The 45,304-nt window shown below is 65.3% G+C and carries 32 protein-coding genes and 1 pseudogene (1 of these 33 cut by a window edge); 13 read left to right on the top strand and 20 right to left on the bottom strand.

The window, feature by feature from the left end:
* Window positions 1-831, bottom strand: the 5' portion of a protein-coding gene (locus THITHI_RS0115970) for a hydrolase (protein WP_018234106.1). 126 nt of this gene lie to the left of the window's left edge; the window shows 831 of its 957 coding nt (coding positions 1-831); the start codon lies at window positions 829-831; the stop codon falls past the left edge of the window.
* Window positions 832-921: 90 nt separating this feature from the next.
* Between THITHI_RS0115970 and THITHI_RS0115975 the strand changes: the two genes are divergently transcribed.
* The 6 genes from THITHI_RS0115975 (at window position 922) to THITHI_RS0116000 (ending at window position 11,297) form a co-directional block, all read left to right on the top strand.
* Complete coding sequence (locus tag THITHI_RS0115975) at window positions 922-1,578, top strand: class I SAM-dependent methyltransferase (protein WP_018234107.1); 657 nt, start codon at window positions 922-924, stop codon at window positions 1,576-1,578.
* Window positions 1,579-1,745: 167 nt separating this feature from the next.
* Window positions 1,746-3,194 (top strand): circularly permuted type 2 ATP-grasp protein, encoded by a 1,449-nt coding sequence (locus tag THITHI_RS0115980; RefSeq protein WP_018234108.1) that lies wholly within the window; start codon window positions 1,746-1,748, stop codon window positions 3,192-3,194.
* A gap of 4 nt (window positions 3,195-3,198) precedes the next feature.
* Window positions 3,199-4,137, top strand: a complete 939-nt coding sequence (locus THITHI_RS0115985; protein ID WP_018234109.1) for an alpha-E domain-containing protein — start codon at window positions 3,199-3,201, stop codon at window positions 4,135-4,137.
* A gap of 187 nt (window positions 4,138-4,324) precedes the next feature.
* On the top strand, window positions 4,325-7,711 hold the full coding sequence (locus tag THITHI_RS0115990) for a transglutaminase family protein (protein WP_018234110.1): 3,387 nt from the start codon (window positions 4,325-4,327) through the stop codon (window positions 7,709-7,711).
* A 146-nt stretch (window positions 7,712-7,857) separates the two neighbouring features.
* Window positions 7,858-10,392 (top strand): circularly permuted type 2 ATP-grasp protein, encoded by a 2,535-nt coding sequence (locus THITHI_RS0115995; RefSeq protein ID WP_232199440.1) that lies wholly within the window; start codon window positions 7,858-7,860, stop codon window positions 10,390-10,392.
* On the top strand, window positions 10,389-11,297 hold the full coding sequence (locus tag THITHI_RS0116000; protein WP_018234112.1) for a transglutaminase family protein: 909 nt from the start codon (window positions 10,389-10,391) through the stop codon (window positions 11,295-11,297). The genes THITHI_RS0115995 and THITHI_RS0116000 overlap by 4 nt, the downstream gene beginning before the upstream one ends.
* A 19-nt stretch (window positions 11,298-11,316) precedes the next feature.
* Here THITHI_RS0116000 and THITHI_RS0116005 read toward each other — a convergent pair whose 3' ends face one another.
* Window positions 11,317-12,120 (bottom strand): proteasome-type protease, encoded by an 804-nt coding sequence (locus tag THITHI_RS0116005; protein ID WP_018234113.1) that lies wholly within the window; start codon window positions 12,118-12,120, stop codon window positions 11,317-11,319.
* A gap of 255 nt (window positions 12,121-12,375) precedes the next feature.
* Window positions 12,376-14,319 carry an acetate--CoA ligase gene (gene acs / locus THITHI_RS0116010; protein WP_018234114.1) on the bottom strand — a complete coding sequence of 648 codons (1,944 nt, stop codon included), beginning with the start codon at window positions 14,317-14,319 and terminating at the stop codon, window positions 12,376-12,378.
* Between the two features lie 317 nt (window positions 14,320-14,636).
* Between acs and THITHI_RS0116015 the strand changes: the two genes are divergently transcribed.
* A complete protein-coding gene (locus THITHI_RS0116015) occupies window positions 14,637-15,323 on the top strand; it encodes a hypothetical protein (RefSeq protein WP_018234115.1) in 687 nt (228 codons plus the stop codon).
* 42 nt (window positions 15,324-15,365) lie between these two features.
* Here THITHI_RS0116015 and THITHI_RS0116020 read toward each other — a convergent pair whose 3' ends face one another.
* The 5 genes from THITHI_RS0116020 to THITHI_RS0116040 form a co-directional block, all read right to left on the bottom strand.
* Window positions 15,366-15,734 (bottom strand): hypothetical protein, encoded by a 369-nt coding sequence (locus THITHI_RS0116020; protein WP_018234116.1) that lies wholly within the window; start codon window positions 15,732-15,734, stop codon window positions 15,366-15,368.
* 91 nt (window positions 15,735-15,825) lie between these two features.
* Window positions 15,826-17,658 carry a sodium:solute symporter family protein gene (locus tag THITHI_RS0116025; protein ID WP_018234117.1) on the bottom strand — a complete coding sequence of 611 codons (1,833 nt, stop codon included), beginning with the start codon at window positions 17,656-17,658 and terminating at the stop codon, window positions 15,826-15,828.
* A 13-nt stretch (window positions 17,659-17,671) separates the two neighbouring features.
* Window positions 17,672-17,938, bottom strand: coding sequence for a DUF4212 domain-containing protein (locus THITHI_RS0116030; protein ID WP_026186430.1), 267 nt, complete (start codon window positions 17,936-17,938; stop codon window positions 17,672-17,674).
* A 187-nt stretch (window positions 17,939-18,125) separates the two neighbouring features.
* Entirely contained in the window at window positions 18,126-18,839 is a 714-nt protein-coding gene (locus THITHI_RS0116035; protein WP_018234119.1) for a 3'-5' exonuclease, read from the bottom strand.
* Window positions 18,836-20,767 carry a putative nucleotidyltransferase substrate binding domain-containing protein gene (locus THITHI_RS0116040; protein ID WP_018234120.1) on the bottom strand — a complete coding sequence of 644 codons (1,932 nt, stop codon included), beginning with the start codon at window positions 20,765-20,767 and terminating at the stop codon, window positions 18,836-18,838. Before THITHI_RS0116040 ends, THITHI_RS0116035 begins: the two co-directional genes overlap by 4 nt.
* A gap of 372 nt (window positions 20,768-21,139) precedes the next feature.
* On the opposite strand from THITHI_RS0116040, the gene THITHI_RS0116045 reads away from it, so the two are divergent.
* A complete protein-coding gene (locus THITHI_RS0116045) occupies window positions 21,140-22,357 on the top strand; it encodes an IS256 family transposase (RefSeq protein WP_018231840.1) in 1,218 nt (405 codons plus the stop codon).
* A gap of 86 nt (window positions 22,358-22,443) precedes the next feature.
* Here THITHI_RS0116045 and THITHI_RS0116050 read toward each other — a convergent pair whose 3' ends face one another.
* The 5 genes from THITHI_RS0116050 to dksA all read right to left on the bottom strand — a co-directional run bounded on the left by THITHI_RS0116050 (window position 22,444) and on the right by dksA (window position 28,483).
* Window positions 22,444-23,781, bottom strand: coding sequence for a sigma-54-dependent transcriptional regulator (locus THITHI_RS0116050; protein ID WP_018234121.1), 1,338 nt, complete (start codon window positions 23,779-23,781; stop codon window positions 22,444-22,446).
* Entirely contained in the window at window positions 23,778-26,753 is a 2,976-nt protein-coding gene (locus THITHI_RS0116055) for a sensor histidine kinase (protein ID WP_018234122.1), read from the bottom strand. Before THITHI_RS0116055 ends, THITHI_RS0116050 begins: the two co-directional genes overlap by 4 nt.
* Complete coding sequence (locus tag THITHI_RS20875; RefSeq protein WP_198005622.1) at window positions 26,743-26,904, bottom strand: hypothetical protein; 162 nt, start codon at window positions 26,902-26,904, stop codon at window positions 26,743-26,745. The genes THITHI_RS0116055 and THITHI_RS20875 overlap by 11 nt, the downstream gene beginning before the upstream one ends.
* 129 nt (window positions 26,905-27,033) lie before the next feature.
* Window positions 27,034-27,918 carry a tRNA glutamyl-Q(34) synthetase GluQRS gene (gene gluQRS / locus THITHI_RS0116065; RefSeq protein WP_332252182.1) on the bottom strand — a complete coding sequence of 295 codons (885 nt, stop codon included), beginning with the start codon at window positions 27,916-27,918 and terminating at the stop codon, window positions 27,034-27,036.
* A gap of 109 nt (window positions 27,919-28,027) precedes the next feature.
* Entirely contained in the window at window positions 28,028-28,483 is a 456-nt protein-coding gene (dksA, locus tag THITHI_RS0116070) for an RNA polymerase-binding protein DksA (protein WP_018234125.1), read from the bottom strand.
* A gap of 134 nt (window positions 28,484-28,617) precedes the next feature.
* On the opposite strand from dksA, the gene THITHI_RS0116075 reads away from it, so the two are divergent.
* A complete protein-coding gene (locus THITHI_RS0116075) occupies window positions 28,618-29,373 on the top strand; it encodes an HAD family hydrolase (RefSeq protein WP_018234126.1) in 756 nt (251 codons plus the stop codon).
* A gap of 81 nt (window positions 29,374-29,454) precedes the next feature.
* Here the strand turns inward: THITHI_RS0116075 and THITHI_RS0116080 are convergent, their stop codons facing one another.
* Entirely contained in the window at window positions 29,455-30,672 is a 1,218-nt protein-coding gene (locus THITHI_RS0116080) for an IS256 family transposase (RefSeq protein ID WP_018231858.1), read from the bottom strand.
* Between the two features lie 87 nt (window positions 30,673-30,759).
* Window positions 30,760-32,121: an exodeoxyribonuclease VII large subunit gene (gene xseA / locus THITHI_RS0116085; protein ID WP_018234127.1), complete on the bottom strand. Its 1,362-nt coding sequence runs from the start codon at window positions 32,119-32,121 to the stop codon at window positions 30,760-30,762.
* Between the two features lie 165 nt (window positions 32,122-32,286).
* Between xseA and guaB the strand changes: the two genes are divergently transcribed.
* From guaB to tadA, 3 genes are all read left to right on the top strand, one after another.
* Window positions 32,287-33,747: an IMP dehydrogenase gene (gene guaB, locus THITHI_RS0116090; RefSeq protein ID WP_018234128.1), complete on the top strand. Its 1,461-nt coding sequence runs from the start codon at window positions 32,287-32,289 to the stop codon at window positions 33,745-33,747.
* Window positions 33,748-33,847: 100 nt separating this feature from the next.
* On the top strand, window positions 33,848-35,419 hold the full coding sequence (guaA, locus tag THITHI_RS0116095; protein ID WP_018234129.1) for a glutamine-hydrolyzing GMP synthase: 1,572 nt from the start codon (window positions 33,848-33,850) through the stop codon (window positions 35,417-35,419).
* Between the two features lie 86 nt (window positions 35,420-35,505).
* Window positions 35,506-35,982 (top strand): tRNA adenosine(34) deaminase TadA, encoded by a 477-nt coding sequence (tadA, locus tag THITHI_RS0116100; protein WP_018234130.1) that lies wholly within the window; start codon window positions 35,506-35,508, stop codon window positions 35,980-35,982.
* Window positions 35,983-36,162: 180 nt separating this feature from the next.
* Here the strand turns inward: tadA and THITHI_RS0116105 are convergent, their stop codons facing one another.
* From THITHI_RS0116105 to THITHI_RS0116125, 5 genes are all read right to left on the bottom strand, one after another.
* Window positions 36,163-38,346 (bottom strand): TonB-dependent receptor domain-containing protein, encoded by a 2,184-nt coding sequence (locus THITHI_RS0116105; RefSeq protein WP_198005623.1) that lies wholly within the window; start codon window positions 38,344-38,346, stop codon window positions 36,163-36,165.
* A gap of 272 nt (window positions 38,347-38,618) precedes the next feature.
* Window positions 38,619-39,173, bottom strand: a complete 555-nt coding sequence (locus tag THITHI_RS0116110; protein WP_018234132.1) for a hypothetical protein — start codon at window positions 39,171-39,173, stop codon at window positions 38,619-38,621.
* Window positions 39,174-39,181: 8 nt separating this feature from the next.
* Window positions 39,182-39,517, bottom strand: coding sequence for a cupredoxin domain-containing protein (locus THITHI_RS0116115; RefSeq protein WP_018234133.1), 336 nt, complete (start codon window positions 39,515-39,517; stop codon window positions 39,182-39,184).
* A 23-nt stretch (window positions 39,518-39,540) separates the two neighbouring features.
* Complete coding sequence (locus THITHI_RS0116120) at window positions 39,541-41,205, bottom strand: NapC/NirT family cytochrome c (protein WP_018234134.1); 1,665 nt, start codon at window positions 41,203-41,205, stop codon at window positions 39,541-39,543.
* 131 nt (window positions 41,206-41,336) lie between these two features.
* Window positions 41,337-42,959, bottom strand: a complete 1,623-nt coding sequence (locus THITHI_RS0116125; protein WP_026186432.1) for a nitrite reductase — start codon at window positions 42,957-42,959, stop codon at window positions 41,337-41,339.
* Between the two features lie 1,180 nt (window positions 42,960-44,139).
* Here THITHI_RS0116125 and THITHI_RS20365 point away from each other — a divergent pair.
* Window positions 44,140-45,119: pseudogene (locus THITHI_RS20365) on the top strand (IS3 family transposase).
* Window positions 45,120-45,304 lie beyond the last annotated feature (185 nt).

Consider the following 45,304-nt stretch of genomic DNA (forward strand, 5'->3'; position numbering starts at 1 on the left):
GGAGATTTCCGGTGTTTTCGGAATCACATCCGGCGTCATGAAGGGATCGTTCTCCGCATGCAGGATCAGGGTGGGTACCCGAATGCCGGAGAGCAGCGGCCGGCAGCTGGCGCGGCCGTAGTAGTCGTCCACATCCCGGTAACCGTGAAGCGGGGCCGTGACGGCGTTGTCGAAGGCCCTGAAGTCCTTCAGGCGCCGAAGCTCGGCGCGCTTCACGGGCATGGTCACGCACCGGGACTTGCGGGCTACGGAACGCCTGAGCCGCCTGAGGAGGTACCACTGGTACAGGCGTGAAAAACCCCGGTTCATGCGCTCGGCGGCGCGTGCCAGATCGAAGGGCACGGAGATGGCGATGGCGGTGTCCACGGGCGTGCCCGTGGCCGGGTCCCCGAGCCAGCGGAGCAGGGCGTTGCCGCCCAGCGATACGCCGACCACACCCAGCAACCGGTCGGGCAGACACGCGCGGACGTGACCGACCACATACCGGATGTCCCCGGTCTCGCCGGCCGAGTATGATCGAGGCAGGCGATTGGGCTCTCCGCTGCAGCCCCGGAAGTGCATCACCACCCCCTGATAATCGGCCTGAGCGAGCCGATGCATGAGGCCCGCCGCGTAGGGGCTGCGGCTGGAACCCTCCAATCCGTGGAGCAGCAGCACCAATGGCCCCGGGCGGGCGGGGCCCCAGTCCAGGTCCAGGAAATCCGTGTCGGGCAGTTCCAGGCGCTCGCGCCTGAGCGGGGTGCCGCGGCGTGGCAGAAGGTTGGGAACGAGGGTCTGCAGGTGGGCCCCCGGCAGCCACCACGCAGGCGTGAATGCGGCCGTCCCGCGCATGGGTCAGCCTGCTCTCCAAAACGGGGACGCCCCTTGAAACGCGGGCCCGGAGCCGGTACAACAGAGACACCACTTTCGCCAAGGGTTGCCATGGATCTCCCTTCCATCCGAAGCGCCTACAAGCGCTATGCCCTGACGTATGACGCCTTTTTCGGCCCCATCTTTGCGGGCGGCCGCCGTATGGCGGTGCAGCTCGCCAACACCGCCGCCAACCAGCGGATCCTGGAGGTGGGTGTGGGCACGGGGCTCTCCCTGCCGGACTATCGGGAGGATGCCCGGGTAGTGGGTATCGATGTCAGCCCGGACATGCTCAAAATCGCCCGGGAACGGGCGCGGGGTCTGCCCCAGGTGGAAGCCCTGCTGGAAATGGATGCGGAGCAGTTGGCTTTCCCGGACAACAGCTTCGACAGTGTCGTGGCCATGTACGTGGCCTCGGTGGTGCCTCATCCCGAGCGGCTGCTGGCGGAGATGCAGCGGGTCTGCATACCCGGCGGTGATGTGCTGGTGATCAATCACTTTGCCTCGAATCATCCGGTTGTACGTCGCATGGAGCGCGGACTGCGGCCCCTGTCCAAGATACTTGGATTCCGCACCGACATGGAACTGGACTCGCTGCCCCGTCTGCCCGGCCTGGAACGGATCGATGTGCGTAACGCCAATCTCTTCGGCTACTGGAAGCTGGTGCATTATCGCCATGACGAGGAATTGCCCGACGGGCCGCTGACCGGAGAGGCACTGGCGGGGTGATTCGACGATCGGGATTCAAAGTTCAAAGTTCAAAATTCAACGGTAAATCTTCCTTTCCCACCACGGCCGGTCCAGGCCATCGGGGCCCACCTTGAATATCGAAGCCTGAATCCTGGATTATCCTGTAACGATTATCCATTCACTCTTCCCTCGGGACCCCCATTCGTATGAGCATCGACTGGAAGAGCTACGACCCCAACGGCTTTTACGACGAGCTCATCAGCTCGCCCGGCTACTCGCGTGCGGCGGCACGTACGCTGACCTCCTACCTGCGCTCCCTGAGTGACGAGGAGATCCACGAGCGCAAGGCGGCGGCCGAGCACGCCATCGTCGAGATGGGCATCACCTTCACGGTGTACACGGAAGGCGGCAATATCGATCGCGCCTGGCCCTTCGATATCATCCCCCGGATCATCCCGCGCAAGGAATGGCTGCGGGTGGAGGAAGGCCTGAAGCAACGGCTGGCGGCACTAAATCTGTTCATCAATGACCTCTATAACGACCAGAAGATTCTCAAGGACAAGGTCTTTCCCGGTGAGGTGCTGGCCCAGTCCCGCAACTTCCGCGACCAGTGCGTGGGCGCCGAGCCGGCGCACGGCGTGTGGGCCCACATCTGCGGATCGGACCTGGTGCGCGATGCGGACGGCACGATCTACGTGCTGGAGGACAACCTGCGTGTGCCCTCCGGCGTGTCCTACATGCTGGAGAACCGCCAGGTCACCAAACGGGTGTTCCCGGAACTGTTCGAGAACTACAGCATCCTGCCCGTGGATGAGTACCCGTCCCAGCTCTTCGACATGCTGGCCTCCCTCTCGCCCCGGCCGCTGGATTATCCCGAGGTCGTCGTTCTGACCCCGGGCATCTACAACTCCGCGTACTTCGAGCATTCCTTCCTGGCCCAGCGCATGGGGGCGGAACTGGTGGAAGGCAGCGACCTGATGGTGGCCGATGACGATTGCGTCTACATGCGCACCATCGGCGGCCTGGAGCGTGTGGACGTGATCTACCGTCGCGTCGATGATCTGTTCCTGGATCCGGAGGTGTTCAATCCGGACTCCATGCTTGGGGTGCCGGGCCTGATGCGCGCATGGCGCAAGGGCAACGTGGCCCTGGCCAACGCGCCCGGTGCGGGGGTGGCCGATGACAAGGTGGTCTACGCCTTCGTGCCCGAGATCATCCGGTACTATCTGGACCAGGATCCCGTCATCCCCAATGTGCCCACCTATCGCTGCATGTACCGTGAAGAACGCGAGTACGTGCTTGCGCACCTGGATGAACTGGTGGTCAAGCCCGCCAATGAATCAGGTGGCTACGGCATGCTCATCGGGCCCCATGCGACGAAGCGCCAGCGTGCGGAGTTCGCGGCGCTGATCCGGAAGGATCCCAGGAACTACATTGCTCAGCCGACCCTGTCCCTGTCGACCACGCCCACCCTGTGCGACGGTCACCTGGAGCCTCGGCATGTGGATCTGCGCCCCTTCATCCTGCAGGGCGTGCGCACCGATGTGACCGCGGGCGGATTGACCCGTGTTGCCCTGAGGAAGGGCTCCCTGGTGGTCAACTCCTCCCAGGGAGGGGGCAGCAAGGATACCTGGATCGTGGATACGGAGTCCTGACGACATGCTTTCACGAGTGGCCGAACGTCTCTACTGGGTGGCCCGCTACATAGAGCGGGCCGAGAACACCGCGCGCATGGTGATGGCCTTTTCCCACCTGGCCCTGGACATGCCCCGCTCGGTGCAGTTGTCCTGGCGAAGCATGGTGACGACCACGGGCGCGGACGAGGGTTTCGAGCATCATTACCAGCGCGATGACGAACGCAACTGCATCAAGTTCCTCCTGGCGGATCTGGACAACTCGAGCTCCATCATGAGCTCACTGACCGCGGCGCGGGAGAACGTACGCACCACGCGGGACCTGGTGCCTGCCGAGGCATGGGAATCCGTCAACGAGCTGTATCTGTTCGGCAAGACGAACGCGGAGTCCGGTGTGGGTAAACGCGGACGGTATGCGTTCCTGTCCGAGGTCATCGCCCGGTGCCAGCAGATCACCGGTCTGCTGGCAGGCACCATGAGCCACGATCATGCCTATGATTTCATCCGCGCCGGGCGCAATCTGGAGCGTGCCGACATGAGCTCGCGCCTGCTGGATGTGGCGGGCATCGGACTGCTGGCCAAGGGGGAGGATCAGGAGGCCTTCGAGAGCCTGCTGTGGATCAATATCCTCAAGTCCCTGAGCGGGTTTCAGATGTACCGCCAGCACGTGCGGCGCCGGGTAAGCGGCGCCCTGGTGATGCAGTTTCTGCTCCAGGACCGGCAGTTTCCCCGGGCCGTGGCCCACGCGTTGGGAGAGGTGGAATCGAGCCTCTCCAATCTGCCACGCAATGAACTCCCCCTGCGCTTCATCGCCCAGGTGAAACGCCACGTACAGGATGCCGATATCGACTCGCTCCTCAAGCCCGATGACCTGCACCAGTTTCTCGATCAGATCCAGAAAGAGATGGCCGAGACCCATGACAGCATCGTCGAAAACTGGTTCCGCCTCGACCGGGCGGCCTGAGGCCGGAGTTCGAGGGGTGCTCACCGGGTGAGGGAGCCAAAACCATGAAGGGCTTGAACCGCAAAGGACGCCAAGGCATGCGATAGGTACGCGAAGGAAGATTATTCATTTCAAGCCTTGCGAACTTCGCGCATACCTTGACGTTCTTTGCGGTCATACTCTCATAGTCGTAATCCCGGGGTTCTCCATGGCCATTCGCGTCGCACTCAATCATCGGACGGTGTACCGCTTCGATCGCAGGGTGCGGGTCTCGCCCCATGTGATCCGCCTGCGTCCGGCGGTGCACACTCGCACGCCGGTTCTGGCCTACTCGCTGCAGGTCGAGCCGAGGGAACATTTCATCAACTGGCAGCAGGATCCCTTTGGGAATCTCCTGGCGCGAGTGGTGTTTCCGAAGCCCATGACACAGCTCGCCGTCACCGTGGACCTGGTGGCGGAGTTGACGGTCATCAACCCCTTCGATTTCTTCGTCGAGCGCTACGCGGAGCATTTCCCGTTCACGTACGACGTGATCCTGGCCAAGGATCTGATCCCGTACCTGGAGATCGCGGAACGCGGGCCGCGACTCATGGGCTGGTTGTCGGAAGTGGACTGCGGCGAACGGGGCATCGTGGATTTCCTGGTGGATCTCAACCGCCGGCTTCAACAGGACATCGCCTACGACGTGCGCATGGAGCCGGGAGTGCAGACCTGCGAGGAAACACTGGAGCGGCGCATCGGTTCCTGCCGGGACTCCGCCTGGCTGCTGGTGCAGATTCTGCGCCACCTGGGGCTGGCGGCGCGCTTCGTCTCCGGGTACCTGGTGCAGCTCACCGCCGACCAAAAATCCCTGGACGGACCCTCCGGTCCGGAGCGGGATTTCACCGACCTGCACGCATGGGCCGAGGTGTTCGTGCCCGGCGCGGGCTGGATCGGCCTGGATCCCACCTCGGGCCTGTTCGCGGGTGAGGGACACATTCCGCTCGCCTGCACGCCGAGCCCCCTGAGCGCGGCCCCCGTTTCCGGCTACACGGAGGTCTGCGAGGTGGCCTTCGAGCACCGCAACGAGGTGAGCCGTATCCATGAGGACCCGCGGGTCACGAAGCCCTACAGCGATGACCAGTGGGCGGCCATCGACGCCTTGGGCCGCAGGGTGGACCAGGATCTCGCGGACGGCGATGTGCGTCTGACCATGGGGGGTGAGCCCACCTTCGTCGCCATCGACGATATGGAAGGGGCCGAATGGAACACCCGCGCCGACGGGCCCTACAAGCGTCGGCTGGCCCGGGGTCTGGCGGGACGGCTGCTCAGGCGCTTCGCACCCGGCGGCATGTTCCACCACGGACAGGGCAAGTGGTATCCGGGAGAGCCCCTGCCGCGCTGGTCGCTGGGTTGTTTCTGGCGCAGGGATGGTGAACCGGTGTGGCGGGATCCCGGCCTGCTGGCGGACACAAGCCGGGACTATGGCCACCGCCGTGATCAGGCCCTGGCCTTCGCACGTGAGCTTTCCCGCCATCTGGGTGTACCGGAAAGCTACCTGGTGCCCGGTTACGAGGACCCCCTCTATTACCTGTGGCGGGAGGGCAGCGCGCCCGTCAACCGGGACCCCCTCAAGGCGGACCTCAAGAGTTCCTCGGAGCGCCGGCGCCTGGCACGCGTTCTTTCCCAGGGGCTGGACGAGCCGGTGGGCTATGCCCTGCCGCTCACCTGGGACCACGAGTTGGGTCACTGGCGCAGTGGTGTGTGGGCGTTTCGCCGCGGCAACCTGTTCCTGGTTCCCGGCGACTCGCCCATGGGTCTGCGCCTGCCCTTGGACAGCCTGCCATGGGTGGCGCCCGCCGAGCGCGATGAACCCCGGGCGCCCGATCTGTTCGAGGAACGTCCGGAACTGGGCGACTACTTCGGCGAGGTGGCCCGGCGGTTCAGTGAACGCGTCGCACCGGAGGATCCCCGGATGGACACGGGGCTGCAGCCACAGGTCCCGGGTGATGATCCGGACGATACCCGATGGGCGGAGATCCCCCACACCAGCCTTTGCGTGGAGGCCCGGGAAGGCCGGCTGCATGTGTTCCTGCCGCCACTGAGTTTCCTGGAGCATTACCTTGATCTGGTTGCGGCAGTGGAGGCGGCTGCCGCCCGGCTGCAGTTGCCCGTGGTGCTGGAGGGTTACGAGCCGCCCCGGGACAATCGCCTGGAACGCCTCCTGGTGACGCCGGACCCCGGTGTCATCGAGGTGAACATCCATCCCGCCGCTTCCTGGGAGCAGCTGCGGGACAACACGCTCGCCCTCTACGACGAGGCACGCCAGTCCCGTCTGGGCACCGAAAAGTTCATGCTGGACGGCCGCCACACGGGCACCGGCGGCGGCAACCACGTGACCCTCGGGGCGGCAACGCCGGCGGATAGCCCGCTGTTGCGCCGTCCGGATCTGCTGGGTTCACTGGTGACCTTCTGGCAGCACCATCCGGGGCTTTCGTACCTCTTCTCCGGGATGTTCATCGGACCGACCAGCCAGGCACCGCGCATCGACGAGGCACGCAACGAATCCCTCTACGAACTGGAGATCGCCCTGCAGCAACTGCCGCGGGACGAGGAGCCGCGTCCGTGGCTGGTGGACCGGTTGTTCCGCAACCTGCTGGTGGACATTACCGGCAATACCCACCGGGCCGAGTTCTGCATCGACAAGCTCTACTCGCCGGACACCCCGACGGGGCGCCTCGGGTTGCTGGAACTGCGGGCCTTCGAGATGCCGCCCCACGCGCGCATGAGCCTGGTGCAGATGCTGCTGCTGCGCACGCTCGTGGCCTGCTTCTGGCGCGAGCCGTACCGGCATCGGCTGGTGCGCTGGGGCACGGCCCTGCATGACCGTTTCATGCTGCCTCATTTCGTGGAGCGGGACATTGCCCAGGTGGTGGAACTCCTGAACCGCGCCGGCTACCCCTTCCAGGCGGAGTGGCTGGCGCCGTTCTCCGAGTTCCGCTTTCCCCATTACGGGCGGGTGAACGTCGGTGACATCCGGATCGAGCTGCGCATGGCCCTGGAACCCTGGCACGTGCTGGGCGAAGAGGTCACCCGGGCGGGCACGGCCCGCTACGTGGATTCTTCCGTAGAGCGTCTGCAGGTCCGGGTCACGGGGCTCACCGAGGGCCGCTACATGCTGGCCTGCAACGGCCGGCGTGTGCCCCTGCAATCCACCGGCACCCACGGGGAATACGTGGCCGGGGTGCGTTACCGGGCCTGGCAGCCGCCCTCGGCCCTGCATCCCAACATCGGCGTGCACGCGCCCCTTGTGTTCGACCTGATCGACACGTGGAACGGGCGCGCTGTCGGCGGCTGCACCTACCACGTCTCCCACCCGGGCGGGCGCAACTACGACGTCTTCCCGGTCAACGCCTTCGAGGCCGAGGCCCGGCGCATCACCCGCTTCTGGGACCACGGCCATACCCCGGGCACTCTGCAGCCGCCGCCGGATATCCGTTCCATGGCGCAGTTCTTCCCCGAAGGCAGCCCTCCGGGCCCCATGGCTCCGCCGGTCGAACCTCCCGATCCGGAGTACCCGCATACCCTTGACCTGCGACGGGGACCGGCCGGATAGGTGGTTCAAGATTCAAAGTTCAATGTTCAAAGTATGCGGGCCACGCTCCGGTATGTGGTTTATCCTTTGAACTTTGAACTTTGAACTTTGAACTTTGAACTTTGAACCTTGACCGCCCCGTGTCCGCCACCCCGCAAGATTCCCGTTTGCTGCATGACCGCTACGCACCCCCGGAGGGGGTGTATGACGAGTTGTGCCAGTCGCCGGGGTCGCCCAGGCCGCACTGGGCCGGCGTGATGGAGTCCATGGACGCGGTGGGGCGGGACGGGCTGCTGGCGCGGGCGGCAGAGGCGCGGCGGTTGCTGCGCGAGAACGGGGTCACCTACAACGTCTATTCGGATCCGCAGGGCACGGAGCGGCCCTGGCCCCTGGACCCGGTACCGCTGCTCATGGACAGCAGCGAGTGGGCGGGCATCGAGACCGGGCTCGTCCAGAGGGCGGAACTTCTGAACCTGGTGCTCAAGGACCTTTACGGGCCCCGGAACCTCCTCCGGCAGGGCATCCTGCCTCCGGAACTGGTGTTCGGCCAGCGCAGTTTCCTCCATGCCTGTGACGGCCTCCCGTTGCCGGACCATGCGCTGACCCTGTATGCCTCGGATCTGGCCCGGGGACCGGACGGGCAGATGTGGGTGCTGGGTGACCGCACCCAGGCGCCCTCCGGGGCGGGCTATGCCCTGGAGAACCGGGTGGTGCTTTCGCGGGTCTTCCCGAGCCTGTACCGTCAGGCCGGCGTGCACCGCCTGACGGGTTTCTTCCAGGCCCTGCGCACGCGCCTGGCGGCGCTGTCGCCCCGGCAGGACACGGAACCCCGGGTGGTGCTGCTCTCCCCGGGCCCCCTCAACGAAACCTGGTTCGAGCATGTCTACCTGGCCGGTTACCTGGGCTACACCCTGGTCCAGGGGGAGGACCTGATCTTCTCCGGCGGCCGGGTCTGGCTGCGTTCCCTGAGCGGGCCGGAGCCGGTGGACGTGATCCTGCGCCGGGTGGATGACCTGTTCTGCGATCCGCTGGAACTTCAGCAGGATTCCCGCCTGGGCGTGGCCGGTCTGGTGGAGGCGGTGCGCCGGGGCCGGGCGGCGGTGGCCAATCCCCTGGGCAGCGGCCTGCTGGAATCGCCGGTGCTGTCCGTGTTTTTGCCCGCGATCGGCCGCTATTTCCTGGGCCAGGAGCCGCAGCTCCCCTCGGTGACCACCTGGTGGTGCGGCGAAAGGCAGGGACGGGAGCACGTGCTGGCCCATCTTGACCGGCTGGTGGTGCGCACCGTGGATGGCAGGGGGGAGGGTGGCCGTCCCGTGTTCGGTGCACTGCTGTCCGCGGCCGAACTGGAGGCGCTCAGGGCACGCGTCCGTGCCCGTCCCGAGCGCTACGTCGGCCAGGAGCAGATCGCGCTGTCCACCGCGCCTGTGCTGGCCGGAAACGGCGTGTTCGAGGCGCGTCATGCCGCCGTGCGCGCTTTCCTTTGCGCACGGGAGGACGACTACGTGGTCATGCCCGGCGGGCTGACGCGCGTGGCGGGCCGGGCAGGGGATATGGTGGTCTCCAACCAGGAGGGGGGCCTGAGCAAGGACACCTGGGTGCTGTCCTCGGAGCCCGAACCGGTGAGCGGTCCGTTGACCGCGATTCCCGAGGGTCCGGTGGCGGGCATGCAGGCGTCCCTGCCGAGCCGTGTGGCCGAGAACCTCTTCTGGATGGGCCGCTATGCCGAGCGCGCCGAAGGCACCGTGCGGCTCCTGCGCAGTGTCTTCAAGCGCCGCCGGCTGGCCCGTGAATTGTCGGCACCTTACGAGCAGGCGGCGCTGGAGGCGCTGCTGCGCAGCCTGACCCACCTGACGACCTGTTACCCGGGCTTCGTCGGCCAGGGCGCGCAGGCGCGGCTTGAGGCGCCGGAGGCGGAGCTCCGTGCGCTGATCACGGACCCGGAGCGTCCCGGTACCCTGCGTTATACGCTCAACGCCCTGTTCCAGTCCGCCTATGCGCTGCGGGACCGGGTCTCGGGGGATTCCTGGCGCGTGCTGGCGGCCCTGCGCGACCAGAGCCGAAGCCTGGTGTGCGCACCGGGCAGCGATCCGGAGGAACTGCGCGATCCCCTGGACGAGGTGATCACGAGGCTGCTGGCCCTGGCCGGTCTGGCCCAGGAGAGCACCCTGCGCCAGACCGGCTGGCTGTTCCTGGACACGGGACGGCGCCTGGAACGCGCCCAGCTGTCCGTGAACCTGTTGCGGGCCACCCTCGTGGCGGGGCACGAATTCACCACGGAGGGGCTGCTCATGGAGGCGGTGCTGGCCTGGGGCGAGAGCCTGGCCGCCTACCGGACCGGGCACCGGTCGGCGCCGGAGATGCGCCGCGTGCTGGACCTGATGCTGCTGGAGGTCACCAATCCGCGGGCGCTCGTGTTCCAGCTTGAGCGGCTGGAGGAACATGCCCGGGCCCTGCCGGATACGGCCGGCGACGGGCGGCTTTCGCCCGTGACCCGGCCCCTGACGGAGGCCCTGATGTCTCTGCGTCTGGCCGACACCGGGGCCTTGTGCCGGGTGACGGCCGACAGCGGCATGCGCGGCGAACTGGACCAGCTGCTGGCACGCCAGAGTCACCTGTTGCACCAGGCGGCCGAGGCCCTTGTGGCCCGGTACTTTGCCTTTGCCCACAGTCAGCATCCGCTGGATCCCGGGGGTGATGCGTGAGATATCACATCCGCCATGTCACCGAGTACCGCTATCCGGAGCGGGTGGGCCTGTGCCATAACGTGACCCGCCTGACCCCCCGGGCGACGCCCCGGCAGCGGTGTGTGCTGGCATCGGTCACCTGTGATCCGGTGCCCGCCTACTGGAGCGACCGTGAGGATTTCTTCGGCAACCGGGTCAATTTTCTCACCATCGAGCAGCCGCACACGGTGTTCCGGGTGGTGGCCGACAGCCAGGTGGAGATCCTGACGGCCCCGGATGAACTGGATCTGCAGCGCGACACCCCGTGGGACGAGGTCCGTGATTGCCTGGATTCCGGGGTCTCCGGGGCGGTGCTGGACGCCCGGCTCTACCGGCTCTGGTCCCCCCGCATCCCGGCGCTGCCGGAACTGATCGACTATGCCCGGCCTTCCTTCGAGCCGGGGCGTCCCCTGCGGGAGGCGGTGTCCGATCTCATGGCCCGTATCCACGGGGACTTCGACTACGATCCGGGTTTCACCACGGTCAGCACCCCGCTCGCCACGGTGCTCGAGCATCGCAAGGGGGTCTGTCAGGACTTCGCCCACCTCGCCATCGGCTGCCTGCGTGCCATGGGGCTGGCCACCCGCTATGTGAGCGGCTACCTGGAGACGCGCCCCCCGCCGGGACAGGAAAGGCTGCAGGGCGCGGATGCCTCGCACGCATGGTTCGCGGTGTTCGACCCGGGTCAGGGCTGGCTGGAATTCGATCCCACCAACAACGTGATCCCCATGGAGCGCCACATTACCCTGGCCTGGGGACGCGACTACACGGACGTGTCACCGCTCAAGGGCGTGCTGTTCGGCGGCGGCGAGAGCCACGGGCTGACGGTGGCGGTGGACGTGGTCGCCGAGGTGGGAAGTGAGAATCGGGAAGTGGGAAGATAACTTCGCACTTCCCCGATTCTCACTTCTCCCTTTTCTTTCTGGCCGCCTTCTTGCGCCCGCTTACCTGGGTGCCGCGGCGTTTTCGGTCGCGGGCGGATTCCCAGTCGAAACGGGGCAGGTCCTGGAAGGCCTTCCTGATGTTCTCGTCCCAGGCGCGCTTGAGGGTCTGTAGGTACGCGTCATCGTTCTCCAGGCACAGATAGTGCTCGAAGGCGAGGCTATCCTTTTCGTAGACCAGCACCTCGATGGGCGGGCCCACGGTGACGTTGGACTGCATGGTGGAGTCGATGGACACCAGGGCGCAGCGGGCGGCATCCCCCAGGGGGGTGGACGGCGTGATGATGCGGTCCAGCACGGGCTTGCCGTACTTGCTCTCGCCGATCTGAAGGAACGGCGTGTGGGGTGAGGTGGTGATGTAGTTGCCCTGGGGATAGACCAGAAAGATCTCCAGCGGACCCTTCTCGATCTGTCCGCCCAGGATGAATGTCGCGTCCGGATTGAACTCGGCACGGGACAGGGCGCCCGTGTGCTTTTCCTGCTCTTCCCGGTTCAGCCGGCCCAGGTAGGCGGCCGCCTCGGACAGGTGCTGCACGGTGTTGAGGCTTTCCCCGGCACCGTCGTCCATGTCGCGCTTGAGCTGGTTGAGTACCGCCTGGGTGGTGGCCAGATTGCCGGCCGCCAGCAGCACGAATACCCGCTCCCCCTCCGTGTCGAAGGTGTGCATCTTGCTGTAGGTGCTGATCTGATCGGCACCGGCATTGGTGCGCGAGTCGGACGCAAAGACCAGCCCCTCGTCCAGAGCGATGGCGACGCAGTAGGTCATGGGCGCGGTGCGGGAATCCCGGAAGCGTGGAGCGAAAGATGGTAGGCGGGGTAGTGCCTGCGGTCAATGAATGAAGGGGTCGGATACAAGGGGCAGGAGACAAGACGCATCCCCCCCTCATGGGGGAGGCCAGGGAGGGGCTAGTTCTAACGGGCCCCGGCGGCCCCTTCCCAACCCTCCCCCGCAAGCGGGGGAGGGGGTTCAAGACAATGGGTTTCCTGTCTCTTCCGACTTGCCTCCTGCCTCTGCGATTTCCTACCTGTTCAGACGGTTCTCGATGAGGTTGTCCACCACGCCGGGGTCGGCCAGCGTGGAGGTGTCGCCCAGGTTGTCCAGTTCGTCGGCCGCGATCTTGCGCAGGATGCGGCGCATGATCTTGCCGGAGCGGGTCTTGGGCAGACCGGGGGCAAACTGCAGCAGGTTGACCTTGGCGATGGGCCCGATCTCCTCGCGCACCAGGTTGACCAGCTCCTTCTTGAGGTCGTCGCTGCCTTCCTCGCCGGCCATGAGCGTCACGTAGGCGTAGATGCCCTGACCGGTGATCTCGTGGGGATAGCCCACCACCGCCGCCTCGGCCACCTTGGGATGCAGCACCAGGGCGGATTCGATCTCGGCGGTGCCCAGGCGATGCCCGGAGACGTTGAGCACGTCGTCCACGCGGCCCGTGATCCAGTAGTAGCCCTCCTCGTCACGGCGCGCGCCGTCGCCGCTGAAGTAGTAGCCCGGATAGAGCTTGAAATAGGTCTCGATGAAGCGGTCGTGGTCACCATAGACCGTGCGCATCATGCTGGGCCACGGCGCCTTGATGCAGAGATTTCCGGCGGCCGGGTTGCCGGTGATCTCTTTGCCCTGGTCATCCAGCAGCACGGGCTGCACGCCGAAGAAGGGGAAGGTGGCCGAACCGGCCTTCAGCCGCGTGGCGCCCGGCAGCGGCGTGATCATGTGGGCGCCGGTCTCGGTCTGCCACCACGTGTCGACGATGGGGCAGCGCGCATCGCCCACCACGTTGTAATACCACTCCCAGGCCTCCGGGTTGATGGGTTCGCCCACGGTGCCCAGCAGCCGCAGGGACGAGCGCGAATGCTTCCTGACGAAGTCGTCGCCGGCACCCATGAGCATGCGGATGGCGGTCGGGGCGGTATAGAAGGTGGCCACCTTGTGCTTGTCGCACACCTGCCAGAAGCGGCCGGTGTCCGGATAGGTGGGGATGCCCTCGAACATGAGGGACCTGGCCCCGTTGGCCAGCGGGCCGTAGACGATGTAGGTATGGCCGGTCACCCAGCCCACGTCGGCGGTGCACCAGTACATCTCGCCGTCCTGGTAGTCGAACACCAGCTTGTGGGTCATGGCCGCCTGCAGCAGGTAGCCGCCGGTGGTGTGGAGTACGCCCTTGGGCTTGCCGGTGGAGCCGGAGGTGTAGAGGATGAACAGCGGGTCCTCGGCGTCCATCTCCTCGGGGGGGCAGTCGGCGGAGGCCTCCTTCATGGCCTCGTGGTACCAGATATCCCGGTCGTCCTGCCATTCCACCGCTTCGCCGCCGCGCTTGACCACGATGCACGTGTGCACGTTGGGGCACTGGGCGATGGCCTTGTCGGCGTTCTTCTTGAGCGGGACCTTCTTGCCGCCGCGCAGGCTCTGGTCGGCGGTGATCACCACCTGGCAGTCCGAATCCTGGATGCGGTCGCGCAGCGCGTCGGGCGAGAAGCCGCCGAACACCACCGAGTGGATGGCGCCCACACGGGCGCAGGCGAGCATGGCCACGGCGGCCTCGGGGATCATAGGCATGTAGATGGAGACCCGGTCGCCCTTCTTCACGCCCCGGGACTTGAGCACGTTGCTGAAGCGGCAGACCTCGTCGTGCAGTTCCCGGTAGGTGATCGTGCGGTCTTCGCCGGGGTCGTCCCCTTCCCAGATGATGGCAGGCTGATCGCCGCGCGTGTCCAGATGCCGGTCCAGGCAGTTGTAGGAGACGTTGAGCTTGCCCCCTTCGAACCAGCGGATGTGGACATCGCCGCTGAAGGACCAGTCCGCCACCTTGTCCCATTTCCTGAACCAGGTGACGTACTTCTCCGCCTGTTCGGCCCAGAACCCCTCCGGGTCCTGCACCGAGCGCTGGTACATCTCCTGGTATTGCGGGGCGTTCACGTGTGCGGTTTTGGCGAGATCCCCGGGGACCTCGTGGACTTTGACTTCAGACATGGACCTCTCTCCTCGTGCATTTTGGGGTCGTCGGGACTTCTGCTGACCCGATCGCAACAATGGGACCGGCACGCGGGATGCCGGGCCGAGCAAGAATCTTCGCCAGTCTGAAGAATAACATTGTGTGCCCTGATCTGCAGGCAGGAGAACGGTTGCGTGGCGGCGGCGAACCGCGGGGCCGGCCCTCGCGCAGGGGCTCAGGGCCCGGGGGCCGTTGATGCGCTTTGCTTGACGGGGAGAGGCGTTGCCGCTACGGTCCAGCATTGCGGCCGCCGGTGGGCGGACCCGATTCAATCCATCGCGGAAACCCTGAACCCATGGCCTCCGGCACGCACTCGCAGACGCCCCTGTTTTCGCGAATCTCCGACCTCTGGCGGACCCTCCATGACTACCTGGTCGCCGGGCTCCGGCGTCGTCCGGAGCCGGTGAACGACCCGGACAGCCTGAGGCGCTTCCTGGAGACCCGGGCGAGCTACATCGCGCAAACGTCCCTGTATGGCTACCTGCGCACACGTGCCGGTATGCGTTATCCGGAACTGTTCGACGACGACGTGTTCGTGGCGTCGATCAACGGGGCCAAGTGGCATATGTGGCTGGCATGCCTGTCGGATCTCACCGTGTACGCGGGCGGCATGCTTCGCCGGCACGCCCCCGGCTCACCGGTCGACGTGGGTCCGTTCATGCAGGACATGCTCCAGGCCATTCTCGAGGATAACGGCGTTCCCGAGGATGCGGACGGGGAGTTCCCGGCCCATGCGGAACGGGTCCGGGCACGGGTGAGGCAGTGCGACTGGCATGAGGTGACGGACGGCGAGGGGCCGTTCTCCGAGAGTCCTGCCGCCCTGGTGCGCTATGCGCCCATCGTGGAGGAGCTCAAGCAGCTCGATGACGAGATCGTGAGAAACTCGGTGCGCTTTCACTGGCAGGAGGTGCGCCGGGATCTGCGCAAGCATCTCGATGCCGACGCGGTTCTGTCCGCCGTGCGCGAGGCTGGCGCCGGCTGAACACCGGCCGGCGTTCCCGCGGGCCGATCTCCCCCGCCTCGTTCAGTTCAGGATCAATCCGATCAGATGCGCGACGCCCTGTCCGATCTCGCTCTCCAGGGGGAACGAGAGCATGCCCATGACCGAATAACCCAGCAGCCAGGGCATCAGGTAGAAGCGGATCATGAAGAAGAACCAGGCCACGTAGAGCGGCACGAAGATCGGAATCAGGAATTCCGGGGTGATGGGCCTGAACAGCCTGAGCAGCGGATTCGTGACCCGCACGAAGAACCGCATGAAGAAGAAGTTGCTGGTTTCCGGTAGAAACAGGTTCATGCCGGAGCGCCCGATCAGGGTCCACATGACCACGCCCAGAACGTAGTCCAGCAGGAGGACCCAGACAGGAATGGCGTCCATGGGAAAGCCGGTCATGGAAGGTGTCCTCTTGTAGTTCCCGTTCGGTGATCAGACAAAAAAAAACCGGGGTGGGCGAAGCCCACCCCGGTCAATGGCTTACCAGCGGTTACTGCTTGCTGGGAATGATGGTTTCGCCACTGGGAATGCGGACCTCGTCGACCATGGCCTGCTGCTCTGCATCAGGCTCGGCGGTCATCAAAGATACCACAATCATGGCGATCAGGCTTGCCGGCGCACCCACGATACCGAAGCGCAGGTGGTCAAGGCCGATCCAGGGCTGCATGGCACCGGTGTAGACCATGTACAGGTACCAGGATCCCACACCCAGTCCCACCAGCATGCCCGCGACGGCACCTTGCCGGTTGGCACGTTTCCACCACACGCCGAGCACCAGTGGGAAGAACAGCCCGGACATGGCGAAACAGAAGGCCCATGCCACGGCTCCCAGGATACCCGTGAGCTGCAGAGACGCCACCAGCGCACCGCCCGCACCGATAATCAGCAGCAGGAAGCGGGCGACCAGCAGGCGTTTCCTGGTCTCGGCCTTCGGGTCGATGATCTTGTAGTACAGATCGTGGGAGATGGCGTTGGCCATGGCCAGCAGCAGACCGTCGGCCGTGGACATGGCGGCAGCCAGACCACCCGCAGCAACGAGACCGGAGATCACATACGGGAGGCCGGCCATTTCAGGCGTAGCCAGCACGATGATATCGGCCCGGATGAAGAACTCGTTGATCTGCAGGATACCGTCGCCGTTGGAGTCAACGATCGCCAGCATGCCGATCGCCGACCATCTCTGGATCCACTCCAGCGCCATGACAGACTCGATAGGCTGACCGATGATGGCCGTGGGCAGGTTCGGATCCAGCATCTGCAGCTTGCTGAACGTGGCCAGGGCCGGTGCGGTGAAGTAGAGCAGGAAGATGAAGAACAGCGACCAGGCCACGGAACTGCGGGCGGCCCGGATCGACGGCGTGGTGAAGTAGCGCATGAGGATGTGCGGCAGCGAGGCCGTACCCACCATCATGGCCATGGCCAGGGTGATGAACTTCCAGGCCGCCATGGCCCCTTCCCCCGGTGTGGCATGCAGTGTCGTCAGGGTAGCCAGCCCCGGCACGGAATCCGTCGCCGTGAGAGTACCCACGCCGACCAGCGGCTCCAGCTCCATGATGCGGGAGACGGCCGGTCCGTACTGGAACTGCGGCAGCGGACCGAAGCCCTGCACGATGGACATCCAGAACACCGGGATCAGGTAGGCGATGATCAGCACGATGTACTGTGCCACCTGGGTCCAGGTCACCGCGCGCATGCCGCCGAGCATGGAGCAGACCAGGATGCCGGCCAGACCGAACCACACACCCAACTCGAACGGGATGTTCAGGGCGCGGGCGGCGATGGTGCCCGTGGCGTTGATCTGCGCGGTCACGTAGGTGAACGATGCCACCACCAGTACCAGCACGGCACAGAGCCGCGCGGTCTTGCCGCCGTAGCGGGTGCCGATGAAGTCCGGCACGGTGTAGCAGCCGAACTTGCGCAGGTAGGGCGCCATGAGGGTTGCCACCAGCACGTAGCCGCCGGTCCACCCCACCACGAAGGCGAGATAACCGTGACCGCCCATGAACACGCCGCCGGCCAACGCCACGAACGAGGCGCCGGACATCCAGTCCGCGGCGGTCGCCATGCCGTTGAACACCGGCGGCACCTGGCGGCCCGCCACGTAGTAGGCGTCCACCTGCATGGTTCTCGATAGCACCCCGATGAGTGCGTAGATGGCGATGGTGAAGGCCACGAACAGGATACCGATCATGTCGGGGCCCATGCCCAGGCTCTCAAAGAACGCCATCAGGGCGAAGAACGCGAGGAATCCCCCCGTGTACACCCCGTACAGTTTTGGGAGGTTCTGGATGAAATCCTTCCCCTCGAAGCTGAAGAATGCCATTGGTTTTCCCCCCTTATTCCACGTCTTCGGCTACGCCGAAGTCGCGGTTGATCTTTTCCTGCTGGAAGTTGAACAGGAAGAGCTGGATCACGAAGATGGCCAGTGATCCCTGCGCGGCGAAGTAATAGCCCAACGGCCAGCCGAAAAAGCTGACGTTGTTCAGCGGTACCGCGAACGCGTGAATGATGTACGAGAAGAAGAACCAGATGACCAGGTGCACGATCATCAGGTTTCTCGTCCTCGACCAGTACGCATCTCTTTGTGCGATGTCTAGCGCCATGAGTTGTCTCCTTCCTCTGCGGTGATTGTTGAACTGGACGTTCGTATCGAACGTCCCTGGCGATCCAACAAATCCGTGTTATTCAGTGGATTGCTCCTGTATGTGTTTTCACTGTTGAACTCGACTCCCCCCTTGATGACTTTGTTGATTGAAACGTGCTTTCGTATCCGGCCCGACCGCGCGGCGGTCAATGCCGCATGAAACCGTGTAACTTGGACTGCGCAACGGCGAGCTTTACGAGATCCCTGACATCCCGGATGCCCTGACGGCGCGCCTCGGCAAGCGCCATGAGCAGAAGTTCCGCGGTCACCAGCGCATCCCCGGAGGCCCGGTGCCGGGCGGGCGCCGGGATGCCGAAGTGCCCCAGCCAGTCGTCCAGGCCCTGCAGATCCTTCGTCGATTCCGTGAAAAGGCCGGGCAGCAGCCACGCCATGTCCAGGAACGTGTTGCTGAGCTTTACGCCCAGGTGCCGGCGCACGGCACGCCCGAGCATGGCGCGGTCGAAGTCGGCGTGAAAGGCCACCAGCCAGGACTTCTCCACATGCTCAAGCACCCGGGTCAGGGCCTCCTCGGTGTCCACGCCGGAGGCCGATTCCGTGGGGGTGATGCCGTGCACCACCAGGTTCTCCTTGCTGAAGCCGTTGTTCTCCCGGCGTATCAGGATCTCCGTGAGCCCGCCCAGGACGGCACCGTCCATATACACGGGCACCAGCCCGACGGACAGCAGCTCGCTCTTGTGCACGTCCAGACCGGTGGTCTCCACGTCGATCACCACGAAGCGCGCATCGTCGATGCGGATGTGCGGGGCGGGTTCAGGCAGGGCACGCCACCGGCCGACCCGGGCCTCGAGGTCCGGGTCGATGTCCGGCGCGGACTGAAACAGTGCGTGCAGGAAGCTCATAGCTGGTAGTCCAGGGAGATGCGCGATTGCAGCTTGCGTGCCTGGCGGAACGCCTCCTTGAGGATGCGGCGGTCCAGTTCATTGAGGCTGTCCGGATTGACGCGGTTGCTGGGCTCCTCGCCGTGGGATTCCTGCTCCCGATGGTGGCGCATGCGCAGCAGCTGGATGTAGGCGTAGGCATGGGTCCAGGCCTCCGCCTCGGCGTGCGGCACGTGATGCTCCTTCGCCAGGGCATTGATCCGCGCCAGCGTGGAGGTCTCCTTGATCCGGTGGGCCAGGGCGAGGATCCGGGCGCCGTCCACGAAGGGCGTCAGGCCGTGCAGCTTCAGGTCGATGGTATTGGGGTGCTCGCCGTTGTCCGACACTACGAAGTCGCGCACCAGCCCCAGGGGCGGGCGGTTGCGCAGCGCGTTGGCGGCCATCTGGTGCAGGAACCGGGGGTTGTCCGCCACGCGCTCGGCGAGCCAGTCCCTGAGTGCCTCCACCGGCCGGGCATCGCCGTCAATGGTGCGGAAGTCGAAGAAGATACTGGCCTTGAGCAGGTGCTCGGGGGTGCCGTGGTCGGCCCAGCGGGTGAACCGCTCGCGCCATTCATCCGCGCTCAGGCAGCACTCGGGGTTGCTGGCCATGATGTTGCCCTTGCACAGCGGGTAGCCGCACTGGTCCAGGGCCTCGTTGATGCGCCGGGCGAGCGGCAGCAGTTCCTCGCGGATCGCGTCCGCGGACAGCCCCTCGGACGGCTCGAACAGGATGCCGTTGTCCTGGTCGGTCTTGAGGGTCTGTTCCTGGCGCCCCTCGCTGCCGAAGGCGATCCAGGTGAACGGCACCGAGGGCTTGGGAAAGTCCCGGGCGCAGATCTCGATGACGCGCCGGGTGATGTGGTCGTTGAGCAGGGTGATGATCTGAGTGATCTGGTCCACCTGCACGCCCTGGGCGATCATCTGGGAGATGAGCTGATGGATGTCGCCTTCCAGGGCGGCGAGACTCTCGACGTCTTCCGCACGGCTGATGGTCTTGCTGAGATTGACCAGGCCCACCCGCTGCAGGGTGAACAGGTCCCGCTCCGAGATCACCCCGGTGAGCCGCCCGCGCTCCACCACGCAGATGTGATGGAAACCGTGCTTGGCCATGAGCATCGCTGCCTCAAAGGCGAAGGCCGATGGCGGGAGGGTGATGGGACCGGGCGTCATCACCTTCTCCATGGGCTCGTCGAGGCTCAGGCCGGGCAGGGACACCCGGGCGAGCAGGTCGCGCAGGGTGAATACGCCAAGGGGACGACTGTCCTCGTCGGTGACGATGATGCTGCCGACACGCTCGTCCTGCATGGCACGCAATGCGCCGGCAATCGACGTGCTGACCAGGCAGGTGACAGGTTCCCGGCGCAGGCGCTCGCCCAGGGTGATGTTGAGCGAGGTGTCGCCCCCCAGCCCGGTGGCGGCGCTGGCCTGCACCTGGCGGTGCACCTGGTCCAGCAGGCTGGCCAGGCGCCGGGTGCAGAAGTCGTTGAACGACGCCGAGAGCTTGAGCAACTGGTTGAAGTCGTCGCGCTCCAGTTCGAAGCAGAAGGTATCCTCGGCGGCCCGGTGAACCGTGCGCACCGGGCGCCGGGAGAGCAGGGCGCCGATGGGAAAGCATTCGCCGGGCACCAGTTCCCAGGCATTGCCCGAGATCTGCTCGTCCTCGCTGGGGGTCTCGCCGCGCACCCGCCCCTGCTTGATCACGTAGAAGCGCGAGGCGGGTCCGCCGTCCGGGTCGGTAATCTTCTCGTCCTGGGCGTAGAAGGTGAGCTTGAGCCGCTTCGCCAGGAACTCCAGGTGTTCCGGGGCCATGCTGTCGAACGGTGCATGCCGGCGCAGGAACTCCAGCACCGGCAGCAGCACGCTCGCCTGTCGATTGGACTCCGGTGTCTTGGGGCGCGGCTCGCTCATGGCTCGGGTGCTTTCGCGTGTGATCTCACATTAAAAGCATGATCCGTGCCCGGAAGGTGTTCCCTGAAAAATCAGGCACCTGATTACAAAAGCCCGCCCGGAGTCGTTACCTTGGGTAACGAACTGTTACGGAAGGTAACGAGAGGGCGAGGTTCAAGGTTCAAGATTCAAAGGGGTGAGGGGTGAAGGGTGAAGGGTGAGGGGTGAAGGGTGAAGGGTGAAGGGTGAGGGGTGAAGGGTGAGGGGTGAGGGGTGAGGGGGCGTCGGTCCATCCGGTTGGTCCAAGGGTGATGTGTATCACCCTTGGGACTGTAATTAAATCTGTGTAACTGCTTGTTTCTGTTTATGGTAGCTGAAACGGGAGACAAGCAGATGCAAGAACAAGAGAAGAAGGACTTGGCGGCGCGCCTGGCCAAGGGGATCAAGACGGAGAAGGATCTGAGCGATTTCAGCGCTGAGCTGATGAAGCTGGTGGTGGAAACCGCGCTGGGTGCGGAGATGGAGGCGCACCTGGGCTATGCCAGGCATGACCCGGGCGGGCACCACAGCGGCAACAGTCGCAACGGCTTCAGCCGCAAGACGCTCAAGGGCAGTCACGGGGAGGTCGAGATTGCCACGCCCCGGGATCGCAACGGCAGCTTCGAGCCGCGGCTGGTGGGCAAGGGCCAGACGCGGCTGACACAGTTTGATGATCAGATCCTGGCGCTCTATGCCCGGGGCATGAGCACGCGCGACATTGTCTCGGCCTTTGAGCAGATGTACGGGGCGCAAGTGTCTGCGAACCTGGTCTCGCGGGTCACCGAGGCGGTGATCGAGCAGGTTGAGGCCTGGCAGAACCGGGTGCTCGACGAGGTCTATCCCATTGTTTTTCTGGATTGTGTGGTGCTCAAGGTGCGCCAGGACCGGCGCATGGTGAATAAATCGATGTACCTGGCGCTGGGGATCAACACCGAGGGCGAGAAGGAGTTGCTGGGGCTGTGGCTGGCCGAAACCGAGGGGGCGAAGTTCTGGCTCTCGGTGCTCACCGAGCTTCAAAACCGGGGGGTCAAGGAGATCTTCATCGCCTGCGTGGACGGGCTGAGCGGCTTCCCCGATGCCATCGAGGCGGCCTTCCCCCATGCGCGGGTGCAGCTGTGCATGGTGCACATGGTGAGAAACAGCGTGCGCTACGTCTCCTGGAAGGAGCGCAAGGCGGTGTGCCGAGACCTGCGCCAGATCTACCACAGCGCGAGCGCCGAGCAGGCCGAGGCGCAGCTTGCTGCCTTTGAGGCCGTCTGGGGCGAGCGCTATCCCAGCATTGGGCCGATCTGGCGCCGGCACTGGGCACAGGTGATCCCGCTGTTTGATTATCCGCCCGAGATCCGCAAGGTGACCTACACCACCAACGCCATCGAATCGCTCAACAGCGTCATTCGCAAGGCCACCAAGAACCGGCGTGTCTTCCCCAGCGATGCCTCGGCGATGAAGGTGGTTTTCTTGGCCGTGCAGAGCGCCTCGAAGCGCTGGACCCGGCCCATCCAGAACTGGAAGGCCGCCATGCATCGATTCGAAATCGAACATGGCGAGCGAATCCGGGACACTCAGGGATAGGCAGTTACACAAAAAGAATTACAGACTCTCACCCTTCACGCCTAACGCCTAACGCCTAACGCCTAACGCCTAACGCCTAACGCGCCTCACCCCTCGCTCTTTGCCGCCGACCGCGGGATGCCCATGCGGGTGCGGCGTTCCCACAGTGCCTTGCGGCTGATGCCGAGCCGCCGCGCCAGTTCCGTTTCGGTCATGTGCCCCTGGTTGTCCAGCACGAAGCGCCGGAAGTACTCGTCGAGACTGAGTTCCGGAGAATCGTTGGCGGGGATCTCATGACCCGGCAGGGCGAGGAATTCCGGGGTGATGGGCGCACCGTCGGCCAGGATCACGGCCCGCTCGATGGCGTTCTCCAGTTCACGCACGTTGCCGGGCCAGTCGTGCCGCCCCAGGGCAGCCAGGGTGGCGTCGGTGAGCTCCGGCTCCGTGCGGCGCAGGCGCTGGCAGGCCTTGGCGAGCAGGAAGCGCGCGAGTTCGGGGATGTCTTCGCGGCGCTCGCGCAGGGGCGGCAGTTGGATCTCCATCACCTTGAGCCGGTAGTACAGGTCTTCCCGGAACAGCCCGTCGCGGACCATCTGCTCCAGGTCCCGGTGGGTGGCGGCCACCAGGCGCACATCCACCTTGCGGCTGCCGGTGGCGCCCACGCGGCGGATCTCGCCGTCCTGCAGCACCCGCAGGAGCCGTGACTGGGCTGCGGGCGTAAGTTCTCCGATCTCGTCCAGGAACAGCGTGCCCTCGTCGGCGGCCTCCACCAGGCCCCGGTGGGCCTGGGCGGCCCCGGTGAAGGCGCCCTTCTCATGGCCGAACAGCTCCGATTCCACCAGCCCCTCGGGCATGGTGGCGCAGTTGACGGCGATGATGGGCGCTCCGGCGCGGGGGCTCTTCTCGTGCAGGGCGCGGGCCACGAGTTCCTTGCCGGTGCCCGATTCGCCGCGGATGAGCACCGTGGTGTCGGTGGGGGCCACCTTCTCGATGGTGGCGCACACCGCCCGCATGGCCGGCGAGGTGCCCACCATGCCCTGCACGGGATAGACCGCCTCCAGGTCGAGACGCAGGCGGGCGTTCTCCTGCGCCAGGTTGTGCTGCTTGAGGATGCGATCCACGCACAGCAGCATCTCGTCATGGTCGAAGGGTTTGGCGATGTAGTCCACGGCGCCGCGCTTCATGGCCTCCACGGCGGAGCGCACGCTGGCGTAGCTGGTCATGATCAGCACCGGGGTATCGCCGCAGGCCTCCAGCAACTGGGTGCCCTCTCCGTCCGGCAGACGCAGATCGCTGATGACCAGGTCCTGGGACTCGTCCTGACAGCAGGCGCGCGCCTCGCCCAGCGAGCCGCTCTCGCTCACCCGGTAGCCTTCGCGTTCCAGCAGGCGCCTGAGGGCATGCCGGATGACCGCCTCGTCCTCGACGATGTGGATGCGTCTCATGTACCCGTTTCCTCCCGTGGTTCTTCCTGGGGTTCCGTGTCGTCCATGGGCAGGCGCAGTGTGAAGCGGGCCCCGCCCTGGGGCAGGTTCTCCACGTACACGGCACCGCCATGGTCCTGGATGATGCTGTAGACCACCGACAGGCCGAGGCCGGTGCCTTCGCCCGGAGGCTTGGTGGTGAAAAAGGGCTCGAACAGCCGGTCCAGCAGGGATTCGGGGATCCCGCCCCCCTCGTCCTCCACCTGGACCTCGACGAAGTCGCCACGCAGTTCCCCGCGCACCAGGACGCGGTCTCCGGGCAGGGAGGCCTGGATGGCGTTGTTCAGCAGATTGACGAAGACCTGCAGCAGGCGCTGATAGTTGCCCCAGACGCGCATTCCTTCCGCCAGCCGGTTCTCGCAGGTTCTGTCCCGGGCGCTGTCGCTCAACTGTACCAGCTGGATGGCCTCCTCCACGCAGGCGTGCAGGTCCACCGTGGTGCGGGCGGTATCGGGCAGTTCACCCGTATGGCTGAAGGTGACCAGGCTCTGCACGATATCGTTGATGCGCCGGGTCTGCTCCAGGATCTGCCGTGCGGTGAACTCCCGCTCCGCCTCGTCCTGCTCGTAGTTCAGGTTCTGGGCCAGGGAGGCGATGCCGGTCAGCGGGTTGCCGATCTCGTGGGCGACGCCCGCCGCCAGGCGCCCGATGGAGGCGAGGCGATTGTTGTGGGCCACCTCGCTTTCCAGGCTGTGCAGCTCCGTCAGGTCCTCCACCAGGATCACCGTTCCTCCGGCCAGCGCGCCCGGATTCAGGGTGCCCGGGGCCTCGATGGCGGACTTGTGCAGATTGATCCAGCGGCTGGCGCCGTGGATGTTGATGTGCAGCTTGTAGAGGTGGCGGTCCTCGCCGTGCAGGAAGGCGCGCAGGATGCCGTGCCAGGGTTCGCCCAGCTGCTTGAGCCGACGGCCTGCAGCCTGCTGGCTGGGGATGCCGGAGATCAGCGCCATGGCGGTGTTCCAGATGATGATCTCCCGGTCGGGGGTCAGTGAGCACACCCCCAGGGGCAGCTCATGGAGCACCTGCCGGTGGTAGCGGCGCAGGGTGTCCAACTCCGCGGCCAGACCCTGCAGCCGGATATTGGAATGCTCCAGCTGCTCCTCCACGAACCGCAGACTGTCGGCGATGGCCATCTGGGTGTGGGGGTCCACCCGCAGCCGGTCGTCCACGATCATGCGTGAGAGCAGGGGGCCCATCAGGCCGGAGAGATTGCGTTCCAGGCGTTCGCGCAGGCGGCGCAGTTCGCCCGGGCGGGTCTCGGTGGGCTTGAGGCCCAGATCCGACAGCGCGCGGCTCACCTCCAGTGCCGCCGTCTGGGGCCCCACGGTCTGGGCGAGCTGCTCCTCGAAGTGATGCACGCTGCGCACTTCCAGCTGCCCCCGCGGCGCTTCCACCTGTTCCCTGCGGCAGGCCAGTGCCGCTTCCGTCTCCTCCGGCGATGGCCTGGTCAGCAGCGATCCGACCACGAACAGCACGCTGTTCACCGCCAGCGACCAGAAGGTTGCGAATGCCCAGCGGTCCTGGTCGGCCGCGTTGAACCAGTCCTGCAGGCTGAAGCCTTCGCCCATGAATCCGGACTGCTGAAGCAGGGGCACGATCAGTGCCAGCACCCAGACGGTGATGCCGCCGGCCAGCCCAGCGATGAAGCCCGTGTTGGTGGCCCTGGGCCAGAACAGCAGCCCCGCAAGACCCGGCAGGAACTGGGCCACGGCCACGAAGGAGATCAGCCCGATCTGCACCAGGCCCTGGTGGAATTCCATGAGCCGGTAGAACACGTAGCCCATGGCGATGATCAGCACGATCAGTATGCGCCGGCCCCACAGCAGCCAGGTGTAGAGATTGCGCCTCGGGAGGGCCTGGTTCTGGTAGCGTGCAGGCAGGATCAGGTGATTGAGGCACATGGCGGCCAGTGCCAGCGTGGTCACGATCATCATGGCGCTGGCGGCGGACACGCCGCCGATGAAGGTGAACAGCGCCCAGCCGTAGCCGTGCTCCACCGACAGGCCGAGCACGTAGTAATCGGGTGCCGTGCCCACCTGCGCCGCCTGTCCGGCCCACAGAATCAGGGGAATGGGCAGGTTCAGCAGCAGCAGGAACAGGGGAAATGCCCAAGCCGCCAGCCGGAGCGCCCGGGGGTCCATGTTCTCCACGAAGATCATGTGGAACTGGCGGGGCAGGAGGAATCCGGCCGCGAAGGCCAGCAGCATCAGCGTCATCCACGGTCCTTCGCGCACCGGGGCATACAGGGTCTCGATGGCCTCCGGGTGCTGCACGACCCATTCGCCCAGCGCCTGGGGCCCGCCCATGATCCCGAACAGCGCGAAGATACCCACCATCAGCAGGGCCACGAGCTTGACCGCCGATTCGAAGGCGATGGCCACCACCAGCCCCTCGTGCTTCTCCCGGGGCGTGATGTGGCGTGCGCCGAAGAGGATGGCGAACAGGCTCAGGGTCGCGCAAAAGCCCAGGGCCAGCAGATGCGGCGGCGCCTCGCGGGTGAGCACTGCGACGGACTCCGTGACCGCCTTGATCTGCAGCGCGATGTAGGGAAGGATCCCCACCAGCATGAACACCGTCACCAGCAGCCCGGTGAACTGATGGCGATAGCGGAAGGCGAACAGGTCCGCCAGCGAGGTGAGCTGGTAGTCGCGTACCAGGCGCAATACCGGGGCCAGGATGAGCGGTCCCAGGGCGAAGGCGAGTGTCACCCCCAGGTAGATGGAGAGGAAGTTGAAACCCTGTTCCTGGGCGAAGCCCACGCTGCCGTAGTAGCTCCAGGACGTGGCGTAGACGCCCAGGGACAGGGCGTAGACCAGCGGGTGGCGGACAATGACCTCCGGCACCCAGCCCTTTTCCGTGGCATGGGCGATGAAGAACAACAGCGCCAGATAGGCGACCCCCACCACATAGAGGATCGCCAGTTCAGCGTTCATCGCGATACACCACCAGCGCGATGAGCCCGATCAGGACGGCCCACAGGACATAGGAGGTCAGCCAGTGGGTACCCGGCGTGGTCCACCAGCCCACCAGCGGTGAGGCGAACAGCAGCACGCCAAACAGGAACAGCAGCAGGGTCTTGTCCACCGGTACCCCCACGGACGGGTGTGTTACCGATTGTAACAACACAATCGGAAGTGGGAAGGGGAAATTGGTAGGAGCCCACTCCCGTGGGCGATGGCCGAGGTCCGGCAAATCGCCCGGAGGACCGGGCTCCTACACGGATAGGGCACACCTCAGCACCGCTTGCACCGACGTGGCTTCGCCGCGCTCCGGCGTCGGCTCGCCCAGGAATGCCAGGGCAGCCGTGAGCGCCGGGACGGGATCGCCGTCGTCCACCGGCGGGGCATGGGTCTGCTTTGAGAGCTTCTCGCCCTCCGGGGTCAGGACGAGCGGATGGTGCAGGTATTCCGGGGTGGGCAGGCCCAGCAGGCGCTGGAGCAGGATCTGGCGTGGTGTGGAGTCCAGCAGGTCGGCGCCGCGCACCACGTGGGTGATCTCCTGGTGGGCGTCGTCCACCACCACGGCCAGTTGGTAGGCATACAGACCGTCGGCACGGCGGATGATGAAATCCCCCACATCCCGGGCCACTTCCTGGCGAACCATGCCCCGCATCCGGTCCGTGAACCCGATCTCGCCCGGTGAGGTGCGCAGCCGCACGGCACGCGGGCGTTTGCCGGACGGCAGGCCGTTGCGGCAGGTGCCCGGGTAGACGGGGCCGTCCAGCCCCGGCCTGCCGAGTTTCCCCACCTCGCGCCGGGTGCAGCCGCAGTCGTAGGCCATCCCCGAGGCCCGCAATCGCGCCACGGTGTCCCGGTAGGCCTCATGGCGTGTGCTCTGGTAGAGCACGGGCCCGTCCCAGTGCAGGCCGAACGCCTCCAGGCTGCGCAGGATCGCATCCGCCGCCCCCGGCACCTCCCGGGGCGGATCCAGGTCCTCCATACGCAGCAGCCACCGCCCACCGTGGCGCCGGGCATCCAGCCACGAGGCCAGCGCGGCCACCAGGGAGCCGAAGTGGAGAGGGCCGGTGGGGGAGGGCGCGAATCGCCCCGCATACCGGAGTGGTTGTCGGGTGCTCAGGGGCAATGGGGCGAGTGGCAAGTGGCAAGTCTCAAGTGGCAAGGAACCCCAAAAACCAGAGGCGCCTTCCAACGGAAGGCGCCTCTGGTTTTAACCCTTGAGACCAGCCACTTGCAACTTGCCACTGCTTTTAAGCCATTTGCTTTTCCTTGATCTCCTGCAGCGTCTTGCAGTCGATGCACAGGGTGGCGGTGGGGCGGGCCTCCAGGCGGCGGATGCCGATCTCGATGCCGCAGGCCTCGCAATAGCCATAGTCGCCGGCGTCGATGTCGTTGATGGCCTCGTCGATCTTCTTGATGAGCTTGCGCTCCCGGTCGCGGGTGCGCAGTTCCAGGCTGAATTCCTCTTCCTGGGTGGCGCGGTCGGCGGGATCGGCGAAGTTGGCCGCGTCCTCCTTCATGTGGCCCACGGTACGGTCCACTTCTTCCATGAGCTCCTGTTTCCAGGCCAGCAGCAGCGTGCGGAAATGCTCCCGTTGATCTTTGTTCATGTACGACTCGCCCTTTTTCTCCTTGTAGGGCGCAATGCCGCCCACGGGCAGCAACGTGGTGTTCGACTTGGCGGCCGTGGTCTTCTTGGAGGCCATGGTCACAATCTCCTGAGTCCCGAAAAGCGTGCTTTATTAACAGAGTTGACCCCCCGGCGCAAGCTGCATGAACACCGATGAACGGCTGTGGTACAGTCCTGCCGCCTGAAATCCAGGTGTTCCGGAGTCCGGATATGAGCGAGCTTCGTGCATTGATCTTTGATGTGGACGGCACCCTGGCCGATACCGAGCGGGATGGCCATCGGGTGGCCTTCAACGCGGCCTTCGACGAGGCCGGGCTGGGGTGGATGTGGGATGAGAGCCTGTATGGTCGGCTGCTGGCGGTGACCGGCGGCAAGGAGCGTATCCGTTACTATCTGGATCATTTCAACCCGTCCTTCCGTCGTCCCGAGGACCTGGACGGTTTTATCGCCGGCCTGCACGCGGCCAAGACCCGCCACTATCTGGACATGCTCAAGGCGGGCGCCATTCCGCTTCGCCCCGGCGTGGCGCGCCTGCTGGGCGAGGCACGGGCGGCCGGCCTGCGGCTTGCCATCGCCACCACCACCACGCCGGCCAATGTCGTCTACCTGCTGGAAGCCGCCCTGGGGCGGGAGTCGGTGGAATGGTTCTCCGTGATCGCCGCCGGCGACGTGGTCCCCGCCAAGAAGCCGGCCCCGGACATCTTCGAGTACGCGCTCCGTCATCTGGACCTGCCGGCTGCGGCCTGCCTCGCGTTCGAGGACTCCGCCAACGGGCTCAGGTCGTCCCTGGGGGCCGGTCTGCGCACGGTGGTCACGGTGAACGGTTACACGAAGGACGAGGACTTCACCGGCGCCACGCTGGTGCTGGACCAGTTCGGGGAGCCGGGCAGTCCCGCCACCGTGCTTCAGGGGCCGGAATTGCCGGAGGGGTACCTGACAGTTGAACGGTTGCAGCGCCTGGGCTGAAGGGGGATTGAAGTGAGAGGTGTGAATTGGGAAGTGGGAAGAAACCCCAATTCGAGTCTGTAATTCTTTTTGTGTAACTGCCTATCCCTGAGTGGCCCGGATTCGCTCGCCATGTTCGATTTCGAATCGATGCATGGCGGCCTTCCAGTTCTGGATGGGCCGGGTCCAGCGCTTTGAGGCGCTCTGCACGGCCAAGAATACCACCTTCATCGCCGAGGCATCGCTGGGGAAGACACGCCGGTTCTTGGTGGCCTTGCGGATGACGCTGTTGAGCGATTCGATGGCGTTGGTGGTGTAGGTCACCTTGCGGATCTCGGGCGGATAATCAAACAGCGGGATCACCTGTGCCCAGTGCCGGCGCCAGATCGGCCCAATGCTGGGATAGCGCTCGCCCCAGACGGCCTCAAAGGCAGCAAGCTGCGCCTCGGCCTGCTCGGCGCTCGCGCTGTGGTAGATCTGGCGCAGGTCCCGGCACACCGCCTTGCGCTCCTTCCAGGAGACGTAGCGCACGCTGTTTCTCACCATGTGCACCATGCACAGCTGCACCCGCGCATGGGGGAAGGCCGCCTCGATGGCATCGGGGAAGCCGCTCAGCCCGTCCACGCAGGCGATGAAGATCTCCTTGACCCCCCGGTTCTGAAGCTCGGTGAGCACCGAGAGCCAGAACTTCGCCCCCTCGGTTTCGGCCAGCCACAGCCCCAGCAACTCCTTCTCGCCCTCGGTGTTGATGCCCAGCGCCAGGTACATCGATTTATTCACCATGCGCCGGTCCTGGCGCACCTTGAGCACCACACAATCCAGAAAAACAATGGGATAGACCTCGTCGAGCACCCGGTTCTGCCAGGCCTCAACCTGCTCGATCACCGCCTCGGTGACCCGCGAGACCAGGTTCGCAGACACTTGCGCCCCGTACATCTGCTCAAAGGCCGAGACAATGTCGCGCGTGCTCATGCCCCGGGCATAGAGCGCCAGGATCTGATCATCAAACTGTGTCAGCCGCGTCTGGCCCTTGCCCACCAGCCGCGGCTCGAAGCTGCCGTTGCGATCCCGGGGCGTGGCAATCTCGACCTCCCCGTGACTGCCCTTGAGCGTCTTGCGGCTGAATCCGTTGCGACTGTTGCCGCTGTGGTGCCCAGCCGGGTCGTGCTTGGCATAGCCCAGGTGCGCCTCCATCTCCGCGCCCAGCGCGGTTTCCACCACCAGCTTCATCAGCTCAGCGCTGAAATCACTGAGATCCTTCTCCGTCTTGATCCCCTTGGCCAGGCGCGCCGCCAACTCCTTCTTCTCTTGTTCTTGCATCTGCTTGCCTCCCGTTTCAGCTACCATAAACAGAAACAAGCAGTTACACAGATTTAATTACAGTCCCCCCAATTCGCACTTCCCAATTCATACTTCCCACTTGTTTGCGTCCTTCTGCACGACAGTGCAGACAAGCCTTCCCCTGCCCAGCCTCGCGTTCACCCGGTCCTCCACCGCCACCTGCGCCGCGTCCCGGATCACCTGCCCCTGCACATCGGTGAGAATGCTGTATCCCCGGCCCAGGGTGGCCAGGGGGCTCACTGAATGCAGGGCACGGGCGGCGGCGGAGAGGCGGGAATCCAGACGATCCAGGCGACGGCGCAATGCGCCTTGCAGGCGCAGGGCCAACTGATCGCGCCGGGAGGTGAGCCGTTCCAGAGACCGGGCGGGGGACCGGTGGCTCAGTCGGTCGGTGAGGTGCGCCAGGCGCGCGTCCCGGTGGCGCAGACCATGGTCCAGGGCCAGTTGAAGGCGCCGCTCCAGTTCGTCCACCCGCTGGGCCTGATCCCGCAGGCGCCGTTCCGGGTGCTGCTGGCGCAGGCGCCGCTCCAGGGTCTGTACCGCTTGAGCCTGATCCCGCAGGCGGCGGCCCAGGCGCTCATGGAGCAGGCGGATCCGACCCTCGAGATGCTGCAGCAGTTCGTCCCGCGGGGGGCTGACCAGCTCCGCCGCGGCCGATGGCGTCGCGGCACGCACGTCGGCCGCCAGATCGGCGATGGTCACGTCCACCTCGTGGCCGACACCGGTGATCACCGGGATCCGGCAGTCGTGCAGGGCCCGGGCCACCGCTTCCTCGTTGAAGGCCCAGAGGTCCTCCAGCGAGCCGCCGCCCCTGGCCATGATCAGCACGTCGCAATCCCCGCGCCGGGATGCCGTGTTCAGGGCACGGGCGATGGCGGGCGCCGCCGCCTCACCCTGCACGGGTACCGGATAGACAAGCACCGGCAGGCCCGGGAATCGCCGCCGCAGCACCGAGAGGATGTCGCGGATGGCCGCGCCGGTGGGGGAGGTGATCACCCCGAGACGGCGGGGGAAACGGGGCAGGGGTTTCTTGGCGGCCGGATCGAACAGGCCCTCCGCCTCCAGGCGGTTCCTGAGCGCCTCGAAGGCGCGGCGCAGGGCCCCGTCGCCGGCCTCCTCCATGTGCTCGACGATGAGCTGATATTCGCCCCGGGGGGCGTACAGCCCGACCCGGGCGCGCACCAGCACCTGCATGCCATCGGCGGGCCGGAAGCGCAGATTCCGGGCGCGCTGGCGAAACAGGGCGCAGCGCACCTGCGCGTTGGGGTCCTTGAGCGTGAAATACACATGCCCCGAGGCGGGTCGCGCCACGCCGGACAGCTCCCCCTCCACCCAGATGAGCGGAAAAGTGCCCTCCAGCAGTCCCTGCACGGCCCGGTTGAGGCCGGTTACCGTGTAGATCTCGCGTTCTGGATCGGGGTTGGGCATGGCATGGTGTGGTCAGGCAGGCGGCAGTCGGGACAGGATACAGCAGGTCGGGGTCCTCATCGTTCACCCATGCGGTGTCCGCCGGACACCGGCCACGGTTTACCGGGAAGGGACCGACCTTTATAATTGACCGATTAACCTGCCACTTCCTCACGAGATTGTTCTATGCGCATCGTACAGGAAGCCCTCACCTTCGACGACGTCCTGCTGCTGCCCGCCCATTCCACGGTGCTGCCCAAGGATGTGGATCTCGCCACACGTCTGACCCGGGGCATCTCCCTCAATATTCCGCTGGTCTCGGCGGCCATGGACACGGTCACCGAGGCGCGCCTGGCCATTGCCATGGCCCAGGAAGGCGGCATCGGCATCATCCACAAGAACATGAGCTTCGAGGCCCAGGCCCAGCAGGTGCGCCTGGTCAAGAAGTACGAAAGCGGGGTGATCACCGATCCGGTCACCGTCTCTCCGGACACCAGCATCCGCGAGGTGCTGGCCATCACCCGCGCCCACAACATCTCCGGCGTGCCGGTGGTCCGCGGCGTGGATCTGGTGGGTATCGTGACCAGCCGGGATCTGCGTTTCGAGACCCGCATGGATGCGCCGGTTTCCGAGATTATGACGCCGAAGGAGCGTCTGGTCACCGTGCAGGAGGGCGCCGAGAAGGACGAGGTTCAGCACCTGCTGCACAAGCACCGCATTGAAAAGGTGCTGGTGATCAACGACAAGTTCCACCTGCGCGGCATGATCACCGTCAAGGACATCCAGAAATCCAGCGACTTCCCCCTGGCCTGCAAGGACGAGCGCGGGCGCCTGCGCGCGGGCGCGGCGGTGGGGGTTGGCGCCGGCACCGACGAGCGTGTCGCGGCGCTCGCGGAGGCCGGCGTGGATGTGGTGGTGGTCGACACCGCCCACGGCCACTCCCAGGGTGTGCTGGACCGCGTGGCCTGGGTCAAGAAGCACTTCCCCGACCTGCAGGTCGTGGGCGGCAACATCGCCACGGCGGAGGCCGCCGAGGCCCTGGTCAAGGCAGGCGCAGACGGCGTCAAGGTGGGCATCGGTCCCGGCTCTATCTGCACCACGCGGATCGTGGCCGGCGTGGGCGTGCCGCAGATCACGGCGGTGGCCAATGTGCGCGAGGCGCTGCGCAATACCGACGTGCCCCTGATCGCCGACGGCGGAATCCGCTTCTCCGGGGACCTGTCCAAGGCCATGGCTGCCGGCGCACACTGCGTCATGATGGGCGGTTTGTTCGCCGGCACCGAAGAGGCGCCCGGCGAGGTGGAACTCTTTCAGGGCCGCTCGTACAAGTCCTATCGGGGGATGGGGTCGCTCGGCGCCATGCAGCAGGGCTCGTCCGATCGTTACTTCCAGGACAACGACAGCGAAGTGGAGAAGTTCGTGCCCGAAGGCATCGAGGGGCGCGTGCCCTACAAGGGCACCATCGTCGCCATCATCCACCAGTTGCTGGGCGGCCTTCGCTCCTCCATGGGCTATGTGGGCTGTGCCACCATCGACGAGATGCGCAGCAAGCCGGGTTTCGTACGCGTGACCAATGCGGGCATGCGGGAGAGCCACGTGCACGACGTGACGATCACCAAGGAAGCACCCAACTACCGGATGGACTGACGTCCATGCGGAGTGGCAAGTCTCAAGTGGCAAGTGGCAAGGAATGGCTTGCCCTTGCCCCTCCCTTGCCACTTGCCACTTGAGACTTGCCACTGCCCTTATGGATATTCATTCCGACCGTATTCTGATACTCGATTTCGGTTCCCAGTACACGCAGCTCATCGCGCGCAGGGTGCGCGAGGCCGGGGTCTATTGCGAGATTCATCCCTGGGATGCGGATCCCGGGGAGATTCGCGAGTTCGCGCCCAGCGGGATCATTCTCTCGGGCGGACCGGAATCGGTGATCATGGATGATCCGCCGCGGGTATCGGACCTGGTGTTCCAGCTGGGCGTGCCCGTGCTCGGCATCTGCTATGGGATGCAGGCCATGGCTGCCCAGCTGGGCGGACGGGTGGAGAGTTCCAGCCACCGGGAGTTCGGCTATGCCCAGGTACGCGCCCGGGGCCATACGCGGCTTCTCAGCGACATCGAGGATCACACCACGCCGGAAGGTCACGGGATGCTGGATGTCTGGATGTCCCACGGGGACCGCGTCAGCGTGCTGCCCGAGGGCTTCAGGCTCATGGCGTCCACCGACTCCGCACCCATCGCCGCCATGGCGGACGAGGATCGCGGGTTCTACGGCGTGCAGTTTCATCCCGAGGTCACTCACACCAAGCAGGGCATGCGCATCCTGTCGCGCTTTGTGCACGATATCTGCGGCTGCCGCAACCTCTGGACCCCGGAGAACATCATCGATGACATGATCACCCGTGTGCGCGAGCAGGTGGGTGATGACCAGGTGATTCTTGGTCTCTCCGGGGGGGTGGACTCCTCCGTGGTGGGCGCGCTGCTGCACAAGGCCATCGGCGACCAGCTCACCTGCGTGTTCGTGGACACGGGCCTGCTGCGCCTGCACGAGGGCGACCAGGTGATGGCCACCTTCGCCCGGCATATGGGCGTGAGGGTCATTCGCGTGGACGCCGAGGCGCGCTTCCTCAAGGCTTTGGAGGGGGTGAGTGACCCGGAGGGAAAGCGAAAGGTCATCGGCGGCCTGTTCATCGAGGTCTTCGACGAGGAGGCCGGCAAGCTCACCAACGCCCGCTGGCTGGCCCAAGGCACCATCTACCCGGACGTGATCGAGTCCGCCGGATCCAAGACCGGCAAGGCACACCTGATCAAGTCGCATCACAACGTCGGCGGACTGCCCGAGCACATGAAGCTGGGCCTGGTCGAGCCGCTTCGCGAACTGTTCAAGGACGAGGTGCGCAGAATCGGCGTGGAACTGGGGCTGCCGAGCGAGATGGTCTACCGCCATCCATTCCCCGGTCCCGGGCTGGGCGTACGTATCCTTGGAGAGGTGAAGAAGGAATACGCCGACCTGCTGCGCCAGGCCGATGACATCTTCATCGAGGAGCTGCGCAGGGCGGACCTCTACGACCAGGTGTCCCAGGCATTTGCGGTGTTTCTGCCCGTCAGATCCGTAGGCGTGATGGGCGACGGACGGCGCTACGATTACGTGGTGGCGCTGCGTGCCGTGGAGACCATCGACTTCATGACGGCGCGCTGGGCGCACCTGCCTTACGATTTCCTGGATACCGTGTCCCGGCGCATCATCAACGAGGTCAACGGGATCTCCCGGGTGACCTACGACATATCCGGCAAGCCGCCGGCGACCATCGAGTGGGAATAAACGCGTAGATACGGGACACAAGATACAGGCGAGCAGGTTTATGCCTTTCCAGGGTATCCTGGCGCTCCTGTACGGCCGGACACGCCATGCCCGATGACCTGTTGAGCACCGATCACGAGGACACGCACTGGATGCACCGGGCGCTGGAACTCGCGGACCGTGCCGAGACTGCCGGCGAGGTCCCGGTGGGCGCGGTGGTGGTGCGCGACGGTGAGGCGCTGGGCGAGGGGTGGAACCGGCCCATCGGCGCCACGGATCCCACGGCCCACGCGGAGATCGTGGCCCTGCGTGCGGCGGCGGACAGGGCGGGGAACTACCGGCTGCCCGGCACGACGCTGTACGTCACCCTGGAGCCCTGTCCCATGTGCGTGGGTGCCATGATCCATGCCCGGGTCGCGCGGCTGGTGTTCGGCACCGCGGACCCCAAATCGGGCGCCGTTGGCGGCGCGCTGGATCTGCTGGCTTTCCCCGGGCACAACCACCGCATCCGGGTCACCGGCGGTGTGCTGGAGGCGGAGTGTGCCCGGCGCCTGCGCGCGTTCTTCCGGGCGCGGCGCGGTTGAGCGGCTCCGGCCGCTGCGCCAGCCCGCATATCTCACCGGGATCGCGGTTCAGGCTCGTCTTCGCGCCCATACGCTTGCTCTTCACTCAACCCATAGCTAGGGCTATGGATTTCGCTCCAGAGCGGCGCCTACGAACGCGAATCCTTCGCCTGCTCCCGCGATCCCGGTGAGATATGCGGGCTAGAACGTCCATTCCATGCGCCCCAGCACGGAACGGCCCGGTTCGGCCAGATACGGCAGGGTGGGATCGTCCGGCGGGCGCCCCGTGACGTTTGATGCGCGCCAGTAGGTCTTGTCGGTGAGATTGAACAGGCCCAGGCTCAGGCGCAGGTCGTGGCGCGGCCGCCAGCGGCCGATCAGGTCGGCCACGGTATAGCCCGGGGGTGAGAACTGGGGGTTGCCCGCCGCATCGGTCAGGGAGCGCTGGCCGCGCGCCGCCGTGGTGACAAGCCGCATGTCCCAGTGCGCGGCGGGGGCGTACTCCAACGCCAGGATGACCTTGGGCGGGCCGATCTCCGGCAGTGCCCGGCCGGTGTTGCGATCCTCGCCCTTCAGCCATTCCGCCCCGATCTCGGCGTTGAACGGGCCCGGAAGATCCTGATGCAGCCGCAGCTCGACACCCTCGATCCGCACCCTGTCCCGGTTGACCGACTGGAAAAGCAGGGTGCCGGTGTCCGGATCGGGGCCCAGCGCGGCACGGGTTTCTATGAAGTCGCGATAGTCATTGCGGAACACCGTCAGTTCGACGCGCGTTTCCGGGCCCCACCAGCGAATGCCCGTCTCCAGGCTGCGCCCCTTCTCGGGCTTGAGATCCGGATTCGGAATGGCCCGGATGTTGAACATCGGGATATCCAGTCCGATATTGACGTCCTCGAAGGGCGGTGCTCGGAAGCCGCTGGCGTATTGCACGAAGTAGTCGAGCTGATCGGTCACCGGCCATACCAGGCCCAGTTTCGGCATCCACGCGGTGTGACTCAGATCGGTGGTCTCGGCGTCCGGGAACGCCTCGTCAAACAGGGGATCGCCGCGGCTTTCCAGATCGTAGTACTCGAACCGGAGTCCGGGGCTGAGCATGGGCCCGCCCGTCCACAGGTGGATCTCGTCGTGCACGTAGACGCCCAGTTCGTTGAGCCGGGTGCGGGGAAAATCCCTCAGGGGAAAGCGCTCACCGAGCACGACAGAGGTGGAGTCGCCGGTTTCCCTGTTGGTCTGGAGGGCGTCCCGGCGCTGGACCAGATCCGAGCGGCTCACTTCAAAACCGTAGCCGAACCGGTGATCGAAGCCAAAGGCCTCGAAGTCCGATTCCAGATCCGCGCCGATCCCGGTGGTCTTGTGACGGAAATTGAACTCGCGGTAGAGATCGACCGGCGTAGGGGCGATTGCGCGTTCCTCCCGGGTGCGCTGCCGGGTCTCCGACTCCTGGTGCCACACGCGCCAGTGGCCGCGAGACAGCCGACCGAGGTCATCGAACTCCTGGTCCAGCAGAACGCGCCACTGCTCGCGCCGGTCATCGCCCTCCAGCGAGGTGGTGTTGACGAAGCGCTCCGTCCCCAGCATGGCCCGAACATCGGTCTCCCGGGACTCGTCGATGCTGTCGAACGTCAGCCGGGTCCTGGCCCCGGCGGTCTCGCGCGCGCCGCGCAGGAGTATCGCACCCTGGCGCCGGGTCAGCTTGTCGGCGGGCGGTTGGTCGGGAGCATCGGGCACATTGACTTCGCCGGCCCGCTGGCCGGCACCGGCGAACAGCAGGGCGTACTCGTCATGACGGGCGGCGGTGGCCGCCGTCATGCGCAGACGGTCGGCATCCGTGCCGCCCGCGAAGCCGATCCGGCTGCTGCGGTCGCGCCCGGCCAGCAGGTCCTCGGTATCGAGCGTGGCGATGGTGACCACGCCGCCGAGTGCCTTGCTGCCGTAGAGGGTCGAGGCGGGCCCCCGCAGTATCTCCATATGGCTCACCAGCCCGAGGTCCATCAGACCCCGCCCGGAATCGGCAAAGCTGCCGACGCTGAAACGGTCCGCCGCGGGAACATTGTCGACGACCACGGCGGTACGATTGCCGCCGATACCCCGGATCCGGAAACCGCCAAAGGGGAAACGGCCGCCGCCGCCATCCACGTCCACGCCGGGCTCGTAACGGATCATGTCGGGGACCTCGATGGCCATGTCGCGCTCGATCCGTTCGGGATCGATGATGGTGACGGTCCCCGCCACCTCCGAGAGACTGCGCGGCTGGCGGTGGGCGATGGTGGTGATGGGCTCCAGCACCACGCGTTGCCCGTCGTGCTCTTCCTCGTCAGCGCCCGCCTCCTGGATGACCGGCCACAGCAGGAATGGCAGGAACGGCAGGACGGATCGCATTCGCATACGGTTGACACCTGTTGATCGGACGCCGCTCATGATGCCAGGGGGAACCACGTCAGCGCATCCGGCGTGTTACCGGGATCCCCGGGTATCGTCCGGGGACCAGGTTTTCATTGCGCGAGCGGCGCGGCGGCAAGGCCGGCAGCTGTCAGCGTACCGGTCCGACCGGATGGTCTCATCGGAATTCTCAGGTAGGCACAGGAGCGCTGCGAACGGCCATCATGCCGTGGATGACAACGGCCCCGCCCCCCTCGGCGGCGTGTACGCATCCGGTTTCATGATCGGGAATCCAGCAGTCCGAGATGCAGATACTCCACCGACAGGTAGTCGTCGAATATCCAGAGTCGGATGAAGCGGTTGCGGCCATTCTCGCCGCCCCCCCATACCACGAGCCCGCGCACGCCTTCCGGCATGCCCGGCTTGAGTTGCTCGAACCACTGCTCGGCCAGGTCCTCCGCCCAGGGGCTTCCATGGGTCTGTTCCAGCCGTGCCTGCACGGCCTGGACGTGGTCACTGTCCGGATGGAACTCCAGCACCAGGGCCAGCTGATCGCGGCCGCCGGGGAACACATAGCGGACGTCGGTTTCCCTGTCGGCTTCACCGGCCAGGCGACCGTCGATGACCAGATCGCCGTCATCGGTCTCGTAGACCTTCGAGGTCGTGACGCCGTCGCCCTCGAGCCGGGCCCTGACCTGTTCGACGGACATGCCGAACTCGGCGCTGCGGTAGCCGTTCAACGACTCGCCCGCCCCGGCCGGCTGAGCACCGAGGAGGAGAAGGCCGGCCAGGAAGGCCCCGGCCGTATTGAGCAGTGCGCCCGTTGCGCGCATGGAACCTCCTAATCGTTTGCGATGACGCGGATCACACCCTGCATATCGCGGCTTTCATGGGGGCGGCAGTGATACGCGTAGGTGCCGGGATTGTCGAACCGGCGTTCCCAGTGTTCCTCCGGGAACAGCCGCTCGGAACCCAGGTCCTCGTCCGGGAAATACACATCGTGGCTGGTGCGGCGCTCCATGTTGACCCAGCGTACCGTGGTGCCCGCGGGGATCTCCAGTTCCGCCGGCGAGTAACCGTAGTCGATCATCTCCACGGTGACGGTGTCGCCATTGGCCAGGGCCGGGGCGGGGATGCTCATGGCGAGCAGCACCCCGCACAGCAGTGTCCAACGCATATTCTCCTCCCGCGGTCGGCCCGCTATCGGCTGATGCGTGTGGCGTTGAGTTCCACCATGTCGTCGTCGAAATCTCCGGGGATCTCGGCGTCGAAGGCCAGGCCATATTGCCATGATATATGGTGGAAACGGGAGGCCGAGTAGTCATCGTGGAGCGCGATGGCGATGTTGTACTTGCCGTCGGTGGACAGGGGTTTGTCCCCCTCGCTGCCCGGGCGCAGGGCGCGCGTCATGTACACGGTCCACACGCCGTTGTCCTCGCTGGCCGAGAACACCACGGCCTCCGTATCGGCGAAGTGACGTTCGTCCAGTATGTATCCGCTTTCGGTGTGCCCGCCGTTGCCGCTCTTGTAGCGGGCCAGATCCAGGTAGACGCCGCGGCGCATGAGGTCCTCGATCTCCGCTTCATCACGCAGCTTGTCCCAGCCGCCACGCGCGGCGCCCCGGCGGCCGCGGATCTCGATGTTGGTGCGGCTTTCGGACAGGTACTTGGTCACACCCCTGCTCAGGTCCAGGCGCTCGGCCAGTTCCGACGCGGCCAGCGTCTCTGCGTCCGGTGCATCCGGCATGTAGGGCGAGTCGTGGTGGCAGCTCGCCCAGCAGCCGGCACGGTCGGCCATGTCCACCCGGTCGTCGGCAAAGCTGACCGTGAGCTTCATGGGGTTGTCCGGATCCATGCGCCCGCCGTCGACGAAGGGCAGCGGCGCGTGCTCGGCGGCCTCCCACCGGAAGCGCATGTACAGGTAATCGTCATCGAACGCGGTCTGAACCGTCATGGGGACGTGGCCGCGCTTGTCGCCCAGATCCATGGTCTCCAGCTTCTCGCCGGTGGTCACCAGCCGGCCGATGTCCACCTCTTCGCCCGTGTGGCACCAGATGCAGCGGTCTCCCATTCCGAAGGCACGTCCGCCGCCGTGCTGGCTGCCATCCTGTATCCACTCGATGGAGGCCTGACCCGTGAGGAACAGGATGATCTCCACCTCCGGGACATTGCTCCAGTCGAGTCCGGATGCCAGATCGCCCGCGGTGACCGCTTCGCCGTCGGCGACCACCTCCGGTTCCGGTTCAAGGACGGGATCACCGCGGTCCAGCGCGGCGACGGGTTCCCGCGGTTCGGCCTGGGCCCAGACCGGGGATTCATCCCAGTCCTCGGGCAGCTTGTGGGCGATGCCCTGGTGGCATTCGATGCAGGTCTGCCCCTGTTCGAAACCACGCGCATGCTCCCTCGCGGCCCGGGCCGGCTGCTTCTCGAGGTCCATGGCGGTCCAGTCATGGCAGTTTCGGCACTCCCGGGAGTCGGTGCGCAGCATGGAACGCCACACGCGCTCCGCCAGGGCCAGCCTCTTGGCCTCGAACTTTTCCTCGGTGTTGATGCTGCCCAGCGCCTTATGCCACAGCTCCCGGCTGGCGACGACCTTGCGCACCATCTTCGGGCCCCAGGCGTCCGGCACATGGCAGTTGGAGCAGGTGGCCCCCACGCCGGTGGGGTTCTTGTAATGGGGTCGATCCTCGTATTCCGCGTGGACCCATTGCATTTCGTGGCAGGAGGTGCAGAACTGCATGGTGTTGGTGGCTTCCACCACCGTGTGGAAGCCACCCCAGAAGATGATGCCCGCAATGAAGAATGTGATGGCGGCACCCAGGGACGCCCCGAGTATGGTGAACTTGCGCAGCCGTTGTCTGATCATGGTTTGTTATTCCCCTGAATGCATGCATGTACGGCGGTGCCCGGTTCGGCCCCTTTCCGGGCCACCCCCGTCGGGAGATGGTCCGGAAAAAGGCCGAAGCGCCCGGGGGCGCTTCGGCCGGGTGGCGGCTGTCAGCCGATATGGTTCTTGCGGTTGTAGACGTTGAACTTGCCGGTCGGCGTTTCAAGTCCCTTGATGCGGTCCTTCTCCTCCAGCGTCTTGTCGTCGTACACCACGATCTCGCCCTCCTCGAGGTGGCCGCGACCGCGAGCCCACACGGAGACCCATACCTCGTCGCCGGCCTGGTTGTACTCCATGTGCACGGCAACGGCATCGTGTTCAACCGGCTTGTCCGTGACCTGGATGGGGGTGAGTTCGCGGGTCTCCTTGTTCATCACCATGACCCACTGGTTCACGTCCGGTTCCGGATGCATGGCCTGATCGATCCACACGTGGGGGGAGTTCGGATGGCTTCGCACGAACAGGCCGGGGCCGTCGGTCTCCACCGAGAAGCAGATCTCCCAGGCCTGGTCCGGGTGACCCTCGGGGTCGTTGCCCCAGGCGGTCATGCGGCCTTCACCCAGATGGGTGGTTCCGGCCACCGGACCGCACTCCGGATCGTTCCAGTTGGCGCCCGGTCCCGGGTGCGGGATTTCGCCGGTGTTCAGCATGCCCACGCGCTTGCGGGTCTCGGTATCCACGAAGACCATGTGGTGGCTGAAGTTGGCGGCGATCTGGAAGTAACGGCCCGTGGGATCGAAGAACCCGTCGTGCAGGAACTCCTTGGACTCGATCATCTCGACCCGCAGGTTCTCAATGTCGGAGTAATCCACCTGCCAGATCTGGCCCGTCTCCTTCACGTTCACCAGGAAGCTCGGTGCCTTGGGCGTGTTGTACAGCGCGGCCACGCGGGCCTCGTGCACGTACTCGCCGGCGGTGTTGTAGCCGCGGGTGGACACGACCTTGAGCGGTTCCATGGTGTCGGCGTCCGTGATCACGAAATGCGGGGGCCAGTAGCCGCCGCCGATCACGTACTTGTCCTTCCACTCGCCGTAGTGGGAGACCGCCACGTCACGGGCGTCATAGGCGATGTAGACCTCCGCGGTCACCTGCGGGGGATCCATCCACAGGTCGATCTTCGACAGCCGCCCGTCACGGCCCTGCGTGTACCAGAACCGCCCGTCGGAACTCTCCTTGGCCACGTGCACGGCGTAACCGGTGTCCACCTCGGCGACCACTTCCTTGGTATCGCCGTCGATGATGCCCATCTTGCCGGCGTCACGCAGGATGGTGACGAAGAAGTTCTCCCAGTTGCGGTCGTGCTGCGGTTCGGTGGGCAGATCCTCCGGCTGCACATGCACCTGCCAGCGTTCCTTCATGTCGGCGAGCGTCATTTCCGGTGGCTCGGTGGGTTGCATCTGGATGTACGACGCGATCAGGGTGATCTCGTCCTCGTCCAGGATCCCGTCGAAGTTGTTCATCCCGCCTTCGGTGCCCAGCGAGATGATGCGCTCCAGCCGGCGCTGCCCCAGATCCTGGGTGGTTTCGGGCAGCAGGTCGGGGCCGGTGGCGCCCTTGCGCAGGGTGCCGTGGCAGCCGGCGCAACGCTGGAAGTAGATCAGATTGGCGCGGTCCAGGTCGTCCCCCGACAACTGGGGGGCATCCTGTGCCGCTACGGTCCCGGTGCCCGCGACCGCCATTGCCAGTGGCAGGCCGAGGGACAGGAGCCCTGTGGCTAAGGTTTTCTTCTTCATGACGTGCCTCGCTTTCTCTCTACATGGGTGGTCGGTTGGGGGTGTGGTGTCTGACCCTGGTCCACCGTGGTGGCCGCGATCCCGGAGTCGACATCCGCCTCCTGAAACTGAATAACCCCTCTTAAGATGTACCTATTATACTATTTAAGAATTCGGGATCTTGATCCATGTCAATTGCCGCCCGGGTCATGCCGAGGACTGGCACATCGGGCCGATCTTGAGGGGGCAGCGTTTCTGCCGCCGACGGCGGTTGTGCAATGAGTTGGTGATGGATGTATGGAGCGACGGGCATTCCGTCTATATAAGAAAGATAGATCAATCGGGAGAATTGTGGATGTGACCGTGGACCGGTTACGGACCGCGGGCGCCGGTCCGGAGCAGGAAAGGGTTTTTCATTTCTGGGTAAGCCGAACCCGTGGTCGGGCGCCGAAAGATCAGGCGGAGTAGCGTCTTTGCGCACACGCGCGGGTCGACTGCAGGGGTAACGGTTGCGTATGTGGCACCGTCACGGCGAAGGCGCTGAAGGGACACGACGGCGGCTGATTAGCGGGCAGGGCCCGCACCGGTCAGGCAGCCGCCGGCATCATTCCATCGCCGGATCGGGAATGGATGCAGCGCGGGTGCCGCTGATCGGGTGCGCGGAGGCCCCGTCATCGTGATCCGCTGCTGCGGTGACCCGGCAGGCTGGACCACCGTATTGCGGTGTGGATCGGGCTTCGCTGGATTGCCGAACCCTCGCCTCCATTGCCGTGGGTTCAAATCTCGTCTTTTTCAATACCCAAACACAAGGGGCCCCGTTTTTTGGGGCCCCTTGTGTTTGGGTATGGCGGAGAGGGTGGGATTCCCCCGATCCGCTAAATTTACGTGTTATTTCAACATGTTACGCATGCTGAATTCTTGACTGGTGTACCACCGAGGTGGTTCAGGTAACTTCAAGGAAAATTATGGTTCAATCAGACCATTGTATCAACATCAAAAGTCATAGCTTCCGCCGTTCTCCGCAAGCCACGGGGGTCAAACCCGGCACAGGTGATGGACCTTCTCCGACGGACGGGCTTCTGCGAAGCGCACGTTAATCCAGGGAACGTCTGGACAAGTGACGTCGAACTGTCCCCTTCCCCGATAATAGGTCCATGGATAACTGGAGGTCTTCCGGCACACTAAGCCGAGGAGGCCCGAGATGCGCAAGAGCCGTTTTACCGAGACCCAGATCGTTGCCACGCTGAAGCAGGTCGAAGGAGGCCGCCAGGTCAAGGATGTGTGCCGGGAACTCGGCATCTCCGATGCGATCTACTACGCCTGGAAGTCCAAGTACGGTGGCATGGAGGCGGCTGATGTTCGGCGTCTCAAGGAACTTGAGGAGGAGAACAGCCGCCTCAAGCGCATGTACGCGGATCTGGCGCTGGAGAACACGGCGCTCAAGGACGTGATCACAAAAAAGCTCTGAGGCCGGCGCACAGGCGCGAGTTGGTGGCTGGGCTGATCGAAGAGCACGGACTGAGTGAGCGCCGGGCCTGTGCGGTGGTGGGCATCTCGCGCTCGGTGTCCCGTTACAGCCCTCGCCCGGACCGGGATGAGGAAGTCATCGCGGTGCTGCTGGAGCTCTCCGAGACCTGCCCGGAACGGGGATTTTCGAAGCTCTACGAGCTCATCCGTCGCCGGGGACTGCCCTGGAACCACAAGCGGGTGTGGCGTGTGTACTGTGATCTCAAGCTCAACCTGCGGCGCAAGGGCAAGAAAGGGCTACCAAAGCGCGAGCCCCAGCCGCTCGCAGTGCCCGAGGCGGTCAACGCCACCTGGTCGGCGGACTTTATGTCCGATGCCCTCTGGGATGGTCGGCGGTTTCGCACCTTCAACCTGGTCGATGACTTCAATCGGGAGGCGCTGGCGGACTGGGCCGTGGAGAATGGCGTGGAGCTTGAGTTCATTCAGCCTGGCCGTCCAATGCAGAACGGCTTCATCGAGCGGTTCAACGGGAGCTACCGCCGCGGGGTGCTCGACATGTACGTCTTTCGGACCCTCAATGAGGTGCGAGAGCATACGGAGCGCTGGCGCCGCGATTACAACGAACAGATCCCCCACGAGTCACTGAACGACATGACGCCGGTCGAGTACCGGCAGATCCACCAGCCGGAAACCTCCAGTATTGCGTGGACCTAAACAGGGGAAGTTTACACTCAAGTCCCAGTTATCGTAGCTCTTAGATATCTACAAATCCGGTGAAGTGAACCGCCCCGGGAATTGCGGAGGCTGGTTGGTTTAAGTCAAGCCGCCATTACGGCCTGACTGGCGAGTTGCCGATAGTAGTTTGCCTCAGCTTCCACCGGCGGAATATACCCCAAGGG

Source organism: Thioalkalivibrio thiocyanodenitrificans ARhD 1 (assembly GCF_000378965.1).
Classification (GTDB): domain Bacteria; phylum Pseudomonadota; class Gammaproteobacteria; order Ectothiorhodospirales; family Ectothiorhodospiraceae; genus Thioalkalivibrio_A; species Thioalkalivibrio_A thiocyanodenitrificans.

Coding starts and splice junctions, on each gene's coding strand:
- THITHI_RS0115975 (WP_018234107.1), top strand. CDS start 922: ATGGATCTCCCTTCCATCCGAAGCGCCTACAAGCGCTATGCCCTGACG.
- THITHI_RS0115980 (WP_018234108.1), top strand. CDS start 1,746: ATGAGCATCGACTGGAAGAGCTACGACCCCAACGGCTTTTACGACGAG.
- THITHI_RS0115985 (WP_018234109.1), top strand. CDS start 3,199: ATGCTTTCACGAGTGGCCGAACGTCTCTACTGGGTGGCCCGCTACATA.
- THITHI_RS0115990 (WP_018234110.1), top strand. CDS start 4,325: ATGGCCATTCGCGTCGCACTCAATCATCGGACGGTGTACCGCTTCGAT.
- THITHI_RS0116005 (WP_018234113.1), bottom strand. CDS start 12,120: ATGACCTACTGCGTCGCCATCGCTCTGGACGAGGGGCTGGTCTTTGCG.
- acs (WP_018234114.1), bottom strand. CDS start 14,319: ATGTCTGAAGTCAAAGTCCACGAGGTCCCCGGGGATCTCGCCAAAACC.
- THITHI_RS0116015 (WP_018234115.1), top strand. CDS start 14,637: ATGGCCTCCGGCACGCACTCGCAGACGCCCCTGTTTTCGCGAATCTCC.
- THITHI_RS0116020 (WP_018234116.1), bottom strand. CDS start 15,734: ATGACCGGCTTTCCCATGGACGCCATTCCTGTCTGGGTCCTCCTGCTG.
- THITHI_RS0116025 (WP_018234117.1), bottom strand. CDS start 17,658: ATGGCATTCTTCAGCTTCGAGGGGAAGGATTTCATCCAGAACCTCCCA.
- THITHI_RS0116030 (WP_026186430.1), bottom strand. CDS start 17,938: ATGGCGCTAGACATCGCACAAAGAGATGCGTACTGGTCGAGGACGAGA.
- THITHI_RS0116035 (WP_018234119.1), bottom strand. CDS start 18,839: ATGAGCTTCCTGCACGCACTGTTTCAGTCCGCGCCGGACATCGACCCG.
- THITHI_RS0116040 (WP_018234120.1), bottom strand. CDS start 20,767: ATGAGCGAGCCGCGCCCCAAGACACCGGAGTCCAATCGACAGGCGAGC.
- THITHI_RS0116045 (WP_018231840.1), top strand. CDS start 21,140: ATGCAAGAACAAGAGAAGAAGGACTTGGCGGCGCGCCTGGCCAAGGGG.
- THITHI_RS0116050 (WP_018234121.1), bottom strand. CDS start 23,781: ATGAGACGCATCCACATCGTCGAGGACGAGGCGGTCATCCGGCATGCC.
- THITHI_RS0116055 (WP_018234122.1), bottom strand. CDS start 26,753: ATGAACGCTGAACTGGCGATCCTCTATGTGGTGGGGGTCGCCTATCTG.
- dksA (WP_018234125.1), bottom strand. CDS start 28,483: ATGGCCTCCAAGAAGACCACGGCCGCCAAGTCGAACACCACGTTGCTG.
- THITHI_RS0116075 (WP_018234126.1), top strand. CDS start 28,618: ATGAGCGAGCTTCGTGCATTGATCTTTGATGTGGACGGCACCCTGGCC.
- THITHI_RS0116080 (WP_018231858.1), bottom strand. CDS start 30,672: ATGCAAGAACAAGAGAAGAAGGAGTTGGCGGCGCGCCTGGCCAAGGGG.
- xseA (WP_018234127.1), bottom strand. CDS start 32,121: ATGCCCAACCCCGATCCAGAACGCGAGATCTACACGGTAACCGGCCTC.
- guaB (WP_018234128.1), top strand. CDS start 32,287: ATGCGCATCGTACAGGAAGCCCTCACCTTCGACGACGTCCTGCTGCTG.
- guaA (WP_018234129.1), top strand. CDS start 33,848: ATGGATATTCATTCCGACCGTATTCTGATACTCGATTTCGGTTCCCAG.
- tadA (WP_018234130.1), top strand. CDS start 35,506: ATGCCCGATGACCTGTTGAGCACCGATCACGAGGACACGCACTGGATG.
- THITHI_RS0116105 (WP_198005623.1), bottom strand. CDS start 38,346: ATGCGAATGCGATCCGTCCTGCCGTTCCTGCCATTCCTGCTGTGGCCG.
- THITHI_RS0116110 (WP_018234132.1), bottom strand. CDS start 39,173: ATGCGCGCAACGGGCGCACTGCTCAATACGGCCGGGGCCTTCCTGGCC.
- THITHI_RS0116115 (WP_018234133.1), bottom strand. CDS start 39,517: ATGCGTTGGACACTGCTGTGCGGGGTGCTGCTCGCCATGAGCATCCCC.
- THITHI_RS0116120 (WP_018234134.1), bottom strand. CDS start 41,205: ATGATCAGACAACGGCTGCGCAAGTTCACCATACTCGGGGCGTCCCTG.
- THITHI_RS0116125 (WP_026186432.1), bottom strand. CDS start 42,959: ATGAAGAAGAAAACCTTAGCCACAGGGCTCCTGTCCCTCGGCCTGCCA.